The following is a 56208-nucleotide window of genomic DNA, read 5'->3' as shown; positions in this document are numbered from 1 at the left end:
CCGGCTCTTCTCGGTGCTGCGGTCCGTGGTGGTGGGCGGCGAGGCGCTGGCCGCCCGGCCCGCCCGGGAGGTCCTGGCGGCCTTCCCCTGGCTGGAGCTGGTCAACGGCTACGGGCCGACGGAGACCACCACCTTCGCCACCGCCCACCGGGTGACCGCGGCCGACTGCGAGGGCCAGGTGCCCATCGGCCGGCCGGTCGCCGGGGCCACCGCGCATGTCCTTGACTCCGAGGGCGCGCCGGTGGCGGACGGGGAGCGCGGCGAGCTGTGGATCGGCGGCAGCCGGCTGTCGCAGGGGTACGCGGGCCGACCCGAGCTCACCGCCGAGCGGTTCACCGACCACCCGGGCGCCGGGCGCCTCTACCGCACCGGCGATGTGGTCTCCCGGGACCCTGACGGCCTGCTGCGCTTCCACGGCCGCACCGACGACCAGGTGAAGATCCGCGGTCACCGGGTGGAGCCGGGCGAGGTGGAGCACGCGCTGCGGAGCCTGGACCAGGTGGACGACGCCGCGGTCACCGTCGACCGCCCCGAGGGGGGTGACATCCGGCTGGTGGGGCATGTGGTCGCCGCCGCCGGGCCGGTGCCGCGCACCACCGCGCTGCGCGAACGGCTGGCGGCCCTGCTGCCCGCCCCGCTGGTGCCGGAGGAGCTGAGGATCGTCGAGCGGCTGCCGCTCACCGCCTCCGGCAAGGTCGACCGCCGGCTGCTGGCGGCGGCCCCGGCCCCGGACGCGGCCGACGGGGCGGCCACCGCGCCGCTCACCCCGCTCCAGGAGGCCGTCGCCCAGGTGTGGGCGCGGGCGCTGGGCTGCGAGGTGACCCGTGCGGACGCCGACTTCCTGGCCCTGGGCGGGCACTCGCTGCTCGCCCTGGTGGTCACCGACGACCTGCGCGAGGAGCTGGGCGTGGAGATCGCCCTGGCAGACTTCTTCACCGCCCCCACGGTGGCGGCGCACGCTGCCCTGGTGGAGCACGCCCTGCTCGCCGCGCACGCCGATCTGCGCCCCGACGACCGTCCTGACGGCCGTCCTGATGGCCCGTCCGGCGGCCGCCCCGATGGCCCGTCTGGCGGTCTTTCCGGCGGTCCTTCCAGCGGCCTTCCCGGCGGTCCTTCCAGCGGCCTTTCCGGCGGTCCTTCCAGCGGCCTTTCCGGCAGCTTTTCCGGTGACCTTTCGGAGGTTGCAGATGCCCGCTGAGCATGTGTCCCCTTCCTCCTCCACCGCCTTCCAGGAGGAGCTGCTGCGCCGGGCCCGCGCCCGTCGCGCCTCTGTCCCGGTCGATGCGCCTGGCACCGCCGCCGCGGCGGTCGGGGAGCGGGCGCCGCTGTCCCACGCCCAGCACCGGATGTGGCTGATGGAGCGCCTTGGTGGTACCGGCGACTCCTACGCCGTACCGTTCGCCACCCGGGTGCGCGGGGCGCTGGACCTAGCGGCGCTGGAGGCGGCGCTGACCGGCCTGGTCGCCCGGCACAGCGCGCTGCGGGTGCGCTTCCGCGAGGAGGCGGAAGCCGTCGAGCCGTATCGGCAGACGCCGTACCAGGAGACGCTGCCCGCGCCGGAGCGGATCGCGCTGCCGGTCGTCCGCTGCGAGCCTGCCGAGGCCGCGGAGCTGCTGGCCCGCGAGGCGCGGCGCCCGTTCGACCTGGCGGCGGGCGCGCTGCCCCGGGCGCTGGTGCTCCGCCACGGCGAGCGGGACCACACGGTGCTGGTGGTCTTCCACCACATCACCATCGACGGCGGCTCGCTGGAGACGGTCGCCACCGAGCTGGCCGCGCTCTACTCGGCCGCCACGAGCGGCGGTCCGGCGGTGCTGCCCGGCACCCCGCCGCAGTACCTCGACCACGCGCGCCGCGAGCACGCCGGCGCGGGCGGCCATGAACCGGGGCTGCGCCACTGGGCGGAGCGGCTGGCCGGGGCGGCGCCGGTCTCGCTGCCGGGTCCGGCCCGGGGCACGTCCACCGGAAGCGTGGCGGTCTCCCGTTCGCTGCCCGCCTCGCTCCCGGCCGAGCTGCGCGAGTTGGGCACCCGCCATGGCGCCACCCTCTTCACGGTCGCGCTGGCCGCCGCGTTCGCCTCGCTGCACCGGCTGACCGGCACCGACGACCTGGTGATCGGGGTCGCCGGTACGCACCGCCGGGGCAGCGCGATGCGCGGTCTGGTCGGGCTGTGCGTCAACACCCTGCCCGTACGGGTGGACCTCGGCGGTGACCCGGCGTTCGCCACCCTGCTCGGGCGGGTTCGCGAGGCGCTGCTCGACGCCCAGCACCACGGTGACGTGCCGTTCGACCTGATCCTGGGCCGGCTGGGGGCCGCGGCCCGGGGCGGTGACGGTACGGGGCTGGTGCGGGTCACCGCGGACCTGCCGGGTGAGCCGGTCGCGCTGCGGCTGCCGGGCACCAGCGGCGAGTATGTCGACGTCCCGGCCTCCACCGCCAAGTTCGACCTGTCGTTCTGCCTCCTGGAGGGCGGCCCGCTGGACGGTGGCGGCCTGCCGGCCGCGCTGGTGCAGTACGCGGGCCCGGCGCTGGACGAGGAGACCGGGATCGCGCTGGCCGAGGCGCATGCCGCGGTGCTCACCTCGGTGGCCGCCGACCCGGCGCTGCCGCTCTCCGCGCTGCCGTCCGTGGCCCGCCCGGAGGAGGCGCGCTCCGCGCACCCGGCCGAGTCGGTCCTGCGGTCGCATCCGCAGGTGGCCGAGGCGGCCGTGGTCGCGCCACCGGGTGGCGGTCCGGTGCTGGCGTACGCGGTGCCGTGCGGGGTGTCCGCCCCGCCGCCCGCCGAGTTGCGCGCCCGGCTGCGCACCCGGTTGCCGTCGGCACAGCTCCCGGCGGCCGTGATGCTGCTGGACGCGATGCCCCGTACGTCTGACGGCTCCCTGGACCGGGCGGCCCTGCCGGGTCTCACCGGCCTCCCTGCGGACGCATCGGGGCCGCGGGCCGAGGCGGTGACCGAGGGCTTCCGGGTCCTGCTGGGCCGCACCCCCGAACCGGACGACGACTTCTTCGCGCTGGGCGGCCACTCGCTGGTGGCCGTGCAGCTCGCCGAACGGCTGCGGGCGGAGCTGCGGTTGCCGCTGACCGGGCTCGACATCCTCCAGGCCCGTACCCCTCGGGAGATCAGCGCCCTGCTGGACGCCCGGGAGGCCGAGCGGACGGCGGCCGAGGCGGCGAAGGCCGCCGCACCGGTGTCCGGTCGGCGCCGTCGCGAGGGCGCGGTGCTGGTCACCGGGGCGACCGGAGGGGTGGGCGCCTTCGTGCTGCGGGAGCTGGCCGCGCGGGGCCGTCCGGTGCTGGCGCTGGCCCGCCCGGAGTCGGCCCATCTCCTCCACGGCGTCGGCGACGGGGTGGAGGTGGTGGAGGGCGACCTCACCGACCTGGACGGGCTGCGCGCGGCGGTACGCGAAGCCGACGCCGTCGTCCACGCGGCCTGCACCTTCACCCGCCATGAGGTGGACCTCGCGGCGATGGCGGCGATGACCGAGGCCTGGCGGTCCGGGCCGTTCGTCTTCGTCAGCAGCGTGGACGCCTACGGCCGCCCGGATGCCGGGGAGGTGGCTGAGGGCGCCCCCTCGGTGGAGCCGCTCAGCCCGTACGGCCGGGCGAAGCGGGACGCCGAGGCGATGCTGCTGGCGGTGGCCGGACGAGGCGGCCGGGGCGGCGCGAGCGCGCTGCGCGCCCCCCTGGTGTGGGGGCCGCACGAGCGGTTCCGCGACCAGTTGCGCTGGGGCGCCACCGGGCTGCTGTACCAGGCGGCGGCCGAGGGCCGTGAGCTGGCCGTACCCCGCCGCCCTGGCCCGGCCGGTCGTGACTGGTACGGGGCGCCCTGGGTGCACGCGGTCGCGCTGGCCCGCGCCGTGGCGGCCGCGCTGGACGCGCCCGTGCACGGTGTCGCCAACACCGTCTCGGGTGAGGTCTCCTGGTGGGACCTGGCCACCGAACTGGTCGCGCTGACCGGGGGCAGCGGCCGGGTGGTGGAGTCCGGCAGCGTCCACCGGGACCTGGACCACGTCTGGCGTTACCGCGCGGACCGCCTGGCCGGGGCCCTGGCCCCGCTTCCAGGGGAGGACTGGCGGACCGCCCTGGCCGCGACGGCGGGCGCGGCCGGCCGCTGAGCGGCGGGGTGGGGGGCAGGCGGCTGAGTGCCAGCCCCCCACCCCTGGGGCGTCCTCACCCGCCCCTGAGTGGCAGCGCTCATGATCGAACACCGGTCCGGTCCCAGCGTGGCCGGTACGGCAACTGGAGAACGGCGCCTACGGCGGCGCGTACGACCCGCTCGGTTCGGGCGCGACCGCCCGCTGGGAGGACGGCATGGAGGCCACCGTCAGCGCGGCGCACCCGGAGGCCGACGACGGCTACAGCCTCACCGCGATCTACGGCAACGGCACGGACACCACCCAGCACCCGGGCGGTGAGGAGCGGGTCGAAGCCGTCTCCGGGATCGGTGACGCCCCGCTGGTCATCCGGTCCGGGGAGCGCACCATGGACTACGACCCGGGCGCCGGCCGGAACTGGACCAACCAGGACGAGAGCGCCGACGCCCTGCTGCCGCCGCCGGCCGAGGACGAGGAACGCCCCGTCCCGGTCCGGCTCAGGTCCGATCGGAAGGGCGTCCCCGTCACCGTGGAGGTCCGTCCGGCAGACCCCGGCTACCGCGATGCGGCGTACTGCCGGCTGACCCTCGGCTGACCGGGCAGACGGGGAGTCCCTTCATCCGACCCGCCGGGGGTTTCCCCACCCCGTCGGGGTTTCCCCGCCCGGATGGGGCGCGGATGGGACACTGGGAGCGTCGAGGCGGGAGGCCCGGATGTCCGACAGGACGGCTTCGGAAGGACGCGGCGGGGCGCGCGGCGGGATGCGGGGCGCCCTGGGCGAGGCCCTGTTCGCGCGGGTGGCCGGCCCGCAGGGCCCGAAGAACCGGCGGCGCATCCACCAGACTCCCGGGCCGCGCTGGTTCGCCCCGGACCGACCGGTGCGGCGGGTGCACGGGGACGCCTCGATGTTCGTCGGCGGTCTGGCCGCGCTGCTGCTCCAGTCGCTGCACCCGCTGGCCATGGCCGCCGTCGCCGAGCACTCCGGTTTCCGGGGTGACCCCTGGGGCCGGCTCGCCCGCACCAGCACCTTCCTCGCCGTGACCACCTTCGGCACCGCGGACGACGCCCGGCAGGCGGTGGACCAGGTACGCGCCATCCACGGCCGGGTCCGCGGAACCACCTCGGACGGTACGCCGTACCGGGCCGACGACCCCCGGCTGCTGGCCTGGGTCCATATCGCCGAGGTCGCCTCGTTCCTCGCGGCCCACCAGCGCTTCGGTGCCCGCCCGCTCGACCCGGCCGGATGCGACGGCTACCTCGCGGACACCGCCCGTATCGCCGAGGCGCTGGGAGCGCAGGACCCACCGCGCGACCGGGCCGCGCTGGCCGCCCGCCTCCGTGACTACCGGCCCGAGTTGCGGGCCACCCCCGAGGCGCGTGAGACGGTCCGCTATCTGCTCCGCCATCCGCCGCTGCCCTGGCCGGCCCGGCCGCCCTACGCGCTGCTGGCCGCCAACGCGGTGGGCCTGCTCCCGCCCTGGGCCCGCGCCGAGCTGGGACTACGGCGTCCGGGCGGAGTGGCCGAGCCCCTGCTCGTACGGCCCGGCGGGCATCTGGTGACCGGCACGATTCGCTGGGCGATGGGGCCCGGGCGGGAGGCGGCGGCCCGAGGACCGCAACCCTGAACAGAATGAACAGCCATGGACGGCCCTGAACAGCCCTGAACACCGATCCGATGATCCGGCTGCGCAACTTTCAACCAATCGCTTAGTCTGAGCGTCCCGCCGGGCCCGAATTGGGGGGTGCCCGGCTGTGAACAAGGGACATTCATGCTGCGTATCCGCTCCATCGCCGCGGCGACCGCTGCCGTGGCGGCGATGGGCATCGTCTCGATGCCCACCCCCGCGCAGGCCGCCGGCTCGGTGCACCTGTACAAGATCTACTACGACAGCCCGGGCACCGACCGCCGGTCGAACGCCAGCCTCAACGCGGAGTACGTCCAGATCCGCAACACCACCAACGCCTCGGTGAACCTGCGGGGTTGGACGGTGACGGACGCTTCCAACCACCGCTACACCTTCGGCGCGTACACCCTGGGACGGGGCAAGACGGTCACCGTCCGCACCGGCCGGGGCACCAACACCGCCGCCAATGTGTACCAGCAGCGGCGCGCGTACGTCTGGAACAACGACCGGGACACCGCCACCCTGAAGAAGGCGAACGGCACCCGCGTCGACACCTGCTCGTACAACTCGACCCGGGTCGACTACAAGGTGTGCTGACGGCTGTCCTCCGGCATCCGCGGCCTTGACGGCCGCCGTGCCGGGCCAGGTGCCCCGGCGGACGGCTTGCGCCGACCCCGTCGGGGCACCTTCACGCCGACCGCGGACCGGGCTCAGATGAACTCGCAGTCGATGGTTGGGTCCGAGGGCCCGTCGACCGGGGCGCCCGGCACCGGGCGGTCGTTGGAGCCGCCGCTGGCGAACACCGCCGAGATCCACCCCAGGGTCCCGCCCGGCGTGATCACCTGGACCCAGTAGGTGTTGGTGTAGGGGCCGTCGGTGACCCGTCCCGGCTCGCCCATGTTCATCTGGCAGTAGGCCCTGACCCGGACCCGGGTCAGCCGCTCGTTCGTGGCGAGGTCGCAGGAGGTGCTCTGGCACGACCGCACCCGGACATCGCTCGCCCATACGTACACGGACCCGCTCGGCGGGTGGGCGGCCGCCGGCTGGGCGGCCGGCAGCACGATCGAGCCGGCGATCGCCAGCGCACCGGCGAGGGGCCGCAGGAACCGGCGGCCGAAGCGGGTGCGGGTGGTGGGGACCGTCATGGTGGAGCCTCTCCCGGTGGTGATGGCGGGCGGCGGGCGCCGCCCCGCACCCTGCCGACGGTCGGCGCCCCTTCCCCGTATGACCACCGCCCCGGACGGCGTGCGCCGGCTAGCGGGAGCCGGGCCGCACGGCCGGAGGCTCCAGGGCCTCACGGCTGCCGAGTTCCCGGAAGACGGCCCCCGCCTCCTCCTCGTAGCGGCGACCGGTGTCCACCGCGCCCTCGGCCACGGCGGCGCGGGCCAGGTCCCGCAGGGTACGGGCCCGCCACAGCGGCAGCGCCAGCCGCTCCCACAGCGCCAGCGCCTGGCGCAGGGTCTCCGTCGCCCGCGGCAGGTCGGAGGCGGCGAGGTGCCACTCTCCGAGGGTCCGCAGGACAAGGGCCTCGCCGAACAGGTCCTGTCGCTCACGGGTGATCTCCAGGCACCGGTCGAGGCGCCGCCGGGCCTCGGCCAGCCGGCCCTGCCGCACCTCGACCTTGGCCAGGGCCTGGCTGGCGTACATGACACCGAAGGCGTCGTCCGTCTCCTCGAAGACGGCCAGGGACCGCCGCAACAGGCCCTCCGCACCCGGCAGATCACCGCGCGCCCGGTGGCACAGCCCCAGCGCGCGCAGCGCCAGGGCCTCCCCGTGGCGGTCCCGGGCGGAGACATACAGGTCGAGTGAGCGGGACAGCGCGTCCCAGGCCTCCTCGTCATGCCCCCGGTCGCGGTGGACGGACCCGATCCCGTAGAGCACATGGGCCATCGGCGCGCCGTCCTCCGGCTCCCGGTAGTGGGTCAGCGCGGAGGTGAGCAAGGCCAAGGCCTGGTCGTAGCGGGCCTGTTCGCGGCGGGCCGTGCCCATGCCGGTCAGCGCCTCCGCGCGGCCCCGCCGCACCTCCCGCTCCTCGAAGAGGCGCAGTGCCGTGGCGAAGTAGGTGTGGGCATCCTCGTACCGGTCCTGCTCCAGGCGGAGCCGGCCGAGGCCGTTGAGCAGCCAGGCCTCGCCCTCGACGTCCCCGCTGCGGCGCACCGCCTCCAGGGCCGTGCCATGGGAGCGGGACCAGGCGTCGAACTGGTTGTAGAGCGCGGCGGACGCGGCCGTCAGCGCGGTGGCGAGCTCGCGGGCGGCGTCGGACATCCCGTGCTCGGCGCAGTGGGTGACCGCGGCCAGCAGGCACCGCTGCTCGGCGGCGAACCAGGCGGTGGGCTCCCCCGGCAGGACCCCCGTCTCCCCCGCCGGTCCTTCCCCCACGGCCCAGGTGCCCGTCTGCTCGTCCCGGGAGGCGACCGGCGGTTCGCCCCTGTGAGGGACCGGGAGGAGGCGCGAGGCACCGCCCGGGCCGCGGGCCGCCGCCTCGCGGGCCAGTGCCAGCCAGCGGTCCACCAGCCGCTGCACCGCCGCCCCGCGCTCCCGCGGGTCCTCGTCGGCCAGGGCACGCTCCCGGGCATGCTCGCGCGCCAGGTCGTGGATGCGGTAGCGGGTCAGACCGGTCTCGTCGGTACGGACGACCTCCACGAAGTGGCAGTCCACCAGCTGTTCGACGGCGTCCTCGGCCTCCTCCGGGTCCACGTCGAGGAGCGGCCCGGCGATCCAGGCGGCGAAGTCGGGCAGGTCCATCAGGGCCAGGCGGCGCAGGGCACGCTGCCCTTGCGGGTCGAGGTCGGCGTAACCGAGCCCGAGACTGGCGCGCACCTCCAGGTCGCCGACCCGCAGTTCGTCCAGGCGGTGGCGCTCGTCCCGCAGCCGGGCGGCGAGCCGGGCCGGGGTCCAGTGCGGGCGGGCGGCGAGCCGGGCGCCGGCGATGCGGACGGCGAGCGGCAGGCGGCCGCAGAGCGCGACGACCTCGGCGGCCTGCTCGGGCTCCAGCGGCGGCCGGGCCGGGCCAGCCACCCGGGCCAGCAGTTCCCGGGCCTCGGTGTCGGTGGGCACGCCCAGGTCGAGATGGGCGGCGCCCTCCAGGGCGACCAGCCGGCGGCGGCAGGTGATCAGTACGGCCGACCCGCCGCCCGGGGGCAGCAGGGGCCGCAGCAGCGCCTCGCTGACCGCGTTGTCCAGGATGAGCAGCACCCGGCGCCGGGCGAGATGGGTGCGGTACAGGCCGAGCAGGTCCTCCTCGTCCCGGGCGGGGGTGTCGGGGTCGGCCCCGAGGGCGCGCAGCAGCCGGGCCAGGGCGTCCACGGTCCGTACCGGCTGGGAGTCCGAGGCGCGCAGGTCCACGAAGAGCTGCCCGTCGGGGAAGAGCGCGGCGGTGCGGTGGCCGACATGGACGGCCAGAGCGGTCTTCCCGGTGCCCGAGCGGCCGGAGACCACACCGATGGGCGGAGCGGTGCGCCGCGGGTCGCGCACCTGCTCCAGCAGGGTCGCGGCCCAGCGGATCTGCTCGGTGCGGCCGACGAAGTCGGAGACGTCGGGTGGGAGTTGGGAGGGTGACGGTCGGCGGTCGTCCCGGCGATCAGGCCCGGCGGCACCGTCCTCTCCGGCAGGCGTCCCGGCGGGTGCCGGTGCCGGTCCCGGTACGGGCGGGGCCGGGGGGCGGGGCGGCGCTCCCAGCACCGCGGTGTCCGACTGGAGCACGGCCCGGTGCAGGGCCCGCAGTTCCGGGCCGGGGTCGACGCCCAGTTCGGTACGGAGCAGCCGGCGGCCCTCGTCGTAGCAGCGCAGCGCCTCGGCCGCCCGGCCGGTGCGGAACAGCGCGGTCATCAGCTGGCCGCGCGGGCGCTCCCGCAGCGGGTGGGCGGCGACATGGGCGACGAGTTCGGCGACCAGGTCGCCGCGGCGGTCCAGGTCCAGTTCGGCGGCGAAGCGGAACTCCTGCGCCTCCAGCCGGAGTTCCCCCAGCCGCATGGCCTCGACCCGGGCGAAGCTCTGGCCCAGCCCCTCCAGGGCGTCCCGGCCGCGCCACAGCCCGAGTGCGGTCCGCAGGACGTCCACGGCCTCCTCGGCCCGCCCGTCGAGCGCCGCGTTCCGCCCCTCGGCGCACGCGGTCTCGAAGCGCCGGGCGTCCACGGCGGAGGGCGGGAACTCCGCGACGTATCCCGGGGAGCGGGTGCGGATGGCGTCCGCGCCCTCCCGTCCGGCCAGAGCGCGGCGCAGTCCGGACACATGCGAGGCGACCAGCGCCCGGGCGGTGGCGGGCGGGTCCTCGTCCCAGACCAGGTCGACCAGCCGTTCGGCGGAGACGACCTCGCCGAGATGTACCACCAGGGCGGCGAGAATGGCGGTCGGTTTCGCGCCGTTCAGCGGAATGCGCTGCCCTCCGCTCGACACCTCGACCGGACCCAGAAGGCGAACGTCCACCCTGACCCCCGATGTTCACGCTCCCCCGCGTCAGGGACAACATACCGGCGCCCGCGCGCGGGCATGCCGGTCGCCGCGCTGCCTACGGGCGCGGGGCGGCGCGGTGGGACGGCGGGTGGCTTGAACTCGCTGGGTGTCCGGTGAGGATTCCCCCCATTTCGCTGATGAGACTGTCCGGCTTTCGCCACGGAGGCCGTGCGGCGTCCGCCGCGGAGAGGGCGACATCCGTCGCGGAGACCGTTCGCCGTCCGTCCCGGAGGCCGTCCGTCCCGGAGACCGTTCGCCGTCCGTCCCGGAGGCCGTTGGCCGTTCGCCCCAGAGGCCGTCCGCCGCGGAGGGCGTGCGGCTTCCACCTCGGTGACGGAGCGGGCCCGCCGCCCGTATGAGCGCCACCGGAACGGATCTCTCTCCCCCCGGTCAGCCCTCTGCAGGACGTTGCAGCGCTTCCTGCAGAGGGAATGCAGCGCTCCTGCAGAGCCCGCCCCGACGCTGTGAGCGTGACGGACCTCATCCTCCTCTCCGACCACCGGGTGGCCGGTACACCTGTCCGCGAGACAGGTGAACCGCTGCTCGACGTAAGGGAGTTCCCCGCGCTGGGGGTCGACCCGCGCAAGGCCGACGACGACGGCTCGTACGCCCGGCTGAGGGCCGGGGTGCTGCGCCGGCTGCTGCTCGCGCAGCAGGCGCTGCCCTCGGGTGTGCGCCTGCTGATGGTGGAGGGCTTCCGGCCCCCCGCCCTGCAGTGCCGCTACTTCGACGCCTACGCGGCCACCCTGCGCGCCGCCCACCCGGACGCCCCGGCCGACCGGATACGCGAGCTGGCCAGCGCGTACATCTCGCCCCCGGAGGTCGCCCCGCATGTCAGCGGTGGCGCGGTGGATCTGACCCTGTGCACCGGGGACGGTACGGAGCTTCCGCTCGGCACCGAGGTCAACGCCACCCCGGAGGAGAGCGAGGGCCGTTGCCGCACCGCCGCGGACGGTCTCACCGCCGAGGCGCGGGCCAACCGCGAGCTGCTGGGCCGGGCGATGACGGCCGCCGGGTTCGTCAACTACCCGACCGAGTGGTGGCACTGGTCGTACGGCGACCGGTACTGGGCGCTGCTCACCGGGGCGCCGGCGGCCCTCTACGGGCCGGCCGCCCCGGCCCGCCCATGACAGAAGCGCACGACAGAAGAACGACGGGGGAACACCGTGGAGCACACCCGCCCGACACCGACCATCACCACCGACCGATCGACCGCCACCGACGAACCCATGACCATCGCCGAGTTCGACGAGGTCTTCACCACCGTGATGCCCAGGCTGCGGCGCCGGCTGCTGGCCCTCACCGGCAACCCGCATGACGCCGACGATCTGCTCCAGGAGACCTACCTCAGGCTCTCCCGCCGGGCGCGCAGCCGCACCCTGGCCCGGCAGCGGCAGCCGTACGCCTACGCCTGCGCGGCGGCGCTGAACCTGCTGCGCGACCTGTGGCGGCACCCGTCGCACCAGGAGCGCTGCACCGACCAGCTGCCCGAGCAGAGCTGGGACGGCGGCTTCGCGGGCCGGGAGGCCGAGGCGGTGGCGACCGCCCTGCTGCGCGGGCTGTCCCCCAAGGAGGCGGCCGCGGTGATCCTGGTCGACATCGAGGATCTCACCCACGACATGGCGGGTGAACGGCTCGGCGCCCACCGGGGCACCGTGCAGCGCAACCGGATGCGCGGGCTCGCCAAGATCCGCGCCACCCTCGACGCGGCCCCGCCGCGGGCATACGAACGCCCCGCCGCTCCCGTCCCCTTCCCACAGGGGCACACCCGGCCCACCCGCGCGGCTTGACCTGTCGCGCCACGGCCGCCCCACCCACCCACGTACGTCCCACTCCACTTCCGCACCCGCACCCGCACAGGAACCATCCCGGGGGAACCGCATGCACCGCACCAACCGCACCATGGCGGCGGCCGGAGGACTGCTGCTCGCCACCGCACTGAGCTGTACGGGTACGGCGACGGCCGCCGCGCCACCGCTCCCCGCCACGGCCGCGACGGTCGCCGCCGCCGACTGCCGTCCGCAGGCGGACACTTCCGAACAGGCGCGGGCCATCGTCGACGCCGCCTGCTCCCAGCTCGGGGTGCCCTACTCCTGGGGCGGCGGCTCCCTCCACGGGCCGACCTACGGCCAGGACTACCCCGGGGGCGGCCCGGGCGCCCACGACAGCAAGGTGAAGGGCTTCGACTGCTCGCACCTGGTGCAGTACGCGGCGTGGCAGGGCGCGGGGATCGCGCTGCCCGAGGGGTCCTGGAACCAGGCCCAGTGGAGCGGCGCCACCGCCCGGTTCTCCCGCGACCAGGGGCTCGGCCCGCTGCAACCGGGCGATCTGCTGCTCTGGGGCTCCAACCCGGCGAACCTCAACAGCGTCCACCACATCGCCGTCTACCTCGGCGGCGGCAGGATGGTCGAGGCCCGGGAGTCGGGGACGCTGGTCATGGTCAGCGATGTACGGCTGAACGCCCAGTACGCGGGTGCCCTGCGGATCGCCGGCACCGAGCAGCCGCCGGCCGGCACCAAGCGGTTCATAACCTGGGGCACCGGGGTCGGCCTCCGTCCGGAGCCCGGCACCGGGAAGCCGCCGGTGGTCCGGCTGCCCGGCCCCACCGCGGTGGACGTCCAGTGCCAGCAGCGCGGCGAGGTGGTCAACGCCGAGGGCTACCGCAACGACGCCTGGTCCTACCTGCCGAAGTACCGGGCCTGGATCTCCAACATCTACATCGACGACCCGGCGGCCTGGCTGCCCGGTGTCCCGACCTGCTGACCACCTCTTCCCTCTCCTCGCCCTACTCATCGGAGTCGCCCTCATGCGCACCACACCCCTCCGCCTGCTCGCCGCCGCGGCCGTCGCGGCCGGACTGCTCCCGCTCACCGCCGGCGCGGCCGAGGCGGCGCCGCCCGCCAAGCCCGCCGGCTACGCCGGGTCCTGCCCGGCCGCCGGAACCATCACCCAGGGATGGCACTCCGGGCACGACGGCGTGGACATCGCCAACAACCGCGGTACGCCCATCTACTCGGCCGGCCCGGGCACGGTCATCGTCTCCGGCCCGGCCAGCGGCTACGGCCAGTGGATCCGCATCCGGCACGACGACGGCACGGTCACCGAGTACGGGCACATGTACGAGCGCCTGGTCTCGGTGAACCAGCGGGTGAGCAGCGGCCAGTTGATCGCACGGATGGGCTCCGAGGGCCAGTCCACTGGCCCCCACCTGCACTTCGAGGCGCACAGCTCCACCTCCAGCACCCGGGGCATGGACCCCGGGCCGTATCTCTCCGCGCGCGGGGTGGGCCTGCCGTGCACCCCGGGCGGGGGGACGCCGGGGACCAACTTCACCACCTGGGGCACCTCGGTCCGGGTGCGGGCCGACGCCCGGCTGAACGCGGCGGTGGTGCGCACACTGAGCGGGCCGACGCCGGTCCACGTGGACTGCCAGAAGCGCGGTGACCTGGTCGAGGCCGAGGGCTACAAGAACGACGCCTGGTCCCACATCCCCGCGCTCGGCGGCTATGTCAGCAACATCTACATCGACCACCCGGACGCCTGGCTGCCGGGCGTGCGCACCTGCTGACCGGAGCCCGCGGCGGTGATCCTGGCCACCGCCGCGGTCCTCCTGGCTCCCCCGGGACCACCACCGCGGTCCCGGGGGCATCAGGCCCGTCGTCAGCTCGGGCAGCGGCCCACGGAGTCGGAGGGGTCCTTGCCGATGTTGACGTTGCCGCCCCAGGCCCACACATCGCGGTACGGGCCGTTGCCGATCACCGAGTCATGGACGGTGCCCCGGTACCAGACGTCCGTGCGGTAGCCGCCGGCGGTGACCGGCTGGCCGTGCACGTAGCAGACGCCGTCCAGGTAGTAACGGTCCCTGCTGGAACCGGTGTTGAGGATCGGCACGTTCTGGGTGTTCGGCAGCGAACGGATGTTGCTGTTGGTCTGCAGGGAGACGTAGAACCCCGCGGCCCCGGCGTGGGCGGTGCCGGTCGCGGTGGACAGGGAGAGCGCGGCGACGGCGGCGAGACCCGCGGCGGCGCGGCGGACGAGGTGCTGGGACATGGGTGCTCCGGACGGTACGGGCCCGGCGTGGCCGGGACGGAATCGGACGAGTCGGCACAGGGCCAGGGCGCCCGAGCGGGGCCCGTCTCCCCGACGTACCGCGACCGCCGTCCGTATGAGTCTCGCTCCCCCGGTGGAAGGCCTCCCTCATACGGCCCGGGGGCCGCCCCCGTCTGCCCGACGACACCGACGCACCCACCCCAACGCCCTCGTATCGAACCGGAGGACAATAACAATGACCCCGAGCAGCACGCGTGGACGGCGCACCGCCCGTTCCACCCCCCACGGCGCGACCCGTCCGGGCCTCTGGGCCGCCACCGCCCTCGCCGCCCTGCTGTGCACCACCGCGGCCACCACCGGCGCCGCCAACGCCGCGAACGCTCCCTCCCCCTCCCCGCCCCCGGCCGGTGCCTCCGCCCGGGCCGAGGTGCCGGCCGGGGTGACGGCGGGAGTCGCCGTCTTCGACCGCCACACCGGCGCGTTCACCGAGCAGCTGAACACCTCGGCCCAATTCCGTTCGGCCTCCGTGGTCAAGCTGCTGATCGCCCTGGACCTGCTCTGGGGCCGCAGCCCCGACGCCCTGTCCGCCGCCGACCGAGCCAGGGTCGACACCATGCTGCGGGGCAGCGACGACGCGGCCGCGAGCGCCTTCTGGTCCGCGAACGGCGGGGGCGCGATCGTCGACCGGATGGTCTCCCGCCTCGGTCTGACGGACACCGCCCGGCCTCCGGCCACCCACCCCGGCTACTGGGGCTACACGGCCCTCTCGGCCCGTGACACCGTGCGGATCTACCGCCATCTGCTGGACTCCGCCCCGGCCGCGGTACGCGACTACCTCCTCGGCGATCTGCGGCAGTCCACCCGCTGTGCCACCGACGGCTACGACCAGCACTTCGGCATCGCCGGCTCCTTCGACCGGCCCTGGGCGGTCAAGCAGGGCTGGTCCGGCTTCAGCTCGGGCGGCTGCACCTCCACCCCCGCCGCCACCCGCACCCAGGCCCCGCCCGCCTCCTCCCCGACCGGAGCCGACGCCGTCGACCTGTCCCGCCCGGCGCTGCACACCACGGGCGTGGTGGGCGCGGGCGACCGCACCATCGTGGCCGTCCTCACCCTGCACCCGAGCGGTACGTCCTACGGCAAGGCGTACAGCGACGTCGGCCGGCTGACCCGCTCGCTGAACGTGCCCGGCGCCACCCGGCCGGCCGGGACCTGGGTCGGCACCTGGGGCAACGGGGTACGGGTCCGCACCTCGACCTCGACCACCTCCGGCGCGATCACCGCCCTGCCCGCCGGCGTCGAGGTCCTGGTCCGCTGCCAGAAGCGCGGCCAGGAGGTCAGCGTCCCGCCCTACGTCAACGACTGGTGGGCCCATCTCCCCCAGTACGGCGGCTATATGACCAACATCTACCTCAGCGTGCCGGAGAACCAGGTCCCCGGCGTACCCGTCTGCTGACCCCCTTCCCCACCCCGACCCGAGGAGAGCCCATGAACAAGCGCGTGCTCGCGACCCTGGCAGCGGCGATGTCCGCCACCGCCATCCTGGCGACGGCCCCGCCGGCCACCGCCGAACCCAACCCGCCAGGCTGCGAGAAGGGCTACTTCTGCATCTACTCCGGCGAGAGCGCCACGGGACGTCTGGTGCACAAGTCCTCGGGCAACTGGTCGGGCTCGATGACAGGCCTGTCCATCTTCAACAACGGCCGCCCCCAGCCCGGTTACGACCACATCCAGTTCGACTGGAGGTGGAAGAACGGCGGCGGCGGTTCCTCGACCTGCCTCCACTACAACCCCGGCCCTGGCGCCTACATCAACACCTTCGGCGACGAGGTCGTCTTCACCAAGGTGGTCTGGCGCGGCGAGTGCTAGGAGCGACGGGGCCGCCGCTCTGTGCGTTCAACACATGCAATGCGGCAACTCCAATATGCGGCAAGCCCGTTAAAGTGGTCCGCCATGCCTGACGACCCAACTCACCGCCGCAGCAACAGGAGCCCTCTTCGAAGAGGTAAATAAACGGCAAAGCGCGACTGACTGCCCAGGTCGCGAAGATGTGTTCCCCGCGCAAGCGGGGGTGTTCCATCCGCGGCCCGGTCGGCGTACCGCTGCGCCTCGTGGTCCCCGCGCGAGCGGGGGTGTTCCGCGGGATTCCGCCTGATCGACCCCGATGACCAGGTGGTCCCCGCGCGAGCGGGGGTGTTCCGCGCGCGAAGGAGCGCTACGAGTGGTCCCCGCGCGAGCGGGGGTATTCCGGACTCGGCCTCAGTGCGCCGGGCGCAGGTGCTGTGGTCCCCGCGCGGGCAGCCCCCGGCTTCCGGTCGGGCGGCACACGCGGTCCGCAGGCGTCGGAGGCGACGGTCACGTCGAACGCGGCCGAGGTGCCGGCCCCTGTCGCAGTGCAGCGCGGGGACCGCACGGCAGCGGATCGCCTACGTCTGCTCCCGCCCTTCCTCCGCACCCTCCGGCTTCGTCCGTACGCCGAGCAGGTGGTCGATCGACGTCTGCAGGCGGGTGGTGAGGTCGTCGGCGGGGGCGCGGCCCATGCAGACGCGCACGATGTCCATGTACATGGTCGAGTAGACGGCGTGCGCGGTCCGGTCGAGACCGGGTGCCGGGCGGGCGCCCGCGTGAAGGCGAAGGATCTCCTCGATCGCGGACTCGACGCGGGCCACCTGTTCGGCCGCCCGCTCGCGTTCGGGCCCGGTGCCGAAGAGCGTCTCGCGCTGGTAGACGGCCGTGTTCTCCGGGTGCCGGGAGCCGGCGTCGACCAGGGGGGCCACCAGGGCGAGGATCGCGTCGGCGGGCGCGGCCCCGCTGCGGGCGAGCGCGAGTCCCTGCTCGACACCCAGCCGGAGCTGTTCGTTCATGACCAGCATGAGGAGCCCGGCCTTGGAGCCGGCATGGCGGAACAGGGTGCCGGTGCCGACGTCGGCGGCGTCGGCGATCTGCTGGGTGGCCACGGCCGCGTAGCCGTGCTCGGCGAACAGCGCGCTCGCCGCTACCAGGATCCGGTCGAACTTGTCCCGCTTGTTGCGCTCGCGGCGGCCGCCCGGCCGTGCGGCCGGGGCCGGTTCCGGCGGGGGCGGCGGTGAGCTGGGCGGCATGGGCGCCTTTCCGCGGGCGGGAGGCCGCCGGCTGGGCCGAACGGCTCTGTTCCGGAGGGTGGCCGGGGCCGAAGGTCCCGTGTCCGCTCAGGATAGGCGGAGGGAGGGGAGAACGGGACTACGCTCAAAACGGAGCCCAGTCCGAAATAGAGGTGTAGACGATGAGCGGCAACGACAACCGGCAACTGTGGATCGTCGGCGGCGGGATCGCCGGCATGGCGGCGGCGGCCTTCGCCATCCGGGACGCCGGCCTGCCCGGTGAGCGGATCCACATCCTGGAGGAACTGGACATCGAGGGCGGCTCGCTGGACGGCGCCAAGTCCCCGGCCCACCAGGGCGCCTATGTGACGCGCGGCGGACGGATGCTGGAGGAGGAGGCGTACCGGTGCGTCTGGGACCTCTTCGCCTCGATCCCGTCCCGGGACGACGCCGGCACCAGCGTCACCGACGAGATCCAGGCCTTCAACGAGAAGGTCCGGACACACGCCCGGGCCCGCCTGATCGACGCGGAGCACCGGATCCTGGACGCCGCCGACTTCGGCTTCTCCGCTCGGGACCGCGGCGAGCTGTCCCGCCTCATGGGCACCCCGGAGAAGCTGCTCGGCAGCAAGCGGATCGACGAGGTGTTCGGCCCGCACTTCTTCACCACCAACTTCTGGCAGATGTGGCGTACCACCTTCGCCTTCCAGCGCTGGCACTCCGCCGCCGAACTGCGCCGCTACTTCCTTCGGTTCGTCCAGGAGTTCCCCCGCATCCACACCCTGTCCGGGGTGCGCCGCACGGTCTACAACCAGTACGACTCCATGGTGGTGCCGCTCCAGCGCTGGCTGACCGCGCAGGGCGTGGACGTGCGCTTCGGCACCCGGGTCCTGGACGTCGACTTCCAGGGCACGTCGGCCACCGGCCGCCGCGCCACCTGCCTGCATGTGCAGGACGCCGACGGCACCCGGCGCATCGACCTCGGACCCGACGACCACACCCTGCTGACCCTCGGCTCCATCACCGCCGACGCCACCTACGGCGGCAACGACACCGTGCCGGAACTGGTCCGGGACCGCCGCGACCAGGGCTGGTCCCTGTGGGAGGCCATCGCCCGCAAGGCCGACGACTTCGGCCGGCCGATGTCCTTCTACGGCAGCGTCGACGAGCACAAGTGGGAGTCGTTCACCCTCACGATGCGCGACGACGCGCTGCTCAGGCGCATCGCCGCCTACACCGGCAACGAGCCGGGCACCGGCGCCCTGATGACCTGGGTCGAGTCGGGCTGGCACCTGTCCATCGTGGTGCCCTACCAGCCGCACTTCCCCGACATGCCCGAGGGCACCTGCACCCTGTGGGGCTACGGCTTCGAGATCGACCGCCCGGGCGACCACGTCCGCAAGCCCATGGCCGAGGCGACCGGCAAGGAGATCCTCACCGAACTCGTGCGCCAGCTCGGCTTCGACGACCTCCTGGAGCACGTGCTGGAGACCACGGACGTGACCACGGTGATGATGCCGTACGCCTCGGCCCTCTTCGCCTGCCGGGCGCCGGGGGACCGGCCGGAGGTCGTCCCCGACGGTGCCCGCAACTTCGCCTTCGCCGGCCAGTTCGTCGAGATGCCCGACGACGTGGTCTTCACCGTGGAGTACTCGGTGCACGCCGCGATGCTGGCCGTCTACACCCTGTTCGGCGTCGACCGGCCCATCCCGCCGATCTACCGCGGCATGCTCGACCCGAAGGTCGCCGCCCGCGCCACCCGCACCCTCCTCCAGGGCCGCGGCGACGACTGATCCGCCCCACCCCCGCGGCGCCTGGCACCGAAGGACGGCGGGGTGGCTCAGGCGCCCTGCGGGCTCGTCCCCGAGGGGGGCTTCACCGGGGCGTCGCCGGAGGGCGGGGGCGGGGGCGAGGTGTCGGCGAGGGTGACGTCGGGGACCCGGGTGGCGGCGAGGACGCAGGCGAGGAGGGCGGTGGCCGTGCCGAGCAGGAAGGCGGCGTGCAGGCCGTCGAGGTAGCCCTCCAGGAAGGGGCGGGCGAGGGCGGAGGGGAGGCGGCCGAGGAAGGCGGTGTCCTCCAGGTCGACGGTGCCGTCCGGGCGCGTCACCGCGGCCAGGGTCTCGGCGTTGGCCGGGTCCTCGGCCAGGTGGCGGAGGGCGGGGTCGCGCAGGGTGGACGCCACGCGGGCGGTGACGCCGTCGGCGGCGAAGGCGAAGACCAGGGAGAGGAAGGCGGCCGTGCCCAGGGTGCCGCCGATGGAGCGGGAGAAGTTCACCCCGGCGGTGGCGGCGCCCATGTCGGCGCGCGGCACGTCGGACTGGGCCAGGGTGGTCATGGTCTGCTGCGCGGCCCCGAGTCCGGCACCCAGCAGCACCAGGCCGAGGGCGAGGTACCAGGGCGGGCTGTCGGGGTGGAGGGTGGAGAAGACCAGGAGTCCGGCGGCGAGGGAGGCGAGGCCGGCCACCAGGGCGGGCTTGGGCCTGCCCATATGGGCCACCAGGCGTCCGACGGCCAGGGTCACCGCCACGTTCGCGGCGGTGCTGGGCAGCATCGCCAGTCCGGCGGCGGCCGGGTCCATCCCGCGGGCGAGCTGGAGGTAGAGCGGCAGCGCGGCCATCGCGCCGAACATCCCGATGGCCGCGCAGAAGTGCAGCAGCACGCCGAGGCGGAAGGTACGGATGCGGAGCAGGGCCGGCGGGAGCAGCGCCGCGGGTCCGGCGCGCCGCTCCAGCAGGGCGAAGGCGGTCCACCCGGCCGCGGAGGCCGCGTACAGGGTCAGCGCGATCGGGGAGGTCCAGCCGAGGTCGCGGCCCCGTTCCGCCACCAGCAGCAGCGGCACCACACCCACCACCAGGGCCAGCGCGCCGGGATGGTCGAGGCGGTGGCGGACCGGGCGGTGGGGCACCTGCCGCAGCACCCGCAGCAGTACGGCGAGGGCCAGCACGGAGAGGGGGACGTTGAGGAGGAAGATCCACCGCCATCCGGCCACCCCGGCCGGGTCACCCGCGCCCGCGAGCAGCCCGCCGACCAGCGGGCCGAGCACACTCGCCCCGCCGAACACCGCGGTGAACCAGCCCTGGTAGCGGCCGCGTTCTCGTGGGGTGGTGATGTCCGCGATCACGGTCATGGCCAGGGACATCAGCCCGCCGCCGCCGAGTCCCTGCACCCCGCGGAAGACGGCGAGCTGGGGCAGGGAGGTGGCGCAGCCGCAGAGCAGGGACCCGGCGGCGAACAGGGTGATCGCGGCGATGTAGAGGGGGCGGCGGCCGTGGATGTCCGCCAGTTTTCCGTACAGGGGGGTGGAGACGGTGGCGGTGATCAGGTACGCGGTGGTGATCCACGCCTGCGCGCTGGCGGCGTCCAGGTCGTCGGCGATGGTCCGCAGCGCGGTGAGCACCACCGTCTGGTCCAGGGCGGCCAGGAACATCCCCAGCATCAGCCCGGACAGCACGGTGACCACCTGCCGGTGCGCCAGCCGCTCGGGTGGCGGGGCCGGCGGCCGCGGGCCGTCCCCGGCGGACGGCCCGCGGTCCGCCGAGGTCACCGGGCCGCTCCGACCAGCTTCAGCAGGTCGTCCACCGCCGCCTCCACAGGGGGCAGTGCCAGCATCTCCAGCCGGGCCCGGCGCGCGGTGCGTCCGGCCTCCGGATCGGCCAGCACCGCCCGGCAGGCGGCGGCCACGGCCTCCGCAGTGCGCTCGGTGATCTGGCGGCCCAGCCCCAGTTCCTCGACCCGTTCGGCGTTGGGCTGCTGGTCGCCGAAGTGCGGCAGTACGGCCATCGGCGTGGCGGTGCGCAGCGCCTCGCGGACGCTGTTGAAGCCGCCGTGGGTGAGGAACAGGTCGGCCGTCTCCAGCACCAGCGGTTGCGGCAGCCAGTCGGTCAGGGTGATGTGCGCGGGCAGCGAGGCGGGGTCGATGTCGTCCGGCAGTATGCCGGAGGTGCCCACGACCACGGTGCAGTCGGTGAGTCCGGCTGTCGCGTCGAGGATGATCCGCAGCGACTCGCCGGGGTCCGGCACCGGAAAGCCGGTGTCGCCGGGCAGATACCGGCGGATGTGCGGCAGCGCGCTGCCGAGCGCGGCCCACACCAGGGGCCGGTCGGTGGGCAGCCGGGCGAACCAGTCGGGCAGCCGCGCGGAGCGGGTCACGCCGGTGGTCTGCTGGTAGGCGAGGGCGCCGGAGGAGTGCCGGGCGAAGGAGAAGGCCGCCGGGACGTAGTCGACCCGGCCGTGCGCCACCACCGACAGCGGATCGTCCCGCCGCGGCAGGCCGAGTTCGGCGCGCACCGCGTTGAGCGGTTCGTGCAGATCGGCCGGGTCGAGCACGTTGAGAGCGCCGGAGGGGGTCGGCAGCTGCGGTACGTCCAGCTCCTCGGCGACCAGGCAGGCTCCGAGGTCCATGCCGTCCCGCAGCACCAGATCCGGGCGGAAGGCCCGGGCCGCGGGCGCCTCCACCTCGTACATCGCCCTGGCCAGCGAGCCTCCCAGGGCTCGGGTGAGGTCGCGCATCCGGGCCTGCTGCGCCTCGGCGGGCGCCTGCGCCCCGAGCGGTCCGACACCGTCCCCGTCCTGGACGAGGGCGCCGGGGTCGAAGGCAGGCAGCAGGGGGTCCACGGTCACGTCGTCGTCGCCGAAGACCGTGGTCAGCTCGGGGGTGGTCAGCACCCGTACCTCGTGCCCGGCGGCGGCCAGCGCCCGTAACAGGGGGAGTTGGGCCCGGCCGTGGGAGGGGCTGCCGGTGGTGGTGCACAGGACGCGCATGGTGCTGCCTTTCGAAGAATGGGGATACGGGGTCCGCTGGGGGTGGGCGGGACGGGGCCCGCCGAGAGCTCCGGGCCGGGGCTCAGCCGGTGAGGACGCGGGGGCGGCCGAGGCCGTGCAGGGCCAGGCCGGCCCGGGCCAGGCGGTCGGGGTCGAGGACGCCGCGCGGGTCGTGGACGGTCCGGCCGCGCATGTGCCCGGCCATCCGCTCCCAGTCCAGGGCGCGGAACTCCGGCCACTCGGTGAGCACCACGCAGGCGTCCGCCCCGTCCGCCGCCTCGGTGGGGTCCTCCACCAGGGTCAGCAGGTCGCTTAGGTCGGTGGTCTCGGCGCTGAGCGCGGGGTCGGCGGCGACGAGGACGGCGCCCCTGGCCCGCAGCAGCCGGGCGACGGCCAGGGCGGGCGAGTCGCGCAGGTCCGCGGTGCCCGCCTTGAAGGTGAGGCCGAGCAGGGCGAGCCGCGCCCCGGCCAGTGAGCGGCCGCCGGCGTCCAGGTCGGCCGCGATCCGGTCCACCAGGTGGTGCTGGTGGGCGACGTTGGTCTCGATGGTGGCCCGCAGCAGGGGGAAGTCGACGCCGGCTCCCTCGCAGGCGGTGAGCAGCGCATGGGTGTCCTTGGGCAGGCAGGACCCGCCCCAGCCGGGCCCGGGGCGCAGGAAGGCCGGGCCGATCCGGGGGTCGAGGCCGATGGCCGCGGTGACCTCGGAGACGTCCGCGCCGACCGCGTCGCAGAGCACGGCGAGGTTGTTGGCGAAGGAGAGCTTCATGGCGAGGAAGAAGTTGGCCGCGTACTTGGCCAGTTCGGCGTCGGCCGCCGCGCAGCGCAGTACAGGGGCGTCCAGCGCCCGGTAGAGCCCGGCCACCCGGTCCAGGGCCGCCGGGTCGCCGCCGCCGATGACGATCCGGTCGGGGTGCAGGAAGTCGTGGACGGCGCTGCCCTCCCGCAGGAACTCGGGGTTGCTGAGCACCGGGACGTCGCTCCGGCCGAGGAGGGCGGCGACCCGCTCGGCGGTGCCCACCGGGACGGTCGACTTGTCGACCACGACGCAGCCGGCCGGCAGCCGGTGCCGGATCTGCCCGGCGACCGCCTCCACGGCGGCCAGGTCGGCGGCGCCGCCCAGCCCCATCGGCGTGGGCAGGCAGAGGAAGACCACCTCCGCGTCGTCCACCGCCGCGGCCGTGTCCCCGGTGAACGCCAGCCGGCCGCCGTCCAGTCCGTCCCGTACCAGCTCGTGGAGGTCCGGCTCCAGGAGGGCGACCTCGCCGCGGCGCAGGGCGGCGACCTTGGCCGCGTCGGCGTCCGCGCACACCACGCGGTGTCCCAGTGAGGCCAGGCAGGCCCCCGTCGTCAGACCCACGTAGCCGGTCCCGACGACCACCACACGACGGCTCTCTGCGGGCATCAGCCCTCACCCCTCCCGACGGTCGCTGCTGTCGAACCGGACTGTAGGTCGTCGGGCGGGTCTAGAGTCAACAGCCGATGACATCCGCTGATGACTTTTCGGACACCGGCCGGAGCGGGGAGCATGGCCCTCCGGCCGGCGGCACGGCGGGCCGGACGACGAGGGGTGACGAGGGCGTGGACGTGAGCGGATACCCGGTCCAGGGCGGTGGCGGGCGGGGGCGGCAACCTGCGCCGGAACCGTCCGGTGCGGCGGTACGGGGCGGGGAGGCGGCGGCGGACCACGGCGGCCCGCGACCGGGCGACCGACCCGCCGCGAGCCGTCCCGCGGCCGACGACACGCCGGAGACGCCCGCGCGGCGGCCGAAACGGCGCAAACGCAGCGCCGCGGGCACCCGCAGCGCCCTGATGGCCGCCGCGGCGCAGCGCTTCGGCGCCTACGGCTACGAGGGCACCAACCTGCGCGACATCGCCCGGGACGCCGGGGTGGACGCCGCGCTGGTCTACCGCTACTTCGGCTCGAAGGACGCCCTGTTCGCGGCGGTCTCCTGCCCCTCCGCGCTCTTCGACCCGCTGCTGGAGACCCCGCTGGACGAGGTGGCCGGCTGGCTCTGCGACTTCCTCGCCGGCGGCCCCCCGGCCGAGGAGATACCGCATCCGGTGGTGGCCGTGCTCAGCTCACCGGACCGCCAGACGGCCGTCCGGGAGTTCCGCGACAATCTGGCCGAGGTGTTCTCGGAGCGTTTCGCCGCCCGTCTGGACGGCCCCGACGCCCCGCTGCGGGCCGAGCTGGTGGCGGCCCTGCTGCTGGGTACCAGTCTGCTCGGCCGGGCGATCGGCACCCCGGCCCTGGCGCGGGCCTCGGAGGACGACGCCCTGCACCGCCAGCTGGGCAAGGCGATCGGCGCCCTGCTGCGGCCCGAGCCGGACGCCTTGTGATCGCGCGGTGCTCGGTGGTGGTCAGCCGGCCTGCGCGGCGAACGCCTCGTACGCCCGCTCGTCGAAGAGCACGAATCTGACCTCCTCCACCGAGGTCTCCGCCGCGCGGACCGTCTCCACGGCGATCCGCGCGGCGTCCTCCACCGGCCAGCGGTAGACGCCGGTGGAGATGGCCGGGAAGGCGACGCTGCGGGCGCCGAGCTCGTCGGCGACCCGCAGGGACTCGCGGTGGCAGGAGGCCAGCAGCTCGGAGCGGTCCTCCGTAGTGGAATGCACCGGGCCCACGGTGTGGATCACCCAGCGGGCCGGGAGCCGGCCGGCCGTGGTGGCGACGGCGCGGCCGGTGGGCAGGCCCTTGCCGTAGTGGGAGGCGCGCAGGTCCCGGCAGGCGGCCAGGATGTCGGGGCCGCCCTTCCGGTGAATCGCGCCGTCCACTCCCCCGCCGCCGAGCAGGGAGGAGTTGGCGGCGTTGACCACGGCGTCCACCTGCTGCTCGGTGATGTCGCCGCGGACAAGGACGATCTCCATGCCGGTCAGTCCTTTCTGAGGTGGCGCCAGACGGCCTTGGCCGCGTTGTGCCCGGACATGCCGTGGACGCCGGCGCCGGGCGGGGTGGCGGAGGAGCAGAGGAAGACGGCCGGGTGGGGGGTGCGGTAGGGGAACAGGGTGGGGCGGGGGCGCAGGACGAGCTGGAGCCCGGAGGCGGCGCCGCAGGCGATGTCCCCGCCGACGTAGTTGGCGTTGCGGGCGGCGATCTCGGGCGGGCCGGCGGTGGCGCGGGCGATGACCCGGTCGCGGAAGCCGGGGGCGAAGCGCTCGATCTGCCGCTCGATGGCCTCGGTGAGGTCGCCCTGCCAGGAGTTGGGGACATGGCCGTACGCCCAGAAGACGTGCTTGCCCTCGGGGGCGCGGGAGGGGTCGACCAGGCTGGGCTGGGCGGTGATGAGGAAGGGCACCTCGGGGGCGGCGGTGCCGCTGGAGGCCTGCTTCAGCGCGGTGGCGATGTCCCGGCTGCTCGGCCCGATCTGGACGGTGCCGGCGCGGCGGGGGGGCTCGGCGGTCCAGGGCACCGGGCCGTCCAGGGCGTAGTCGATCTTGAAGGCGGCGGCGCCGTAGCGGAAGGAGTCGTAGGAGCGGCCGAGGCCCGCGATCCGGGCGAGCGCGGTGGGCGAGGTGTCGAAGATGTAGGCGCGGGCCGGCGGGAGGTCGTCCAGCCGTTTGACCTCGTACGAGGTGTGGACGGTGCCGCCGAGGTCGCGGAGGTACGCGGTGAGGGCGTCCGCGATGGACTGGGAGCCGCCGCGCGGCAGCGGCCAGCCCACGGCGTGCGCGGCGAGGGCGAAGACCAGCCCGATGGCGCTGGAGGCCGGACCGCCGAACGGGGCCATCACATGGGCGACCAGCCCGCCGATCAGGGCGCGGGCCCGGTCGTCGCGGAAGCGCCGCATCAGCCAGGTGTACGGGGGGAGCCCGGCGATGCCGAAGCGGGCGAGGGTGACCGGGTCCCGGGGCAGCGCGCTGAGCGGCAGGGACATGAAGTCCCGGGCCAGGGTGTCCCACTTGCCGAGGTAGGGGGCGACCAGCCGGCGGTAGGTGCCGGCGTCCCGGGGGCCGAAGGAGGCGGCGGTCTCGGCGACGGAGCGGGCCAGCACGGCGGCGGTGCCGTCGTCGAAGGGGTGCGCCATCGGCAGCTCGGGGTGGAGCCATTCCAGGCCGTACCGGTCCAGCGGCATGTCCCTGAAGGCGGGTGAGCCGATGCCCAGCGGGTGGACGGCGGAGCACGGGTCGTGGCGGAAGCCGGGGAGGGTCAGCTCCTCGGTGCGGGCGCCGCCGCCGACGGTGTCCCGGGCCTCGAAGACGGCCGTGGAGAAGCCGCGGCGGGCCAACTCGACGGCGGCGGTCAGCCCGTTGGGCCCCGCCCCTACGACGACGGCATCGAGCATCGACGGCACCACGGCTCCTTCGTCAGCGGGTGTGAGCGGGTCGAGCGAGGTGAGCGGGTGAGCGGGTGACCGGGCCACCCGGTCGGGACCCTCCGGCCCCTGCGCGCCCATCCGGCCCTCCCGTGTCCGTCCGCCCCTCCCCCGTCCCTCCGGCCTATCCAGGACCATCAAGGATATGGGGTACGGAGGCGGTCATCCGGCGGTGGTGAGCAGCTCGCGTATCCGGGCGGCGGTGGCCGCGTCCCGGGCGGCGGTGAAGGGCAGGGCGTTGCCCCCGGCGATCCGGAACGGCTCACCGGTCAGGGTGGACTGGGCGCCGCCGGCCTCCTCGACCAGCAGCAGCCCGGCGGCGTGGTCCCAGGCGAACTCCCAGGAGAAGGCGACCGCGTCCAGCTCGCCGCTCGCCACCGCCAGGTACTCCAGCCCGGCCGCGCCGCAGGGACGGGCCCGGACGCCCTCGGTGTCCAGGCCGAGCAGGGCGGCCTTCTGGTCCGGGGTGGTGTAGTCCGGGTGGGACATGGCGACCCTGAGCGGCGCGCCCGCCTCGGGCGACCCCGCCCGCAGCTCGGCGCCGTCCAGCCGGGCGCCCCGGCCGCGTACCGCCGTCGCCATCCGGTCCCGGGCCGGGGCGAAGGTCCAGGAGGCGAGCACCTCGCCGCGCAGCGCCAGCGCGACCAGGGTGCAGAATCCGGCCTCGCCGCGGACGAACTGCCGGGTGCCGTCGACCGGGTCCACGATCCACACCGGGGCGTCGCGCTCCAGCGCCTCGTACACCGCCGGATCGGCGTGCACGGACTCCTCCCCCACCACCGCGGAGCCCGGCAGCAGCCGGGTGAGCGAGGCGGTGAGATGGGCCTCGGCGGCCCGGTCCGCCACCGTCACCACGTCGTGCGGCCCGCTCTTCTCGATCACCTCGTGCGCGGCGAGCTGCCGCCAGCGCGGAATGATCTCGGCGGCGGCCGCCTGGCGCACCGCCTCCTCCACTTGGCGCAGGGATCCGCTGGAGGGGTCGAGAAAGGCATCGATCATGCCTCCAAGCTAAGCACGCGCCTCCGACAATCCGGCCACCGGCCGAGCGGCGGGGGCCGGACAGCAGCAGAGGCACCCGGTCACCCGGAGTGCCGAGCGCGTGTCCTCAGGCGACCGCCGGTGGGACGTGGTCGTGCCAGCGGAGGTCGGCTTCCAGTTGGGCGGCGAGGGAGATGAGGCGGGGTTCGGTGGCGGCGGGGCCGAGGAGCTGGGCGCCGATGGGGAGGCCGTCGGGGGTGAGGCCGGCGGGGATGTTGACGGCGGGCCAGCCGAGGACGTTCCAGGGCCAGGCGTAGGGGCAGGCGGCGGCCATGGTGAGGTCGGTGCGCCAGCCGGACAGCCGGTCGAAGGCGCCGATGCGGGGCGGTGGGGCCGCGGTGGTGGGGGCGAGGATCACGTCGTGGTGGCGGAAGAGCGCGCCGACACGGGCGTGCTGGGCGGCCTCGCGGGCACGGGCGGAGCGCAGGGCGCGGCCGGCGAGGCGGTGGCCGGTGCGGGTGGCGCCCAGGGTGCGCGGGTCGAGCACGGCGGGGTCGGGGTGGCGGTCGGCGTACGCGGCGATGCCGGCGGTGGCGCGCGGCAGGAAGCCCAGGCCGATCAGGCCGTAGCGGGGGCGGGCCTCGGTGACGGTGTGGCCGAGCCGGGCCAGGGTCTCGGCGAGGGCGGTGACCGCGCGGCGGATGTCGGGGTGGAGCGGGGCGCGGGTGGCGGTGAAGGGCGGGCGCAGGGCGAGGGCGATCCGCAGCCGGCCGGGGTCGCGGCGGGCGGCGGCGGAGGCGTCCACCGGGGCGGGATGGTGGCGTTCGTCCTGGTGCGGCCCGGCCGCGGCGTCCAGGAGCAGGGCGGCGTCGGCGACGGTGCGGGCCAGCGGGCCGTTGACGGTGAGGCCCTCGAAGCAGTCGGTGTAGGGGTGGACGGAGACCCGGCCGCGCTGCGGTTTGATGCCGACGAGGTGGGTCCAGGCGGCCGGGATGCGGATGGATCCGGCGCCGTCCGAGCCGAGCGCGGCGGGCACCAGGCCCGCGGCCACGGCGGCGGCCGAGCCTCCGGAGGAGCCGCCGGGGGTGTGGCCGAGGTTCCAGGGGTTGCGGGTGGCCCCGAAGGCGGGCCCCTCGGTGAACGCCCACTGGCCCAGTTCGCAGGAGTTGGTCTTGCCGACGACCACCGCCCCGGCCGCCTTCAGCCGGCGTACCGCCTCCCCGTCGGCGGTGGCGGGCGGGATGTCGCCGCGGCAGCCGAACCGGGTGGGCAGCCCGGCCACGTCGGTGTCGTCCTTGACCGCGACCGGCACCCCGAGCAGCGGCAGCCGCTCCCCCGCCAGCAGCCGGCGGTCGGCGTCCTCGGCCTCGGCGAGCGCCTCCTCGGCGCGGGTGCAGCGAAAGGCGTTCACCGTGGGCTGGGCCGCCTCGATCCGCTCCAGACAGGCCCGGACCAGGTCGGCGGAGGTGGTGTGCCCCTCCGCCAACGACCGTGCCTGCTCGGTGAGTCCGGGGGGCGTGGCGGTGGTGTCGGTCGGCATGCGCGGAGCCTACTGAACGGTGCTACCGATGAGTAGAGGGCGACCGATTCCGATCCTCCTGGTACCGGAGGCCGCGGCGGAGGCCTCCGGGACCGCCGTCTGACCCGCCGCCCTCAGCCGCCGCCCCCGCCCCCTGCATCGGCGTCGGCGTCCAGCGCGGCCAGGCCGTCCTGCCAGCGGGTCCGGCGTTCGGCGGGCGACTGCTCCCACCAGGGGGTGCCCCGCTCCCCGAGGGCGACCTTGGCGGTCTGCACCCGGTCCCGGGCGGCGCGCTCGGCGGCCGGGTCGTCGGCCCGGCGGGCCGCGCCGACCGCGCGCCGGGCGGCCATCAGATGGGAGCGCAGCCGGGCGGCGGGCTCCTCGGGGATGTCCGGGTCGGTGGCCCGCCAGCGCCGCCCGCCGATGACGACGTACCGGCCGTCCGGCGTACGGTCGGGGCCGCCCTGTGGCGGATTCATCGGCGGGGGTCAGGTACGGACGGCACGCAGCCCCTCCAGAAGCAGTCGCAGCCCGAACTCGAAGTCGGCCGAGAAGTCCGTGCTGGTGAGTGCCGGCAGGGTGGCGGCGAGGTGTGGATACGCCCCCGCCGCCACCGCCTCGCGGAGGACGTCCGGATTGGCGGGTTCCCCCTCCCCCGGCCGCAGGGCGGCCTGCTCCTCCAGGGTGTGGCCGACGGTGAAGTTGGCGACGGCGTGGAGTGCGCGGGCCGCGTCGTGGTCGCCGAAGCCCGCCTCGCGCAGGACGCCGACCAGGCTGTCGGCGAAGCCGAGGGTGTTCGGGCCGGTCGAGTGCGTGCCGGCGAAGACGCGCGCGCCGTCGCGGTGGGCGAGCAGGGCCGTGCGCAGCGCGCGGGCGAGGCGCGCCGTCCGCTCGCTCCAGTCGCCGTCCTGCGGGGACTCGGTGACGCCGTCGACCATGAGCTCGGCCATCGCGGTGAGCAGGTCCTGCTTGGTCGCGAAGTAGCGGTACAGCGCGCCGGCCCGCACGTCCATGGCGTCGGCGAGCCGCCGCATGGTCAGTGCGTCGAGACCGCCCTCGTCCAGCAGGTCGAGGGCGGTGCGGATGGTGCGGGCGCGGTCGAGCCGGGCGGGCCGGCCCCGTGCCGGGCTTGACGGGGAGCTCATGGGCCTCACTATAGTGAACAACGTCCACGTGAACACTGTTCACTTAAGGGGCGAGACCTCTGACGCCCTGCCGAAAGGAGCTGCCATGACCGTGGAACGCGTCAATCCACCGTCCGTGCACAGCCCGTCCGATCAGATCAGCCAGGTCGTCACCGTCGATGGGACCCGGCTCGCGTATGTCTCCGGGCAGGTCGCCTGGGACGAGCACGGGTCGCCGGTGGGGCTCGGCGACCATGGGGCCCAGGCGGCACGGATCGCCCGCAACCTCGACGCCGCGCTCGCCGGGGTCGGCGCCACCCGCGACGACATCGTCGAGGAGACCGTCCACGTCGTCGGCTACACACCGGAGCTGCTGCCCGCGATCCTCGGGCCGCTGCGGGCCGGTGTCGCGACGGCGCCCGCGAGCACCCTGGTGGGCGTGTCCGCGCTCTTCGCACCGGAGTACCTCGTCGAGGTCAAGGTCATCGCCGCGCTTCCCGTACGGGGGAGCCATGACTGAGCCGTACCGGCCGGCGGGACCTCGGTACGAGGGGACGCCGGGGCCCTGCCCCACCGGGGAGGACCAGGACCTGGAAGCGGCGCTCACCCGCCGCGCCTGGGCGGACCCGGCCTTCGCCGCGCGACTGGAGCGCGAGCCCCTGGAGGCCCTGGCGTCGATGGGGGTGCGGGTGCGCCCGGGGATCACGGTGCAGGTCAGGCTGCAGAGACGCGACACGCTGTACTACGTCCTGCCACCCGCGAAGCGGCCGGACGAGCCGGACCGCCGTGAGCCTGTGAACCTGATGGACCTGTGGCGCAGCGGGGACAACTTCGTCTGGCTGCTGCCCGAACGGCTCAAGACCGAACTGCTGGCCATGCGCCGGAGTTTCCACCAGGCCCAGGCCGGCACCGATGAGACGCGGAGCAGCCATGGGGCATGACGCGGGCACCGTCCACACCCTCCGGCTCGTCAACGACAGCGCCTACCGGGCGAGGCTCGTCGCCGACCCGAAAGCGGTGCTGTGCGAGGAGTCGGGCCACCACCCCGTACAGGACTTCGCCGTCGAAGCGGTGGAGCAGCGGGACGACACCCTCGTCATCCTGCTCCCCGCGAGACCGGAGGACGGCGAGGACTTCGGGGAGCGGCTCACCGAGGTGTCCCAGCGCGTGTACGACGTGCTGTTCTCGTCCGGAGTCGGCGGGTTCCTGATCCCCGACGACGGTCTGAAGTGGGTTCTGCGGGACATCCGCTCCTCCTGGGCGGCCAGGGCCGCGTCGGAGGAGTGATGGCCACCCTCGTCCTCGTACACGGCTCGTGGCTCGGAGGCTGGGCGTGGGAGCGGGTCGTCCCGGGGCTACGGGCCTTGGGCCACACCGTCTTCTGCCCCTCGCTCGCCCCGGCCGCACCCGGCGTCGGTCTGCGCACCCACATCGCCGAGATCGTCGCCCTGATCGACAGGCACGGTCTCACCGACGTGGTCCTCGTGGGCCACAGCTACGGCGGCATGGTCATCACCGGCGCGGGATACGAACGGCCGCGGCGCATCCGGCAACTCACCTACCTGGACGCGTACTTCCCCTCGCCCGGCCAGTCCGCCTTCGACCTCCAGCCCGTGCTGCGCGAGGCGTGCGACGCCGCTGCCGCCCTGCGGCCGGAGGGCGAGGCATGGCTGATACCGCCTTTCGGCTTCGAGGCCATGGGGCTCGCGGCGGGCGATCTGGAACAGGTGACCGCCCGGGCCCGGCCGCTGAGCCGCGCCACCCACGAGGAACCCCTGCCGGGCCCCGCGTCCGGCCACCCCCACCCACCGGCGACGTACATACGGTTCGGAGGTTCCCCCTACTTCGCCGACGCGGCGCATACGGCGCTACGGCGCGGAGCCCGGCTCCTGACCATCGAAGGCGCCGCCCACCTGGCACCCCTCACCGACCCCGAGCGCGTACGCGCGGCACTCGACCGGTCCAGGTAAGGCTCGCCGGTGTGCGGGGTGTCGCGGCGCGACGAGTCGGGCTGGGACCCTGCCGGGACAGCACCGTCAGAGCGTTTCCTCCATACCGGGGACGAGGACGCGCAGGGGGTCCTGGCCTATGCGGCTCTGCTCGCTCCGGAGGTAGTCGCCTTCCCGGGAGGGGACGACGTCGAAGAGGAAGTAGCGGGACTTCACGGTGAAGGCGAACCGCATGTCCTGCTCCTCGTCGGCCGCAGACCGTTGTGCGGAGCCGACCAGCGCGGTAGCGCGGTCCGTCACTCGTCGGTGACGCCTCCTCCGGTCTCGCGCACCATGCCCAGCAGGCGGGTGAGGACCTTTTCGTCGCCGACGCCGTCGTGCTCGTACTCGTTGGTGACCCACACGCGTGTGTTGCCGACCCTGGCGGCGGTGTCCAGTTGGAGACCTGCGTCCACGTACATGTCGTCGTGGTAGACGGCGGCGACGACCGGGACGTCGTTGGCGGCCAGCCGGGCCGGTTCGTACAGTCGCGGCCAGCTCCCGCGTTCGGCGAGCAGTTCCACCGCCGGCCGGAAGGGACGGAGTGCGGCGATCTCCTCGAACATCCAGGGGTAGATCATCTCGCCGGTGAACAGCAGCGGCCGGCTGGTCTCGGCGAACTGCGGGTGCCGATGCCGCTCCGCCTCGGCGGCCCATCCGGTCGAGCCGCTTCCCTGGCCGTAGATGCTCTCCTGGAGCGCTGCGAACAGCGGATTGTCGCTGTAGGAGGTCCTGGCCAGCACCTGGTGCAGGAAGGTCGCCGACAGCTCCGTCCCGTTGAACGCCTCGTCCAGCAGCCAGTGCAGCCGTTCGTGCCCCGGCTTCATGCCGAGGTCGATGCCCAGCGACTGCAGGCGCCGCACGGTCAGCAGGTCGCCGTCGGGAAGCCGCACCTCCCGTTCGGCGAGCCGGTCGGCGATCCGGCCGACCTGCTCCGCCTGGTGGGGGTAGCGCTGGTAGAACAGCGCGTTCTTCGCCGCGACCCGGGGATAGGTGCGCCGGTAGACCTCGGCGGCCGAGGGATCGAGGGCGGGCAGTCCGCCGGTGACATGGCAGGCGCTGAGTCCTTCGGGGGCCTGTGACAGATAGGTCAGGGTGATGAAGCCGCCGTAGGACTGGCCGAGGGTGGACCAGCGCCGGCCGCCGTACAGAGTCCTGCGCACATACTCGTGGTCGGCGACGATGGCATCGGCTCGGAAGCACGCCAGGAAGTCCGCGGCTTGGCGGGCGGTGGCGAAGGCGTCCATCCGCCGACCGTCGATCCGGGTGCTGCGGCCGGTGCCGCGCTGGTCGACCAGGACCACCCGATGGGCTTTCAGCGCCACTCCGAGCCACCCGCCGAGATCGAGCGGCCGCGGTCCCTTCCCGCCAGGGCCGCCCTGGAGGTAGACGAGGCAGGGCAGGTCCTCGCCGGAGCGCATGGGATCGGTGATGTCGCGGACGAACAGGTCGATGGTGCCGCGGTCGGGATCGGACCAGTCGAGCGGAACCTCGACGGTCTGCTCCCGCACCCGCATGCCGGGGATGGTGTAGGCGACGCTGCCGCTCACGCGCTTGCTCTCCTCCTCCTGCGTTCCGACGAGGGGTGCAGGGGTCGTGCGAACGGTCGCAGACCTGAGCGCGCGGCCGGATCGAGCACCTCGAACGCCGTTGCCGGCTCGGTGCCATGTGGCATTGCACTGACCGTAGGCGCCTCGCTCGGCAAACGGCAAGAGCAGCCCGTCGACTCCGAGAAGTCCCCCACCGGCGGCGGCATCCCGCCCGGTCATCCCCTGCCGCGGCCGACCAGGAAGGTTCGCCATGGCGGCCCCCCGCGAGCCGGGCAGCACCCCGATCCTCTCAACCAGGCTGAAGGAAGAGGCTTGTTGCCCTCCCCCGGGCAAGGGTCTACCTTCTTGCCGCAACACAGCCAACCACCCTGGAACGGACCCGTCCGCTTCCCTTCGAGAGGCCACACACCATGATCGATTCCACACCGCAACGGGGTCTTCCCCGCCCGCCGGCGGCGGCTTCCGGCCCGTCGAAGCGGGTCGTCAGACGGCGCTGGCAGGCCGTGGCGCTGAGCCTGACCCTGCTGGGCACCGCGGCAGGGGTCAGCCACGCGAGCACCGGCCCCCGGCACCTGCCCGAGAGGGCGACCGCCTTCACCACGGCCGCCGCCGCCGTACAGAGCCCGGTACCGCAGGATGTCGTACGGCGGTACAACCTGGACACCCGCTGGTACACCAAGTACGTGGCCGGGCCCACGGACCCGCAGACCGGGCTGCCGCTGCCGGTACTCGGGTCGTCGAGGATCCAGGACGCCACCCTGCTCAAGGCGGCGCGTCAGCTGGACACCCTCACCCGCACCTACCCGTACTACCCGATAGGCGAGCTGAACCGGCGCAAGGTCCGCGTCGTGCTCACGGCCCGGTCCGAGAAGATGAGCTCCATCCCCGAAGTCAGGGCGCAGTACGGGACCTCACTGGACGAGCGCTACTGGGCCGGCATGGGCGCGACCGACAGCCTGCCCCTGTCGGTGGGCACCGAGGCCAACCTCGTGGACAACCAGGGCGGCGAGAACTGCTACGCCCATGAGTTCGGCCACTCGGTCGCCGACATGGCCCTCACCCACATCGATCCCGACTTCCAGCGGCAGCTCGACGCCGCTCTCGGCAACGCCCGCTCGAAGGGCCTGTGGCGGAACACCTACGCACAGACCAACTACCACGAGTACTGGGCCGAGGGGCTGCAGAGCTACTTCGACATCAACCGGGCCGGGCCGGCCGGCGGGGACGGTGTCCACAACGACATCGACACCCGCTCCGAACTCCAGCGGTACGACCCGCAGTTGTTCGCCCTGCTCGACCGCGTCTACCGGGGCGCCAGGCTCCCCTCCTGAACGGGGCGCCGACCAGCCCCCTGTCATCTTCTCCGACCAGCACCACGGTCAGGCCCTGTGTGACATTTCACATGTCAAAGGGCTTTGAGGTCGGCAGATGGGCGGCGTGGTCTGGGGCGGCTGAGGGTGGCCGAAGGGGCTTGACCGTCCGGTCCGGTGAGGTCGCCGGACCGGACGCCGCCCGGTGCCGGCCGGGCGTGATCGGCCGCGTCAGCGAAGGGCGGGGATGACCTCCGCCCCGTAGGCGTCGATCACCGCCTCCCGGGCGTCGTGCATCGCGTACGCCGCGAACTGGTCGACGCCCAGGTCCCGTAGCGTCGTCAGCTTGCCGATGTGCGCGGCGGGCGGGCCGAGGAGGCAGAAGCGGTCCACGATCTCGTCGGGGACGAAGTCGGTGGACGGGTTCCCGGCCCGGCCGTGGTGGCTGTAGTCGTAGCCCTGGCGGGAGGTGATGTACGCGGTGAGGGCCTCGGGCACCAGGCCGGAGTGCTCGCCGTACCGGGTGACCAGGTCGGCGACGTGGTTGCCGACCATGCCGCCGAACCAGCGGCACTGGTCCCGGGCGTGGGCCAGGGCCTCGGGCGAGTCGTCGTCGGTGACGTAGGCCGGGGCGGCGACGCAGATGGTGAGCGAGTCGGGGTCGCGGCCGGCGTCGGCGGCGGCTTGGCGGACGGCCTTGACCATCCACTCGGTGAGGAAGGGGTCGGCAAGCTGGAGGATGAAGCCGTCGGCCTTCCGGCCGGTGAGGGCGAGGGCCTTGGGGCCGTACGCGGCCATCCAGACGGGCAGCCTCCCGTTCTTGATCCACGGGATGCGGATCGTGTTGCCGTCGACGGTCGCCTCGCGGCCCTCCGCGAGGTCGCGGATGGCGTCGACGGCCTCGCCGAGCCGGGCCAGGGTGTTCGGCCGGCGGCCGGCGACCCGCATCGCGGAGTCGCCGCGGCCGATGCCGCAGACGGTCCGGTTGCCGAACATGTCGTTCAGGGTGGCGAAGGTGGAGGCCGTCACCTCCCAGGTGCGGGTGCCCGGGTTGGTCACCATCGGGCCGACCCGGAGCTTGGTGGTGTGTTCGAGGATCCGGCTGTGGATGACGAAGGGCTCCTGCCACAGCACGGCGGAGTCGAAGGTCCAGCCGTAGCGGAAGCCGTTGCGCTCCGCGCGCCGCATCAGGCCGACGACCTGCGAGGCGGGCGGGTCGGTCTGCAGGACGAGTCCGAAGTCCACGCGGCTTCCCTTCAGTCCAGGTACTGGCAGGTGGAGCGGGGCACGAACCGGCCGTGCCCGGGGCTGCCGGTGTACTCCCGGCCGTCCAGCACCACCCGGCCGCGGGAGAGCACCGTCTCCACCCGCCCGGTGAGCGTGCGGCCCTCGTACGCCGAGTAGTCCACGTTCATATGGTGGGTGGCGGCCGAGAGGGTCTGCTCGGCCGCCGGGTCGTAGATCACCAGGTCGGCGTCGGCGCCGGGGGCGATGGTCCCCTTGCGCGGGTAGAGGCCGAACATCCGGGCCGGGGTGGCGCAGGCGATCTCGATCCAGCGGCGGCGGCTGATGTGCCCGTCCAGCACGGCCTGGTGGAGCAGGTCCATCCGGTGCTCCACCCCGGGCAGCCCGTTGGGGATCCTGGAGAAGTCGCCGCGCCCCAGCTCCTTCTGGCCGCTGAAGCAGAACGGGCAGTGGTCGGTGGAGACCACCTGGAGGTCGTTGCCGCGCAGCCCGCGCCAGAGGGCGGCCTGGTGCTCCCGGGGCCGCAGCGGGGTGGAGCAGACGTACTTGGCGCCCTCGAAGTCCGGCTCGGCCAGGTTGTCGGTGGACAGGAACAGGTACTGCGGGCAGGTCTCGCCGAAGACCGGCAGCCCCTTGTCGCGGGCGGCGGCGATCTCGGCGACCGCCTCCTCGGCGGAGACGTGCACCACGTACAGCGGGGCGCCGGCCACCCGGGAGAGCTGGATGGCCCGGTGGGTGGCCTCGGCCTCCAGCAGCACCTTGCGGACCTCGCCGTGGTGGCGCGGGTCGGTCTCCCCGCGGGCCAGTGCCTGCTCCACCAGCACGTCGATGGCGATCCCGTTCTCGGCGTGCATCATGATCAGCCCGCCGCTCGCGGCGCCGCGCTGCATGGCCCGCAGGATCTGGCCGTCGTCGCTGTAGAAGACGCCGGGATAGGCCATGAAGAGCTTGAACGAGGTGATCCCCTCGTCGACGAGGAGGTCCATCTCCTTGAGGGAGGACTCGTTCACGTCGGAGAGGATCATATGGAAGGCGTAGTCGATGGCGCAGCGGCCCTCGGCCTTGGCGTGCCAGGCGTCCAGTCCCTCGCGCAGCGCGCCGCCCCGGGACTGCACCGCGAAGTCCACGATGGTGGTGGTGCCGCCCCAGGCGGCGGCCCGGGTGCCGGTCTCGAAGTCGTCGGAGGCGAAGGTGCCGCCGAACGGCAGCTCCATATGGGTGTGGGCGTCGACTCCGCCCGGGATGACATAGCGGCCGGTGGCGTCGATGACGCGCTCGGCGGTCCAGGCCTCGGCGGCGGAGCTGCCGTGCGCGGCGAGCGCGGCGATCCTGCCGTCCTCGACCAGGACGTCGGCCGGGGTCTCCTCGGCGGCGGTGATGACGAGTCCGCCGCGGACGAGGAGGCGGCCGGTGCCGGGGGTGCCGCCGGCGGAGGCGGGGGTGGTGGTCATGGCCGGTGAGTACCTCCGGGCGTTCAGCAGACGGAGCGCAGGGCGTGTTCCAGGATGTCGGCGCCCTCGGCTGCCTCGGCGGCGGTGAGGGTGAGCGGCGGGGCGATCCGCAGGGCGCTGGAGTCGTGCCCGCCGCCCTTGCCGACGAGCAGTCCGCCCTCGCGGGCGGCCTCCAGCACCGCCCCGGTGGCCTCCGGGTCGGCGCCGCCGGTGCCGGGCTTTGCGATCTCGATGCCGATCATCAGCCCCCGGCCGCGCACCTCGCGGACCCGGTCGAGACCGGCGGTGGCGGCGCGCAGCCGCTCGATGAGCAGTCCGCCGACCCGCCGGGCGTTGCCCTGGAGGTCGTGCTCCAGCAGGTAGGAGAGGTTGGCCAGGCCGGCGGCCATGGTGACGGGCGAGCCGCCGAAGGTGGAGATGGAGTTGGCGGACAGCCCGTTCATGATCTCCGCGCGGCCGACCACCCCGCCGATGGACATCCCGTTGCCGATGCCCTTGGCGAAGGTGAGCAGGTCCGGCGGGCCACCGGCGCCGTGCGCCTGCCAGCCCCAGAAGTGCTCGCCGGTGCGGCCCCAGCCGGTCTGCACCTCGTCGGCGATCCACAGCACCCCGCGCTCGGCCAGCACCTCGCGGAAGGCGGCGTACAGCCCGTCCGGCGGGGAGGTGAAGCCGCCGATGCCCTGCACCGGTTCGGCGATCAGCGCGGCCACGTCCCCGGTGTGGCCGAGCAGGTCGGTGAGGTCCGCCACGCAGGCGGCGGTGAACTCGGCGTCGTCCAGGTGGGCGTAGGGGCCCCGGGTGCGGACGCCGCCGTGGACGTAGAGGGTCTGGAGCGGGGAGAGGGTGGTGGGCGTCCAGGAGCGGTTGCCGGTGATGGAGACGGTGGAGAAGGAGCGCCCGTGGTAGCTGTTGCGCATCGCCAGCACCTGGTTGGAGCGGCGGTGGGCGGTGGCGAGCAGCAGCGCGGTGTCGTTGGCCTCGGTGCCGGAGGTGGTGAAGAAGACCCGGGCGTCGGGGATGCCGGAGAGGGCGGCGATCCGCTCGGCCAGCTCCACCATGGGGCGGTTGAGGTAGAGGGTGGAGGAGTGGATCATCCGGCCGGCCTGCTCGCTGACCGCCCGGGTGACCTCGGGCAGCGCGTGGGCGGTCATGGTGGTGAGGATGCCGCCGAAGAAGTCCAGGTAGCGGCGGCCCTCGGCGTCCCAGACGTACCGGCCCTCGCCGTGGGTGATCTCGATGGGGTCGCGGTAGTAGAGGGTGACCCAGTCGGGGATGACGGCCTGGTGCCGCTTGAGGAGGTCGTTCACGGCCGGATCAGCTCCTCGTACGCGTCGGGGCGGCGGTCCCGGTAGAAGGCCCACTGCTGCCGGACCTGGTCGATCAGGCCGAAGTCGAGGTCGCGGACGACCAGTTCCTCCTCCTTGTCGGAGGCGAGGTCGCCGACGAACCGGCCGCGCGGGTCCACGAAGTAGCTGGTGCCGTAGAAGTCGTTGTCGCCGTACTCCTCGCGGCCCACCCGGTTGATCGCGGCGACGAAGTACTCGTTGGCGACGGCGGCGGCCGGCTGCTCCAGCTGCCAGAGGTGGGCGGAGAGGCCCCGGTGGGTGGCGGAGGGGTTGTAGACGAGCTGGGCGCCGGCGAGGCCGAGTTGCCGCCAGCCCTCGGGGAAGTGGCGGTCGTAGCAGATGTAGACGCCGACCCGGCCGACGGCGGTGTCGAAGACCGGCCAGCCGGCGTTGCCCGGGCGGAAGTAGAACTTCTCCCAGAACCCCTTGACCTGCGGGATGTGGTGCTTGCGGTACTTGCCGAGGTAGGAGCCGTCGGCGTCGATCACGGCCGCGGTGTTGTAGTAGAGGCCCGGGCCCTCGATCTCGAAGACCGGGACGACGATCACCAGGCCGGTCTCGCGGGCCAGTTCCCGCATCCGGGTGACGGTGGGCCCGTCGGGCACCGGTTCCGCCCAGCGGTAGTGCTCGGCATCCTGCACCTGGCAGAAGTAGGGGGCGTTGAACACCTCCTGGAAGCCGATGACCTTCGCTCCCTGGCGGGCCGCCTCCCGGGCGTGCTCCTCATGCTTGGCGATCATGGAGTCGGTGTCGCCCGTCCAGGTCGCCTGGACCAGCGCTGCGCGCACGGTATGGGACATGGGGCTGCTCCTTCGCGACATGCGTCGACGAGCTCTACGCCCGTAGAAGCGGTGCGTAGACAGTGAACGTAAGCCGCGTCACATGCGGGAGCAAGACCGCCGCCGTGAAGCAACGGAGTCGATCATGTTTCGCACCCGAGTGGTCCACATCGGGCGGAGGCGGACACGAGGTCGATCGCCCGGGCAGGCGGTCGTCAGCCGGCGAGGCCGGATACCCGCAGGGCGTGCACCAGGGCTTCCTCGCGGGCCGGGGCGGCGGGGGCGGCGGCGCGGGCCGCGTCCAGCAGCAGCGGGACCAGCCGGTGCGGGGCGTACGCGGCGAGGCGGGCGGCCTCCTCGGCGGGCCGGCAGCCGACGAAGGCGTCCAGCAGGGCGCGGGCGTGCGCGGTGCGGCCGCTGTCCTCCAGCGCCAGCACGGCCGCCGCGGTCTCGTCGGTGGGCCGGGCCACGCCCTGGCGCAGCAGGGCCTCGGCGTCCCGGTCGCGGCCCGCGTCGGCGAGCGCCCGGCCCAGTTCGGCGATCCGCTCGGAGGGCAGGGAGGCGGCCTCCCAGAGCAGGGTGGCCCAGTCGGCGGCCAGCCCGGCGGTGCCCAGTTCCCCGGCGAGCGGGGGCACCAGCTCCGCGGGCCAGGCGGCGGCCTCGCAGAGCAGGGCGTGCGCCTCGCCGCCCCGCCCGCCCGCGCGCAGCCGCCGCAGCGCGGCCACGGCCTGACGCGCGGGCCCCGGGTCGGGGCGGGGCGCGGGCGGGGCCTCCTCCGGGACGACCGGGGCGAACCGGGCGCCGCGCGGGGCGGCGGTGGCGGTGACCGGAGCGCCCAGGAGCGCGGCCGGGCCGGCCGCCTCGACCTCGGACCCGTACGGGTCCGGCTCCTCGGGGACCTCGTCCAGCCAGGCGTACCGCGCGCCACGCGGCCGCCCGGCCCGACCCCGCCGCCGAGCGCGGTGCCTGGCGGGGTCGACGGGGGCTTCGGGTTCTACGGGGACGGGGGCGGCCGGCGGTTCGCCAACGGGGGACGGCTCGGTGCCCGGGCCGGTGTCCGGGTGGACGGGGGCGGGCTCCCTGGCGCCCGGTGGGGCGGTGCCCGGGCCCGGGGCACGCAGGCCGGCGGGGAACGGGCCGGGCTCCCCGGCGACCGGCGGGAGGGTGTACGAGCCCGGGGCCCGCGCGGGCTCCGTGGCGTCCGGGCCGGAGTACGGGCCCGGGGCCCACGCGGGCTTCCTGACATCCGGGCCGGTGTACGAGCCAGGGGCCCGGAAGGCGGGGTCGGGGCCGGGGTCTCCGGCGACCGACGGGACGGCGCCCGGGCCGGAGTACGGGCTCGGGGCCCGGAGGGCGGAACCCGTGGCGAGGCCGGGGTACGGGTCGTGAGCCGGGGCGGGGTCCATGGCGGCCGGCGAGTGGCTGGCGGGGGCGGGGTCCATGGCGGCCGACGAATGGCCGGCCGGAGCAGGGTCCATGGCGGCCGGCGAGTGACGGGCCGAGACGGTGTCCGGGCGGGCCGGAGCAGGGTCCATGGCGGCTGACGGGTGGACGGCGGGGCCGAGGGCGGTGAGGCGGGCGGTGAGTTCGGCGGTGCGGGCCTCGGCGCGGGCGAGGTCGTCGCGGACCCAGACCAGTTCACGGGTGAAGCCGGCCGCCTCGGCGGAACCGGGGACGGCGCGGCCCAGCAGGTCCAGCAGTGCGGTACGGCGCCGGTCGGCGCGCTCCCGCTCCCCCGCCATCAGCCGGATCCGCTCCCGCAGCGCCGCCCGGCCGCCGGGGCGCCGGTCGTGGGCCGCCGCCGCGGCGGCGTGCACGGCGGCGGCGCGGGGGCGTTCCCGCTCCGCGGCCTTCGGGCCGTACCGGACCGCCAGGTCGTACAGCAGCGCCTCGACCACGTCCCAGGGCGGGATCTCGGTGCCGTCCAGGCAGGCGCGCAGGCCCTCGGGGTCGCGGCCGGCGAAGACCCCGTACCAGCCGTCCGCCGGATCGAGCAGCCCGGTCAGCCGATGGAGTAAGGCCGCCGACTCGGCGGCTCCGGTGATGAGTTGAGGGTCCGACACGCGCGCTCCCGGCCTTCGGCGGAACTGGCGGAACTTGTCGGAGGCATTGGACCGCGGGCGTGTTACGCCTGGGCTACGGCTGCTTTTCCGCCGTGAGCCGCACCGCGATCCCGGTGTGCGGGCGCTTGCCGCGCCGGAAGACCGCGGCCGGCGCGTCGATCAGCCAGAACTGCCAGCTGTACTTGCGGGACAGCAGCCTGCGCACCCGCTTCAGCTCGTCCGTCTCCAGCAGCCGGGCGGTGCCCTCGGCGTGCGGGGCGTCGTCGGCCACGTTGCCGCGCAGGTCGCAGGGGGCGACGATCACCCGCTGGTCGCGGCGCAGCCGCTTGACCTTCCAGGAGTCGGAGTTGGTCCAGACGAGGATGTCGTCGCCGTCCACCGCGTACCAGACGGGGGTGGCGACGCCCGTGCCGTCCTTGCGGAAGGTGGTGAGGCTGAGGTAGCGGCCGTGCCGCAGCGTCTCGGGAGTCACGGCGCCGAGCCTACGCGGCACCTGGCGGGATCGTATGGGTATGGTCCGGTAGCACGTGTACGGCGTACGTGCCGAGCCCTTCCGCGAGTGAGCGGGCGCGGGGCCCGCGTACGAGTTGCGGAGAGACGATGTCACACAGTCGAGAAACCCTGGCGCAGATTTTGGACGCCGCCGAGGACGCGGCGCCGGTGCGGTCGCTGGACGTGGTGGCCGGCCATCTGCGCGAGCGGTTCGCCGCCCGCCAGGTGTCCTTCCTCTTCCCCGATGTCGTCGGGCAGCGGGTGGTGCGGGTCAGCGAGGCCTCCGCGGCACCCGCGGATCCGGACGACGAGAAGGCGGTGGCGCTGGCGGGCAGCGTCTACGACGAGGTGCTGCGCACCCAGCGGATCAGCCGGCGCACGGGCGGGGCCGGCGAGGAGTGGGTGGTCGCGCCGGTCACCAACCGCGGCGACACCATCGGCCTGCTGGAGCTGCGCCTGGAGCAGGTCACCGAGGAGATGCTGCGGCAGGTGGGCGACGCGGCGCACGCGCTGGCGTACATCGTCGTGACCGACCGGCGCTTCACCGACCTGTACCACTTCCACCGCCGTACCACCCCCTTCAGTCTCGCCGCGGAGATCCAGCACCAGCTGCTGCCGTCCGCCCCGTCCTGCGAGGCGGCGCAGTTCGCCCTCGCGGGGGCTCTGCTGCCGGCCGACGACGTCGGCGGTGACACCTACGACTACAGCCTCGACCAGGACACCCTGCATCTGTCCATCACCGACGCCATGGGCCATGACACCCGCTCGGCGCTGCTGGCCACCCTGCTGGTCAACGCCGCCCGCGGCGCCCGGCGGGCCGGGATGGGCCTCGCCGACCAGGCCGAGCGGATCCACCGGGCGCTCAAGGAGCACGGCGGTGGCGCCCTGGCCACCGGGCAGTTGCTCTGCATCCGCCTGGACGGCGGCGGCGCGCAGCTGGTCAACGCCGGCCATCCCTGGCCCCTGCGGCTGCGCGGGGGCCGGACGGAGGAGGTGCGGCTGGAGATCGACCTGCCCTTCGGGGTCGGCCGGACCAGCCCCGGTTACCACGTGCAGGACATCGACCTGCGTCCCGGGGACCGGCTGCTGCTGTACACCGACGGCGTCCAGGACCGCGGTGCGGCGTCCGTGGCACTGCCGGAACTGCTCTCCCGTACCGCCGGGGAGCATCCGCGCGAGGTGGTGCGAGCGCTGGCCGCCGCCGTGGTGGAGGCCAGCGGGGGCCGCTTGCAGGACGACGCGACCGTGCTGTGCCTGGACTGGCACGGCCCCACCGGGCAGGACCGGCACACCCGGGCCGGCAGCGAGCTCCGTCCCTGAGCGGCCCCCGGGCGCCGGCACGTCGGGTCGGGTCGGGTCAGCGGCGGGCTTCGGCCGGGCAGGCGAGGTCCGTGGACGGGCGCCTGCCGGTGGTGAGGAAGGCGGTCGCCGCGTCATTGGCGCAGGTGTTGCGGCCGAAGGGGTAGACGCCGTGGCCGCCCTGGTCGGCGGTCACCATCCGGGCGCGCTCCCCCAGCGTCCGGCGCATCCGCTGGGCGCCCGTCAGCGGTGTGCCCGGGTCCCGTTCGTTCTGCACCAGGAGGATGTTCGAGGGGCCGCGGTCGCTGATCCGCACCGGCGGTTCGCGGCGCTCGTCCGGCCAGAAGGCGCAGGGCGTGACGTTCGCCGTGGACGCGCCGATCAGCGGGTGGCGCAGCCGGTCGACCAGGACGTTGAGCTGGTAGGTGCCGAGGTTCCTCGGCCAGCGGGAGTCGGCACACAGCACGTAGAGGCGGGCGGCCATCGTGTTCTCCTGGTTCGGCGGCAGTTCGCCGGGCTCCAGTCGGCCGGCGGCCAGGTCCTGCCAGGCCCTGGCCAGGACGGGCATCAGCCCGTCCACGTACAGCCCCTGGAAGGTCAGACCGCGGAACAGCGTCCCGTCGACGCCCTCGACCGGCTTGGCGTCCAGCCGCCGGGCGAGCGCGTGGTACGTGGCGGTCACCTGCGCGGGGGTGGAGCCGAGGCCGTACTCGGGGTGCGCGGCCGCGAACGCCGCGAAGTCGGGGAAGCGGTCCTCCATGCCGCGCCCGAGGGCCCGGAAGGCGGTGACGTCGTAGCCGCCGGGGCCCAGCACGCTGTCGAGCACGATCCGGTCGCCGCGCCGGGGGAACATCGTGGCGTAGACCGCGCCGAGCTGGGAGCCGTAGGAGTGTCCGAGGTAGGAGACGGTGCTCTCGCCCAGGGCGGCCCGGATGCGGTCCATGTCGCGGGCGGTGTTCGCCGTCGTGGTGTGCGGCAGCATCCAGGTGGTCCTGGAGGTGGCGCACCGCCGGGCGACGGTACGGGCGTAGGACGCCTCGCGGGTGACGTCGGCCGGGCCCCGGGCGTGGACGGGGAAGGCGCCGCGCTGCTGCTGGGCCGGGGTGAGGTGGCAGGTGACCGGGGTGCTGCGGCCGGTGCCGCGCGGGTCGAAGCCGATGATGTCGTACGCGTCCAGCACCGCGCGCGGCAGCTTCGCGGCGGCGAGGTCCGCCGGGTGGGCGAGACCGGGGGCGCCGGGGCCGCCGGGGTTGGTCAGCAGCACCCCGCGGCGCTTGGCGGGGTTTTCACTCGGCAGCCGGGAGAGGGCGATCTCGATCGTGCGGCCGCCGGGGTGGCGGTAGTCCAGCGGGACCTTGAGGGTGGCGCACCGCAGCGAGGGTGAGGCGGTGGGCTTCGGGCACGGGCCCCATCGCAGCGGCGCCGGTGCCTCCGCCGCGGGGGCCGGGGCCGGGCTGGTGGCGGCGGCCGGGTACGGCGCGGCCGCGGTCGCGGCCAGGGCGGCCGCCGCGAGGGTGAGGGCCAGGGGTGTGCGGTGTTTCATCCGATGTCCTCCGCGTCGTCCATGGGCCCCTCAGTCTGTTCGGCTCGTGCCGCCGGTACGTCGGCCTGCCGGCCCGCTCCGGCCCTCGACCGGGGGTGAGGCCGACCGGGGCCCGCTACGACCTGGGTAGGGGGTCCGCCCCGACCCGGGGCGGAGTCACCCCCCGGGCGCGGCCGGGATAATCGACGGATGAGAACGGGTGGCGCGCCACGTCGTGGCCCTTGGCAGCAGGCGGCGCGGTTCGCGGCGGCCGCGGCGGTGGGGGTGTCGCTCTGGGTCGCCACCGCGGCGATGGTGGAGCCGGGGTGCGCGGCGCACTCCTGCTCATGGCTGGCCACCGGCGATCCGCTGATCGCCGTCGGCTGTCTGGCGGCGCTGTTCTGGCGGCACCGGTTCCCCCTCGCCGTGGCGCTCTCGACCGCGGTCGCGTCGGCCGGCTCGACCCTCGCCGCCGGTGCCGCGCTGCTGGCGCTGGGCTCGCTGTCCACCCGCCGCAGACCGCCGGAGATCGCGCTGGCGGTGGCGGCCTTCGTGGTGGCGCCGCTGTTCGTCGGCGAGCTGTACCCGCTGCCGAGCGCCCCCGGTTCGTTCTGGCTGCCCACCCTGACGCAGGCTCTGGCGGGGGGTGCCGCGGTGGCCGCGGGCACCGCGGTCGGGGCGCGCCGGGCCGAGGTCCGGTCGCTGCGGGAGCGGGCGCACGGCGCGGAGCGGGAGCAGCGGGCGCGGGCGGACCGGGCCCGGGCACTGGAGCGCAACCGCATCGCCCGCGAGATGCACGATGTGCTGGCCCACCGGATCTCCCTGGTCGCCATGCAGGCCGGGGCGCTGGACCACCGCGCCGATCTGGCGGCCGAGGAGGCGCGGGTCCTGGTCCGGGGCATCGTGGACGGCTCCCACCAGGCCCTGGAGGAGCTGCGCGACGTCCTCGGGGTGCTCCGGGCCGATCCGGACCGGCCGGAGCAGCGGCCGCCCTCGCTGGCGCGGGTCCCCGCCCTGGTGGCGGAGGCACGGTCGTACGGCCTGGACGCCGTGTTCGCCTCCACCGTGACGGCGGAGCCGCCCGAGGCGGCCGGGCGCACCTGCTACCGGACCGTCCAGGAGGCCCTGACCAACGCGGCCAAGCACGCGCCCGGGTCCCGGGTGCGGGTGACGGTGGACGGGGCGCCCGGCGGGGACCTGCGGGTCGCGGTCCGCAACGGCCCCGCGACGGCGGCGGCCACCGGCGCGGCGGCCTCGGGCTTCGGGCTGCCGGGCCTCGCCGAACGGGTCGCGCTGCTCGGCGGGGAGCTCGACTACCACCCCACGGCCGACGGCGGGTACCTCCTCTCCGCGCGGCTGCCCTGGCCGCGCCCCCCTGACGAACGGAGAAGCTGAGTGGACGGCGAACGGCAGCCGGTGCGGGTCCTGGTCGTGGACGACGAGCAGCTGGTCCGGGTGGCCCTGCGCCTCATCCTGGACGGCGAGCCCGATCTGACCGTGGTCGCCGAGGCGGCCGACGGGGACGGCGCGGTCCGCGCGGTGCGGGAGTCGCGGCCGGACGTGGTGCTGATGGATGTGCGGATGCCGGGCCGGGACGGTCTCAGCGCCACCGAGGGGGTGCTGGCACTGCCCGCCCCTCCGCGGGTCCTGATGCTGACCACCTTCGACTCCGACGACCTGGTGCTCGGCGCGCTCCGGGCGGGGGCGCTCGGCTTCGTACTGAAGGACACCCCGCCGGCGCGGATCGCGGACGCGGTGCGGACGGTCGCGGGCGGCGATCCGGTGCTGTCCCCGCAGGCCGCGACGCGGGTGATCGCGGCGGCCACCGCCCGGCGGTCGCCCCACGCCCGCAGGGCCGAACGCGAGGCCGCCCGGGAGCGGCTGGCCGCCCTGACCGAGCGGGAGCTGGACACCGCGCGGGCGGTCGCGGAGGGCCTGGGCAACCCGGAGATCGCCGGTCGGCTGGGTATCTCGGTCGCGACCGTCAAGGCGCACATCACCAGCCTGTTCGGCAAGCTGTCGGTCGCCAACCGGGTCCAGATCGCCCTGCTGGTCCGCGACGCCGAGGAGTGAGCGGCCGGGCCCGGCGCACACGGTGACGGTCAGCGGAGGGCGGCCGTGGTCAGGAAGGCCTCCGTGGCCGGGCCGGTGGCCCGGGCGGAGTGCAGGGCGTGCAGGGGTGCCCGCAGCGGCGGGTCGAGGGCGAGGACGGTGACCGCCCCGCCCGCGGCGGGGCCCGGCGGGGTGGTGACGAAGGCGAGCCGGTCGGTGCCGATGACGGCGGTGGCGGGCGGGGTGCCCTGGAGGGAGGTGCGTTCGGTACGGGGTTCGAAACCGGCGGCGCGGCAGTGGTCGAGCAGCAGGTCGGTGTACCCGGACCGACCGGGGCGGCCCCAGACGACGAAGCGCTGGTCGGCCAGTTCGGCGAGGGCCACGGACGGCCGGGCGGCCAGCGGGTGGTCGGCGGCGACCGCGATGTTGAGGGGCTGGTGGCCCAGGGTGGTGCGGGTCAGCCCGTGCGGCGCGGTCATGCCCCGGCACAGTCCGACGTCGATGTCCCCGGCCAGCAGGGCGTCGGCCAGCTCGTCCGGGTAGCGCGGGCTGACGTCGGCGGCCAGCTCGGGGTGGGTGGCGCCGACCCGGCGCAGCAGGGCGGTGACCTCCTCCCCGGTGACCGCGGGGGTGTGGCCCAGCCGCAGCACCTCCCGCTCGCCGCGGCCGATACGGCGGGCCCGTCGCAGGGCGGAGCGCACCGCGCCGCGCAGCGCCCGGGCGTCCTCGACCAGCGCGACCCCGGCGGGCAGCAGGCGGACGCCGCCGGCGGTGCGCTCCAGCAGGGTGACGCCGACCTCGCGCTCCAGGACCCGGATGGAGGTGGACAGGGCCTGCTGGGACAGGTGCAGCCGGGCCGCGGCACGGGTGATGCTGCCCTCCTCGGCCACCGCGATCAGGTACTCCAGCCTGTTCAGGTCCAGCCCCATGCCCGCTCGCCTCCCTCTCCCGTCCCCGGCCCCCCCCGCCCGACGATCGTCCCGCACGGGGCCGGCCGCGGAGGCGACCGGCCCGGCGGTACGGACTACCGGGTGGTGTAGCCGCCGTTGGCGAACAGCGTCTGCCCGGTGATCCACCAGCCCTCGGTGGCCAGGAACCTGATCAGCGGGACGATGTCCTCGATATGGGTGAGCTGACCGCCCATCGCCTGGGACTTGTGGAACTCCACCCGCTCCGGCGTCTCCTGGGGGTAGAAGAACGGCGTGTCCATCGGCCCCGGCGCCACCACGTTCACCGAGATCGACCGGTCGGCGAACTCCTTGGCGGCCGCCCGGGTGAAGTGCTCCAGCGGCGCCTTGCCGCCCGCGTAGGTGGAGTAGCCGTCGGTGAAGGCGGCCAGCAGGGAGGTGCCCAGGCTGACGATCCGGCCGTGGTCGTTCAGCCGGCGCCCGGCCTCCTGGAGGAAGAAGTACGCCGCCTTGGCGTTGACGCCGAACATCCGGTCGTACTCTTCCTCGGTGGTCTCCAGGATCGGCTTGCGCAGCACCATCCCGGTCGTGTTCACCGCGATGTCGACGCCGCCGAAGGTGTCCACCGCGGTGTCGAACAGCCGCCGCACCTGCGCGACGTCCGTCAGGTCCCCCTGGACGGAGACGGCCTGACCGCCGGCGTCCTCGACGGCCCGGACGGTCTCCTCGGCCTCCTTCTCGCCGGTGTGGTAGTGCACCACCACCTTGGCCCCGTCCCCCGCGAACGTCCTGCTGATCAGGGCGCCCAGGTTCTTCTCGCCCCCGCCGACGACCGCCACCTTGTCCCGCAGCGTGTGCTCGGCCATGTCCAGCACCTCCTTGTGTCACCGTCGGTCACCGGCTTGATCACCGACCACTCACGAGGCTAGGCAGACATAACGGGCGTAGGCCAACAGAACATCCCTGTGGAGCCACAGACGCCGTCGATACCCCCCTCTGAATTTCATGTGATCCAGATCACATTTCACACTGGGCCGCCCGGTCCGCTCTCTCCTGGCATGACGGAGAACAGCGCACACCGCGCCGCCACCGCCCCCGCCCAGAGCGAGACCGGCGGGCTGGTCCTGCTCATCAACTCGGCCCTCGGCGGCGTCGGTACCGTGTATGTGACGACCGACTCCACTGCTGTCACGGTCGTTTCGGCCGTGCTGGTGCTCCTGATCACGGTGGTGGTCCTGGCGGTGCGGCGTACCGCCGGCGCGGGGGACGGGACCGACCGGAAGGACGAGCGGGGTGGCCGATGACGACGCGTACGAGGTCTTCTTCGAGGAGCAGTACCCGAGGGTGGCGGCGATGCTGATCGCCTACCGCGGCTTCGCGCCGGAGATCGCCGAGGAGGCGGCCGCCGAGGCCATGATCCGGCTGTACGAGCGGTGGCACACCGTGCGCTCACCGCGGGCCTGGGTGCGGACGGTGGCCTTCCGGGTCGCCGTCGGCCTGGCCGTGAACCGTCCGGACGGGCTGCCGGAGTGGGAGGTGGCCGACGGGCGGCCGGCCGAGGAGCTGGAGGCGGCGTTACTCGCCCTGGCCGCCGGGACGGCCGCGGCGAAACTGCCGCCTCGTCAGCGGGAGGTCATGGAACTGGCCCTGGCCGATCTGAGCCCGGCGGAGATCGCCGAGACCCTGGGCAGCACCCCGGAGCAGGTCCGGGGCAATCTGGCGCACGCCCGGCGGGCGATGAGGACCCTGATGGGGAGCGAGGAGGGATGACCGTGGGGGGAACGAACGAGGCGTGCGACGCCCGGGAGTCGGCGGAGGCCGCCTACGCGCGGCTGGTCGCCCACTACTCCGCGCCCGAGCGGGTCGGCTCCGCGCTGGAGCGGGTGAAGGCCGAGGCGCGCCGCCGCGCGGCGGTCCGGGCCCGCGGCGGGGTGCCGCACAACCGCGGGTCGGCTCCGCGCTGGAGCGGGTGAAGGCCGAGGCGCGCCGCCGCGCGGGGTCCGGGCCCGCGGCGGGGTGCCGCACAACCACACGGTCCGCGAGGTGGCCCGGTACTTCCGGGGCGAGGAGCGCGGCCGGGTCGATCTGCTCCAGGTGTCCCGGGCCACCGGCATCCCGCTGGGCGACTGCCGCCAGGTGCTGCGCGAGTTCACCGAGGCGGGACTGCTGAGGGAGTACGCGGAGCCGGCCGGTGAGCGCGGCGAACCGGTGCGCCGCTCCTACGAGCTGGCCGAGGGCGGCCGGGGCGGGATGACCGAGGTCTTCGTGGAGACCTGCTGATCCGGGTCACCTCCCTCCACCTGGGTGCCCTGCGACCCTTCCTGACCGCCGTCGGCTTCGTTGCCGGTGCCGGCTTCGCCCTGTCGGTCCACCTGGTTCTGCACCACCGCTTCATCCCGAAAGCCCTCGCCGCGTACAGCTCCCGATGGGGCCGGGCCGCGCGCCCGCCGCCATCGGGCCCGGATGGACGCTGTCAGCACGGCGGCCGCCCCCGTGGCCGTACGGGAGCGGCCGCCGCGTAGGTCACCTCACCCCGCCGGACGCACCACCATCGCCGAGCCGCCGCCCCGGCGGACCTTCTCGGCGGCGGCGAGCCAGCGGCCGTCGGGGAGGCGCTGGACGCCGGTCGCGGCGCCGATCTCCGGGTTCCGCTTGAAGGCGTGGCCCAGCGCTTCGAGTTCGGCGCGGAGCGGGGAGTCGTAGAGGGCGGGCTCCAGCTCGGTGGTGGCCGCGTTGCGCTGGCTGGCGCGGGGCGCGGCGATGGCCTCGACCAGCGGCAGGTCCCGGTCGAGGACGCCGGTCAGGGTCTGGAGCACGGTGGTGATGATGGTGGCGCCGCCCGGGGAGCCGACGGCGAGGACGGGCCGGTCATGGCGGTCCAGGACGATCGTCGGGGAGATCGAGGAGCGCGGCCGCTTGCCCGGTCCGGGGAGGTTCGGGTCGTGCACGGCCGGGTCGGCCGGGGCGAAGGAGAAGTCGGTCAGCTCGTTGTTGAGCAGGAAGCCGCGCCCCGGCACGGTGATGCCGCTGCCGCCGGTGGACTCGATGGTGAGGGTGTAGGCGACCACGTTGCCCCAGCGGTCGGCGGCGGTGAGATGGGTGGTGTTCTCCCCCTCGTACGTGGTGGGGGCGGCCTTCCCGGCGGTGGCGCACGGCCGGGGTGAGCGCGGGTCGCCGGGGGCGAGCGGGCTGGTGAGGGCGCGGTCGTCGCGGATCAGGCAGGCCCGGGAGTCCGCGTACCGCTGGGAGAGCAGCCCGGCGGTGGGGACGTCCTCGAAGGCCGGGTCGCCGACCCAGCGGCCCCGGTCGGCGAAGGCGATCCGGCTCGCCTCGATGGAGCGGTGCAGATAGCGGGCCTGGGAGGCGGCCGACAGGTCGGTGCGCTCCAGGATGTTGAGGGCCTCACCGACGGTGGTGCCGCCGGAGGAGGAGGGCGCCATGCCGTAGACGTCCAGGCCCCGGTAGGAGACCTTGGTGGGCTTGCGGCGGATGGTGTCGTAGCGGGCGAGGTCGCGGGTGGTGAGGTCGCCGGGGCGGACCGTGCGGGTGGCGCCGGGGCGCTTGGGCGGGGCCTGCACGGTGCGGACGATGTCGCGGGCCAGCTCGCCCCGGTAGAGCGCGCCGACCCCGTCGCGGCCGAGCCGGGCGTAGGTGCGGGCCAGGTCGGGGTTCTTGAAGGTGGAGCCGACGACCGGGAGCTCGCCGCCGGGCAGGAAGAGCCGGGAGCTGGCCGGGAAGTCGCGGAAGCGGGCCTCGTTGGCCTGGGTCTGGGAGCGGAAGGTGGCGTCCACGGTGAAGCCGTCCCGGGCCAGTCGCTCGGCGGGCTTCAGCAGGTCCTTCAGGGACTTGCTGCCCCAGGCGTGCAGGGCGGTGTCCCAGGTGGCGGGGGTGCCGGGGGTGCCGACGGCCAGGCCGCTGGTGACGCCCTCCTCGAACGGGATGGGCTTGCCGTTCTCCTGGAAGAGCGCGGCGTCGGCGGAGCGCGGGGCGGTCTCGCGGCCGTCGACGGTGTGCACCGTGCGGGTCCTGGCGTCGTAGTAGACCAGGTAGCCGCCTCCGCCGACGCCGGCCGAGTACGGCTCGGTGACGCCGAGGGCGGCGGCGGTCGCCACGGCCGCGTCCACCGCGTTGCCGCCGCGCCGCAGCACCTCGATCCCGGCAGCCGAGGCGTCGGCGTCCACGCTGGCCACCGCACCGCCGTAGCCGACCGCCTCGGGTGTCTTGGCGGGTGTCCGGGGCGGGGCGACCGGCGACCGGCCATCCGGTGGGGCGGCGGTCAGCCCGGTGAGGGCCGTCGCGGCGACGGCGGCCAGCGCCACCCCCCGCACCCCCCTGCTCCAGCGGGCCTGCTGTCCCTGCCGTACCTGGGCTCGACGCACCTGTACCTCCTGTCAACGGCCGTTCAGGCGGCCTCGGTTCCACGCCGCAGCCACCCCGCCGGGACCGGCTCGGCGGAGCCAGCCTGCCCGCCGGACGGCCGCTCATGTGCGGGCTGACGTGACAGGCGCGTGAAGAGGGCGGGGACGGGTGGGATGACTCACACGACCATCCCGGAGAAATGCGGGGCAAAGGGGCAACCACCGGCCGCGTGTCGCCCTCTCCCCGGGGGACGACGACCGCCGACGGAGGTATCCGTGACCACGCCCACCCGCCCGCGCACCCCTCTTCCCCGCAGCGCCCGTGCCCTGCCGCGCGCCGTGGTGCTCGGCTGCACCGCCGTGCTGGCCACCTCCGCGCTCTCCGCCTGCTCGGGCGGTTCGGGCGCGAAGGCGGACGACGGACGGGGCGGGGCGCCGGCGCCCGCCCGGATCTCGGTGAACCTCAGCGGCGAGCAGGCCGAGGCGGGCCGTCCGGTGACCGTGGAGCTGGCCGAGGGCACCCTGAAGCGGGTGGCGGTACGGGACGGGAAGGGCGGCACGCTGGACGGCGCGGTCTCCCCGGACGGCCGCCGCTGGACGTCCACCCGGCCGGCGGCGCCGGGCACCTCGTACACCGTGGAGGCCCGGGACGACAAGGGCGGCACGGCGAGCAAGCGGTTCGCCACCGCCAAGCCGGAGAAGATCAACAAGCTGACCCTGGCGCCGGGGAAGAACGCCACCGTGGGCATCGCCCATCCGCTGTCGGTGGTCTTCGACAACCCGGTGAAGAACAAGGCCGAGGTGGAGCGGCGGCTGAAGGTCACCACCTCCGACCGCACCACCGGCTCCTGGGGCTGGGTGAAGGACTACTCGGGGCGGGACCGGGTGGACTGGCGGCCCAAGTCGTACTGGAAGCCGGGTACCAAGGCCACCCTGAAGGCCGAGCTGAACGGGGTGGACTCGGGCGGCGCCGGGGGCTGGTTCGTCCGCGACTACACCACCACCCTGACGGTCGGCCGCAACCAGCTGGTCAAGGTGGACCTGGACGCCCACCGGCTGACCCTGCTGCGGGACGGCGCGGAGGTCCGCTCGCTGCCGGTGTCCGGCGGCACCCCCGGCGGCGACAAGCGCTCCTGGGGCGGCACCTCGGTGCTGATGGCCAAGGAGGGCACCATCAACATGCGCTCCGAGACGGTGGGGCTCGGCGACGCGTACGACAAGATGGTCGACTCCTCGATGCGGCTGACCTGGTCCGGGATGTACGCGCACGCCGCGCCGTGGAACCGGGCCTTCCTCGGGCGCGCCAACCACAGCTCCGGCTGCGTCGGGATGGGCAGCGAGGACGCGGCCTGGCTGTTCGGGCAGGCGCAGGTGGGCGACCCGTTCGAGATCACCGGCGCGGACACCAAGGGGAATCCGGAGGCGGGCAACGGCTACGGGGCGTGGAACGAGTCCTGGGCCGACTGGCAGGGCCGCAGCGCCCTGAGCTGAGGATCCCGCGGAGAGGCCCCCTGCGGAGAGGACCCCCGCGGAGAGGCTCCCTGCGGAGAGGCCCCCGACCCACGATCGTTACCAGTGCGTAACATACCGACTAGTTACCTCCGGTAAGGCACCCATGGTTACCTTCGGTTCACCCTTCAAGTGACTGGGGAGTAACCGTGGGACAGCCGCTCACATCCCTGCGTACCGCCACCTCCGCCGCCGCCTGCGCCGCCCTGCTGGCCGGCACCACCCTCGCCCTCACCCCCGCGCCCGCCACCGCCGCCCCGGCCGCCGCCTCCGCGCCCGGGGTGCGGTTCGTGGACATCCCCGGCGACGGCGGCACCATCCTCAAGGCCAATGTGGTCACCCCGCCGGGGGCCGCGCCCGGCAGCCGCCACCCGGTGATCGTCCTGCCCACCAGCTGGGCCATGCCGCAGATCGAGTACGTGGCCCAGGCGGCCAAGCTCGCCGCCGAGGGGTACGTGGTGGTCAGCTACAACTCGCGCGGCTTCTGGCAGTCCGGCGGCAACGTCGAGGTGGCCGGGCCGCCGGACATCGCCGACGCCTCCCGGGTCATCGACTGGGCGCTGGCCCACACCCCGGCCGACCCCGAGCGGGTGGGGATGGCGGGGGTCAGCTACGGCGCGGGCATCAGCCTGCTGGCCGCCGCGCACGACGAGCGGGTCAAGGCGGTCGCCGCGCTCAGCGGCTGGGCCGACCTGATCGACTCCATCTACAGCGGGCGCACCCAGCACCTCCAGGCCGCCGCCCTGCTCGGCGGCTCCGCCCAGCTCACCGGGCGGCCCAGCGCCGAGCTCCAGCAGGTGCTGAAGGACTTCCTCGCCTCCAATCTGGAGAAGGAGGCCGACATGATCGCCTGGGGCGCCAAGCGCTCCCCGGTCACCTACCTGGACCGGATCAACGCCAACGGCACCGCCGTGATGCTCGGCAACGCCTGGGGCGACTCGATCTTCCCGCCCAACCAGTACGCCTCCTTCTTCGAGAAGCTGAAGGGCCCCAAGCGGCTGGAGTTCCGCCCCGGCGACCATGCCACCGCCGAGGCCACCGGACTGCTCGGGCTGCCCAACGACACCTGGACCAGCACCCGGCGCTGGTTCGACCACCATCTCAAGGGCGAGGCCAACGGCATCGACCGGGAGCAGCCGGTCCAGCTGAAGGCCCGTACCGGCGGCGGCTACGAGGGCTACCCGGACTGGAAGTCGGTCGGCGCCACCGAGCGGAAGATCGCACTGGCCGGGCAACAGCGGCCCTGGGCGAACGTCAACTCCGGCGCCGACGGCGGCACTCTGATCCTCTCCAGCGCGCTGGACCAGTTCCTCAAGCTGCCGCCGCTGGCCTCCATCCCGCTGCTCCCCCGCTCCTTCACCGCCGTCTGGCAGTCCGAGCGGTACGGCAGCGAGCAGCGGGTGCGCGGCACCGCGAAGCTGCACACCACGCTCACCAGCACCCAGGCGAGCGGCACCATGGTCGCCTATCTGTACGACGTGGGGCCGCTGGGCGTGGGCAAGCTGGTCAGCCACGCCCCGTACACCTTCCACGACAAGACGCCGGGCCGGCCGTTCCCCGTCGACCTGGAGCTGTTCTCCACCGCCTACGACGTCCCGGCCGGCCACCGGCTCGCCCTGGTCGTCGACACCGTCGACCCGCTCTACATCGAGCACAACCCGTCCGGCGCGCGGCTGACCTTCTCCTCACCGGAGGCCGACCCGTCATACGTGTCGGTACCGGTACGCGAGGAGTGATCCCCGGCCGCCCGCCGGGCGGGGCAGGGCCTCCCCGTTCCCGGTGTTCCGGCGGTGTCACGGTCAGCGAAACTACCCAGCTCGGAAAGGGACTTCGCCGGTCCGACACGCGAAACGGGGCAGATGCCGCATGAGTCGTATGAGCGGCATGTGACACCGGCCCCCCTCGGGCGCGCCCCGGCGGGGGGCCGGGTCAGGTCTCGGCGGCCTCCGCGTACACCTGCGACAGCTCCGGCGAACCGCCCGCCGCCCAGTCCAGGCCCGCCGCCACCACGTCGATCTCCCGCCCGGAGGCGAGCCGCACCACCGGGTGGCCGGCGGCCGTCAGCTGCCACGCCGCACCCGGCACCGTACGCACGATGACGGTGCCGAGGTACAGCCCCGCGTCGTTGCCGAACCAGGGCAGCTCCTCGGGGTCCTCGCGCCAGCGCGGCGGGAGCTGGTCGATGGCCGCCAGCGAGTCCGGGGTGTCGTCCAGCCGCACCCCGTACCCCTGGACCCGGGCGCGCAGCAGCTCGCACTCGGCGAGCATGCCCGCCAGGGCGGCCGGGTCGCGCGGGCCGCCCGGGGCGGTCCGCTCGCCGTGTCTCCTGCGCCAGCCGTCCAGGAA

Annotated in this window: 53 protein-coding genes (2 of these 53 running past the window's edge); 27 read left to right on the top strand and 26 right to left on the bottom strand. The window is 74.5% G+C overall.

Translation table 11 applies throughout. From position 1 onward, the window contains the following. From M1O15_RS15550 to M1O15_RS15530, 5 genes are all read left to right on the top strand, one after another. A protein-coding gene (locus tag M1O15_RS15550; protein ID WP_248634420.1) for a non-ribosomal peptide synthetase crosses the window boundary here: on the top strand, positions 1-1198 show its 3' portion. 803 nt of this gene lie to the left of the window's left edge; only the last 1198 of its 2001 coding nucleotides appear in the window; its start codon lies beyond the left edge, outside the window; it ends in the stop codon at positions 1196-1198. Beyond that, positions 1188-4112, top strand: coding sequence for a condensation domain-containing protein (locus M1O15_RS15545; protein WP_248634419.1), 2925 nt, complete (start codon positions 1188-1190; stop codon positions 4110-4112). The genes M1O15_RS15550 and M1O15_RS15545 overlap by 11 nt, the downstream gene beginning before the upstream one ends. 196 nt (positions 4113-4308) lie before the next feature. Next, positions 4309-4686 (top strand): hypothetical protein, encoded by a 378-nt coding sequence (locus M1O15_RS15540; RefSeq protein WP_248634418.1) that lies wholly within the window; start codon positions 4309-4311, stop codon positions 4684-4686. Positions 4687-4804: 118 nt separating this feature from the next. Then, positions 4805-5716 (top strand): oxygenase MpaB family protein, encoded by a 912-nt coding sequence (locus M1O15_RS15535; protein WP_248634417.1) that lies wholly within the window; start codon positions 4805-4807, stop codon positions 5714-5716. 144 nt (positions 5717-5860) lie between these two features. Next, positions 5861-6313 carry a lamin tail domain-containing protein gene (locus M1O15_RS15530; RefSeq protein WP_248634416.1) on the top strand — a complete coding sequence of 151 codons (453 nt, stop codon included), beginning with the start codon at positions 5861-5863 and terminating at the stop codon, positions 6311-6313. Between the two features lie 113 nt (positions 6314-6426). Here M1O15_RS15530 and M1O15_RS15525 read toward each other — a convergent pair whose 3' ends face one another. After that, the gene (locus tag M1O15_RS15525) at positions 6427-6861 is read right to left on the bottom strand and encodes an SH3 domain-containing protein (protein ID WP_248634415.1); all 435 of its coding nucleotides are present in this window, start codon (positions 6859-6861) and stop codon (positions 6427-6429) included. A gap of 109 nt (positions 6862-6970) precedes the next feature. Then, complete coding sequence (locus M1O15_RS15520; protein WP_248634414.1) at positions 6971-10141, bottom strand: AfsR/SARP family transcriptional regulator; 3171 nt, start codon at positions 10139-10141, stop codon at positions 6971-6973. 497 nt (positions 10142-10638) lie between these two features. On the opposite strand from M1O15_RS15520, the gene M1O15_RS15515 reads away from it, so the two are divergent. The 4 genes from M1O15_RS15515 to M1O15_RS15500 all read left to right on the top strand — a co-directional run bounded on the left by M1O15_RS15515 (position 10639) and on the right by M1O15_RS15500 (position 13736). Then, on the top strand, positions 10639-11298 hold the full coding sequence (locus tag M1O15_RS15515) for a M15 family metallopeptidase (RefSeq protein ID WP_248634413.1): 660 nt from the start codon (positions 10639-10641) through the stop codon (positions 11296-11298). A 99-nt stretch (positions 11299-11397) separates the two neighbouring features. After that, positions 11398-11958 carry an RNA polymerase sigma factor gene (locus tag M1O15_RS15510; protein WP_248634461.1) on the top strand — a complete coding sequence of 187 codons (561 nt, stop codon included), beginning with the start codon at positions 11398-11400 and terminating at the stop codon, positions 11956-11958. Between the two features lie 91 nt (positions 11959-12049). After that, positions 12050-12931 (top strand): C40 family peptidase, encoded by an 882-nt coding sequence (locus M1O15_RS15505; RefSeq protein WP_248634412.1) that lies wholly within the window; start codon positions 12050-12052, stop codon positions 12929-12931. A gap of 43 nt (positions 12932-12974) precedes the next feature. After that, complete coding sequence (locus M1O15_RS15500; protein WP_248634411.1) at positions 12975-13736, top strand: M23 family metallopeptidase; 762 nt, start codon at positions 12975-12977, stop codon at positions 13734-13736. Between the two features lie 92 nt (positions 13737-13828). On the opposite strand, the gene M1O15_RS15495 is transcribed toward M1O15_RS15500, so the two are convergent. Continuing rightward, complete coding sequence (locus tag M1O15_RS15495; RefSeq protein ID WP_248634410.1) at positions 13829-14218, bottom strand: hypothetical protein; 390 nt, start codon at positions 14216-14218, stop codon at positions 13829-13831. A gap of 235 nt (positions 14219-14453) precedes the next feature. Between M1O15_RS15495 and M1O15_RS15490 the strand changes: the two genes are divergently transcribed. Both M1O15_RS15490 and M1O15_RS15485 read left to right on the top strand, forming a co-directional pair. Further along, complete coding sequence (locus tag M1O15_RS15490) at positions 14454-15671, top strand: hypothetical protein (RefSeq protein WP_248634409.1); 1218 nt, start codon at positions 14454-14456, stop codon at positions 15669-15671. Positions 15672-15703: 32 nt separating this feature from the next. Continuing rightward, on the top strand, positions 15704-16084 hold the full coding sequence (locus M1O15_RS15485; protein WP_248634408.1) for a hypothetical protein: 381 nt from the start codon (positions 15704-15706) through the stop codon (positions 16082-16084). A 557-nt stretch (positions 16085-16641) separates the two neighbouring features. Here the strand turns inward: M1O15_RS15485 and M1O15_RS15480 are convergent. Continuing rightward, positions 16642-17316 carry a TetR/AcrR family transcriptional regulator gene (locus tag M1O15_RS15480; protein ID WP_248634407.1) on the bottom strand — a complete coding sequence of 225 codons (675 nt, stop codon included), beginning with the start codon at positions 17314-17316 and terminating at the stop codon, positions 16642-16644. A 161-nt stretch (positions 17317-17477) separates the two neighbouring features. Here M1O15_RS15480 and M1O15_RS15475 point away from each other — a divergent pair, with 161 nt between their 5' ends. Further along, on the top strand, positions 17478-19088 hold the full coding sequence (locus tag M1O15_RS15475) for an oleate hydratase (protein ID WP_248634406.1): 1611 nt from the start codon (positions 17478-17480) through the stop codon (positions 19086-19088). 47 nt (positions 19089-19135) lie between these two features. On the opposite strand, the gene M1O15_RS15470 is transcribed toward M1O15_RS15475, so the two are convergent. The 3 genes from M1O15_RS15470 to M1O15_RS15460 form a co-directional block, all read right to left on the bottom strand. After that, on the bottom strand, positions 19136-20839 hold the full coding sequence (locus M1O15_RS15470) for an MDR family MFS transporter (RefSeq protein WP_248634405.1): 1704 nt from the start codon (positions 20837-20839) through the stop codon (positions 19136-19138). Continuing rightward, entirely contained in the window at positions 20836-22056 is a 1221-nt protein-coding gene (locus M1O15_RS15465) for a glycosyltransferase (RefSeq protein WP_248634404.1), read from the bottom strand. The genes M1O15_RS15470 and M1O15_RS15465 overlap by 4 nt, the downstream gene beginning before the upstream one ends. 82 nt (positions 22057-22138) lie before the next feature. After that, positions 22139-23458 carry a UDP-glucose dehydrogenase family protein gene (locus tag M1O15_RS15460; RefSeq protein WP_248634403.1) on the bottom strand — a complete coding sequence of 440 codons (1320 nt, stop codon included), beginning with the start codon at positions 23456-23458 and terminating at the stop codon, positions 22139-22141. Positions 23459-23640: 182 nt separating this feature from the next. Here M1O15_RS15460 and M1O15_RS15455 point away from each other — a divergent pair, with 182 nt between their 5' ends. Further along, positions 23641-24396 (top strand): TetR/AcrR family transcriptional regulator, encoded by a 756-nt coding sequence (locus M1O15_RS15455; protein WP_248634402.1) that lies wholly within the window; start codon positions 23641-23643, stop codon positions 24394-24396. A 21-nt stretch (positions 24397-24417) separates the two neighbouring features. Here the strand turns inward: M1O15_RS15455 and M1O15_RS15450 are convergent, their stop codons facing one another. From M1O15_RS15450 to M1O15_RS15425, 6 genes are all read right to left on the bottom strand, one after another. Continuing rightward, a complete protein-coding gene (locus M1O15_RS15450; protein WP_248634401.1) occupies positions 24418-24924 on the bottom strand; it encodes an O-acetyl-ADP-ribose deacetylase in 507 nt (168 codons plus the stop codon). 5 nt (positions 24925-24929) lie between these two features. Beyond that, positions 24930-26348 carry a phytoene desaturase family protein gene (locus tag M1O15_RS15445; protein WP_248634400.1) on the bottom strand — a complete coding sequence of 473 codons (1419 nt, stop codon included), beginning with the start codon at positions 26346-26348 and terminating at the stop codon, positions 24930-24932. Between the two features lie 183 nt (positions 26349-26531). Next, positions 26532-27368, bottom strand: coding sequence for an inositol monophosphatase family protein (locus M1O15_RS15440; RefSeq protein ID WP_248634399.1), 837 nt, complete (start codon positions 27366-27368; stop codon positions 26532-26534). 106 nt (positions 27369-27474) lie between these two features. Further along, positions 27475-28887 (bottom strand): amidase, encoded by a 1413-nt coding sequence (locus tag M1O15_RS15435; RefSeq protein WP_248634398.1) that lies wholly within the window; start codon positions 28885-28887, stop codon positions 27475-27477. A 113-nt stretch (positions 28888-29000) separates the two neighbouring features. Continuing rightward, a complete protein-coding gene (locus M1O15_RS15430) occupies positions 29001-29345 on the bottom strand; it encodes a hypothetical protein (protein WP_248634397.1) in 345 nt (114 codons plus the stop codon). A 9-nt stretch (positions 29346-29354) separates the two neighbouring features. Next, positions 29355-30011: a TetR/AcrR family transcriptional regulator gene (locus M1O15_RS15425; protein WP_248634396.1), complete on the bottom strand. Its 657-nt coding sequence runs from the start codon at positions 30009-30011 to the stop codon at positions 29355-29357. Positions 30012-30096: 85 nt separating this feature from the next. Between M1O15_RS15425 and M1O15_RS15420 the strand changes: the two genes are divergently transcribed. The 4 genes from M1O15_RS15420 to M1O15_RS15405 are packed head-to-tail and all read left to right on the top strand — an operon-like array spanning position 30097 to position 31960. Further along, positions 30097-30510 carry a RidA family protein gene (locus M1O15_RS15420; RefSeq protein ID WP_248634395.1) on the top strand — a complete coding sequence of 138 codons (414 nt, stop codon included), beginning with the start codon at positions 30097-30099 and terminating at the stop codon, positions 30508-30510. Continuing rightward, complete coding sequence (locus M1O15_RS15415) at positions 30503-30931, top strand: nitrile hydratase (protein WP_248634394.1); 429 nt, start codon at positions 30503-30505, stop codon at positions 30929-30931. The genes M1O15_RS15420 and M1O15_RS15415 overlap by 8 nt, the downstream gene beginning before the upstream one ends. Next, a complete protein-coding gene (locus M1O15_RS15410; protein WP_248634393.1) occupies positions 30921-31277 on the top strand; it encodes a nitrile hydratase subunit alpha in 357 nt (118 codons plus the stop codon). The genes M1O15_RS15415 and M1O15_RS15410 overlap by 11 nt, the downstream gene beginning before the upstream one ends. Next, the gene (locus M1O15_RS15405) at positions 31277-31960 is read left to right on the top strand and encodes an alpha/beta fold hydrolase (RefSeq protein ID WP_248634392.1); all 684 of its coding nucleotides are present in this window, start codon (positions 31277-31279) and stop codon (positions 31958-31960) included. The genes M1O15_RS15410 and M1O15_RS15405 overlap by 1 nt, the downstream gene beginning before the upstream one ends. A 66-nt stretch (positions 31961-32026) precedes the next feature. Here the strand turns inward: M1O15_RS15405 and M1O15_RS15400 are convergent, their stop codons facing one another. Together M1O15_RS15400 and M1O15_RS15395 are read right to left on the bottom strand one after the other, a co-directional pair. Continuing rightward, positions 32027-32239: a hypothetical protein gene (locus M1O15_RS15400; RefSeq protein ID WP_248634391.1), complete on the bottom strand. Its 213-nt coding sequence runs from the start codon at positions 32237-32239 to the stop codon at positions 32027-32029. Then, positions 32236-33495: an alpha/beta fold hydrolase gene (locus tag M1O15_RS15395; RefSeq protein WP_248634460.1), complete on the bottom strand. Its 1260-nt coding sequence runs from the start codon at positions 33493-33495 to the stop codon at positions 32236-32238. The genes M1O15_RS15400 and M1O15_RS15395 overlap by 4 nt, the downstream gene beginning before the upstream one ends. A gap of 536 nt (positions 33496-34031) precedes the next feature. Here M1O15_RS15395 and M1O15_RS15390 point away from each other — a divergent pair. Beyond that, positions 34032-34859: a hypothetical protein gene (locus tag M1O15_RS15390; RefSeq protein ID WP_248634390.1), complete on the top strand. Its 828-nt coding sequence runs from the start codon at positions 34032-34034 to the stop codon at positions 34857-34859. A gap of 210 nt (positions 34860-35069) precedes the next feature. Here the strand turns inward: M1O15_RS15390 and M1O15_RS15385 are convergent, their stop codons facing one another. From M1O15_RS15385 to M1O15_RS15360, 6 genes are all read right to left on the bottom strand, one after another. Further along, a complete protein-coding gene (locus M1O15_RS15385) occupies positions 35070-36083 on the bottom strand; it encodes a TIGR03842 family LLM class F420-dependent oxidoreductase (RefSeq protein WP_248634389.1) in 1014 nt (337 codons plus the stop codon). Between the two features lie 11 nt (positions 36084-36094). Beyond that, positions 36095-37534: a dihydropyrimidinase gene (hydA, locus tag M1O15_RS15380; RefSeq protein WP_248634388.1), complete on the bottom strand. Its 1440-nt coding sequence runs from the start codon at positions 37532-37534 to the stop codon at positions 36095-36097. A gap of 23 nt (positions 37535-37557) precedes the next feature. Next, positions 37558-38841, bottom strand: coding sequence for an aspartate aminotransferase family protein (locus M1O15_RS15375; protein WP_248634387.1), 1284 nt, complete (start codon positions 38839-38841; stop codon positions 37558-37560). Next, positions 38838-39680: a nitrilase-related carbon-nitrogen hydrolase gene (locus M1O15_RS15370; protein WP_248634386.1), complete on the bottom strand. Its 843-nt coding sequence runs from the start codon at positions 39678-39680 to the stop codon at positions 38838-38840. The genes M1O15_RS15375 and M1O15_RS15370 overlap by 4 nt, the downstream gene beginning before the upstream one ends. A gap of 194 nt (positions 39681-39874) precedes the next feature. Beyond that, positions 39875-41722 carry a hypothetical protein gene (locus tag M1O15_RS15365; protein ID WP_248634385.1) on the bottom strand — a complete coding sequence of 616 codons (1848 nt, stop codon included), beginning with the start codon at positions 41720-41722 and terminating at the stop codon, positions 39875-39877. Positions 41723-41795: 73 nt separating this feature from the next. Beyond that, complete coding sequence (locus M1O15_RS15360; RefSeq protein WP_248634384.1) at positions 41796-42194, bottom strand: PPOX class F420-dependent oxidoreductase; 399 nt, start codon at positions 42192-42194, stop codon at positions 41796-41798. A gap of 128 nt (positions 42195-42322) precedes the next feature. Here M1O15_RS15360 and M1O15_RS15355 point away from each other — a divergent pair, with 128 nt between their 5' ends. After that, complete coding sequence (locus M1O15_RS15355) at positions 42323-43534, top strand: PP2C family protein-serine/threonine phosphatase (RefSeq protein WP_248634383.1); 1212 nt, start codon at positions 42323-42325, stop codon at positions 43532-43534. A 37-nt stretch (positions 43535-43571) separates the two neighbouring features. Here the strand turns inward: M1O15_RS15355 and M1O15_RS15350 are convergent, their stop codons facing one another. Continuing rightward, the gene (locus M1O15_RS15350) at positions 43572-45056 is read right to left on the bottom strand and encodes an alpha/beta hydrolase (protein WP_248634382.1); all 1485 of its coding nucleotides are present in this window, start codon (positions 45054-45056) and stop codon (positions 43572-43574) included. 189 nt (positions 45057-45245) lie between these two features. Between M1O15_RS15350 and M1O15_RS15345 the strand changes: the two genes are divergently transcribed. Together M1O15_RS15345 and M1O15_RS15340 are read left to right on the top strand one after the other, a co-directional pair. Then, entirely contained in the window at positions 45246-46430 is a 1185-nt protein-coding gene (locus M1O15_RS15345; RefSeq protein ID WP_248634381.1) for a sensor histidine kinase, read from the top strand. After that, positions 46431-47108, top strand: a complete 678-nt coding sequence (locus M1O15_RS15340; RefSeq protein WP_248634380.1) for a response regulator transcription factor — start codon at positions 46431-46433, stop codon at positions 47106-47108. Positions 47109-47137: 29 nt separating this feature from the next. Here M1O15_RS15340 and M1O15_RS15335 read toward each other — a convergent pair whose 3' ends face one another. Next, entirely contained in the window at positions 47138-48016 is an 879-nt protein-coding gene (locus M1O15_RS15335; protein ID WP_248634379.1) for a LysR family transcriptional regulator, read from the bottom strand. Between the two features lie 95 nt (positions 48017-48111). Beyond that, positions 48112-48861: an SDR family oxidoreductase gene (locus M1O15_RS15330; protein WP_248634378.1), complete on the bottom strand. Its 750-nt coding sequence runs from the start codon at positions 48859-48861 to the stop codon at positions 48112-48114. Positions 48862-49053: 192 nt separating this feature from the next. Between M1O15_RS15330 and M1O15_RS15325 the strand changes: the two genes are divergently transcribed. Genes M1O15_RS15325 through M1O15_RS15310 form a run of 4 tightly spaced genes read left to right on the top strand, consistent with a single transcriptional unit; the run spans position 49054 to position 50275 of the window. Then, entirely contained in the window at positions 49054-49299 is a 246-nt protein-coding gene (locus tag M1O15_RS15325) for a hypothetical protein (RefSeq protein ID WP_248634377.1), read from the top strand. After that, positions 49289-49765 carry an RNA polymerase sigma factor gene (locus tag M1O15_RS15320; protein ID WP_248634376.1) on the top strand — a complete coding sequence of 159 codons (477 nt, stop codon included), beginning with the start codon at positions 49289-49291 and terminating at the stop codon, positions 49763-49765. Before M1O15_RS15325 ends, M1O15_RS15320 begins: the two co-directional genes overlap by 11 nt. Positions 49766-49767: 2 nt before the next feature. After that, positions 49768-49968, top strand: a complete 201-nt coding sequence (locus M1O15_RS15315) for a hypothetical protein (RefSeq protein ID WP_248634375.1) — start codon at positions 49768-49770, stop codon at positions 49966-49968. A 43-nt stretch (positions 49969-50011) separates the two neighbouring features. Further along, positions 50012-50275: a hypothetical protein gene (locus M1O15_RS15310; RefSeq protein ID WP_248634374.1), complete on the top strand. Its 264-nt coding sequence runs from the start codon at positions 50012-50014 to the stop codon at positions 50273-50275. Between the two features lie 248 nt (positions 50276-50523). On the opposite strand, the gene ggt is transcribed toward M1O15_RS15310, so the two are convergent. Further along, entirely contained in the window at positions 50524-52275 is a 1752-nt protein-coding gene (gene ggt / locus M1O15_RS15305) for a gamma-glutamyltransferase (protein ID WP_248634459.1), read from the bottom strand. Between the two features lie 354 nt (positions 52276-52629). Between ggt and M1O15_RS15300 the strand changes: the two genes are divergently transcribed. Both M1O15_RS15300 and M1O15_RS15295 read left to right on the top strand, forming a co-directional pair. Beyond that, positions 52630-53844 (top strand): L,D-transpeptidase, encoded by a 1215-nt coding sequence (locus tag M1O15_RS15300; protein WP_372499478.1) that lies wholly within the window; start codon positions 52630-52632, stop codon positions 53842-53844. Positions 53845-54011: 167 nt separating this feature from the next. Then, positions 54012-55598, top strand: a complete 1587-nt coding sequence (locus tag M1O15_RS15295) for an alpha/beta fold hydrolase (protein WP_372499477.1) — start codon at positions 54012-54014, stop codon at positions 55596-55598. A gap of 193 nt (positions 55599-55791) precedes the next feature. On the opposite strand, the gene M1O15_RS15290 is transcribed toward M1O15_RS15295, so the two are convergent. Then, positions 55792-56208: the 3' portion of a DUF6278 family protein gene (locus M1O15_RS15290; RefSeq protein WP_248634373.1), read on the bottom strand. 12 nt of this gene lie beyond the right edge of the window; 417 of the gene's 429 nt are visible here — the last part of the coding sequence; the start codon falls outside the window, past its right edge — the gene reads right to left on this strand; the stop codon is at positions 55792-55794.

Source organism: Streptomyces lichenis, from assembly GCF_023218175.1.
Lineage (GTDB): Bacteria > Actinomycetota > Actinomycetes > Streptomycetales > Streptomycetaceae > Streptomyces > Streptomyces lichenis.
The sequence above is the reverse complement of the archived record's forward strand: the minus strand, read 5'-3'. Positions and strand labels throughout refer to the sequence as shown.

Bases quoted from the DNA above. Each gene is read 5' to 3' on its own strand.
- M1O15_RS15545 (WP_248634419.1), top strand. From the start codon at position 1,188: ATGCCCGCTGAGCATGTGTCCCCTTCCTCCTCCACCGCCTTCCAGGAG.
- M1O15_RS15540 (WP_248634418.1), top strand. From the start codon at position 4,309: ATGGAGGCCACCGTCAGCGCGGCGCACCCGGAGGCCGACGACGGCTAC.
- M1O15_RS15535 (WP_248634417.1), top strand. From the start codon at position 4,805: ATGTCCGACAGGACGGCTTCGGAAGGACGCGGCGGGGCGCGCGGCGGG.
- M1O15_RS15530 (WP_248634416.1), top strand. From the start codon at position 5,861: ATGCTGCGTATCCGCTCCATCGCCGCGGCGACCGCTGCCGTGGCGGCG.
- M1O15_RS15525 (WP_248634415.1), bottom strand. From the start codon at position 6,861: ATGACGGTCCCCACCACCCGCACCCGCTTCGGCCGCCGGTTCCTGCGG.
- M1O15_RS15510 (WP_248634461.1), top strand. From the start codon at position 11,398: ATGACCATCGCCGAGTTCGACGAGGTCTTCACCACCGTGATGCCCAGG.
- M1O15_RS15505 (WP_248634412.1), top strand. From the start codon at position 12,050: ATGCACCGCACCAACCGCACCATGGCGGCGGCCGGAGGACTGCTGCTC.
- M1O15_RS15500 (WP_248634411.1), top strand. From the start codon at position 12,975: ATGCGCACCACACCCCTCCGCCTGCTCGCCGCCGCGGCCGTCGCGGCC.
- M1O15_RS15495 (WP_248634410.1), bottom strand. From the start codon at position 14,218: ATGTCCCAGCACCTCGTCCGCCGCGCCGCCGCGGGTCTCGCCGCCGTC.
- M1O15_RS15490 (WP_248634409.1), top strand. From the start codon at position 14,454: ATGACCCCGAGCAGCACGCGTGGACGGCGCACCGCCCGTTCCACCCCC.
- M1O15_RS15485 (WP_248634408.1), top strand. From the start codon at position 15,704: ATGAACAAGCGCGTGCTCGCGACCCTGGCAGCGGCGATGTCCGCCACC.
- M1O15_RS15480 (WP_248634407.1), bottom strand. From the start codon at position 17,316: ATGCCGCCCAGCTCACCGCCGCCCCCGCCGGAACCGGCCCCGGCCGCA.
- M1O15_RS15475 (WP_248634406.1), top strand. From the start codon at position 17,478: ATGAGCGGCAACGACAACCGGCAACTGTGGATCGTCGGCGGCGGGATC.
- M1O15_RS15465 (WP_248634404.1), bottom strand. From the start codon at position 22,056: ATGCGCGTCCTGTGCACCACCACCGGCAGCCCCTCCCACGGCCGGGCC.
- M1O15_RS15460 (WP_248634403.1), bottom strand. From the start codon at position 23,458: ATGCCCGCAGAGAGCCGTCGTGTGGTGGTCGTCGGGACCGGCTACGTG.
- M1O15_RS15450 (WP_248634401.1), bottom strand. From the start codon at position 24,924: ATGGAGATCGTCCTTGTCCGCGGCGACATCACCGAGCAGCAGGTGGAC.
- M1O15_RS15440 (WP_248634399.1), bottom strand. From the start codon at position 27,368: ATGATCGATGCCTTTCTCGACCCCTCCAGCGGATCCCTGCGCCAAGTG.
- M1O15_RS15435 (WP_248634398.1), bottom strand. From the start codon at position 28,887: ATGCCGACCGACACCACCGCCACGCCCCCCGGACTCACCGAGCAGGCA.
- M1O15_RS15430 (WP_248634397.1), bottom strand. From the start codon at position 29,345: ATGAATCCGCCACAGGGCGGCCCCGACCGTACGCCGGACGGCCGGTAC.
- M1O15_RS15425 (WP_248634396.1), bottom strand. From the start codon at position 30,011: ATGAGCTCCCCGTCAAGCCCGGCACGGGGCCGGCCCGCCCGGCTCGAC.
- M1O15_RS15420 (WP_248634395.1), top strand. From the start codon at position 30,097: ATGACCGTGGAACGCGTCAATCCACCGTCCGTGCACAGCCCGTCCGAT.
- M1O15_RS15415 (WP_248634394.1), top strand. From the start codon at position 30,503: ATGACTGAGCCGTACCGGCCGGCGGGACCTCGGTACGAGGGGACGCCG.
- M1O15_RS15410 (WP_248634393.1), top strand. From the start codon at position 30,921: ATGGGGCATGACGCGGGCACCGTCCACACCCTCCGGCTCGTCAACGAC.
- M1O15_RS15405 (WP_248634392.1), top strand. From the start codon at position 31,277: ATGGCCACCCTCGTCCTCGTACACGGCTCGTGGCTCGGAGGCTGGGCG.
- M1O15_RS15395 (WP_248634460.1), bottom strand. From the start codon at position 33,495: ATGCGGGTGCGGGAGCAGACCGTCGAGGTTCCGCTCGACTGGTCCGAT.
- hydA (WP_248634388.1), bottom strand. From the start codon at position 37,534: ATGACCACCACCCCCGCCTCCGCCGGCGGCACCCCCGGCACCGGCCGC.
- M1O15_RS15370 (WP_248634386.1), bottom strand. From the start codon at position 39,680: ATGTCCCATACCGTGCGCGCAGCGCTGGTCCAGGCGACCTGGACGGGC.
- M1O15_RS15355 (WP_248634383.1), top strand. From the start codon at position 42,323: ATGTCACACAGTCGAGAAACCCTGGCGCAGATTTTGGACGCCGCCGAG.
- M1O15_RS15350 (WP_248634382.1), bottom strand. From the start codon at position 45,056: ATGAAACACCGCACACCCCTGGCCCTCACCCTCGCGGCGGCCGCCCTG.
- M1O15_RS15345 (WP_248634381.1), top strand. From the start codon at position 45,246: ATGAGAACGGGTGGCGCGCCACGTCGTGGCCCTTGGCAGCAGGCGGCG.
- M1O15_RS15335 (WP_248634379.1), bottom strand. From the start codon at position 48,016: ATGGGGCTGGACCTGAACAGGCTGGAGTACCTGATCGCGGTGGCCGAG.
- M1O15_RS15330 (WP_248634378.1), bottom strand. From the start codon at position 48,861: ATGGCCGAGCACACGCTGCGGGACAAGGTGGCGGTCGTCGGCGGGGGC.
- M1O15_RS15325 (WP_248634377.1), top strand. From the start codon at position 49,054: ATGACGGAGAACAGCGCACACCGCGCCGCCACCGCCCCCGCCCAGAGC.